Source organism: Yersinia sp. Marseille-Q3913, from assembly GCF_963892745.1.
Lineage (GTDB): Bacteria > Pseudomonadota > Gammaproteobacteria > Enterobacterales > Enterobacteriaceae > Yersinia > Yersinia bercovieri.
Window position 1 is genome coordinate 57,672 of sequence record NZ_CAWQAF010000011.1, and the last position, 57,671, is coordinate 115,342.

Sequence of the window (57,671 nt, forward strand, 5' to 3'; positions counted from 1 at the left end):
GCAAATTTGTATTTTCAGGTGATGTTTGATCAGGACGAGGGCCAGCGGGAATATCCAAATCCATCGTTGCCACCAATTCTTCTGGCGACGGTGTTTTTATGATACTACTGGCTCCTCTACCCACGACGTAATAAATAATAAAGGATAATTTATCATATAATTTAATGTCATCATGATATACATGGAAGCTGAATATTGGATCCAAACCAATATCCTCTACCTGTATCGTATGTGATGTTCCTATTGCTTTATCCCCAACAGTCGCGTGTTTAAAATGGAGCGTAACAACATCACCAACTTGTACATCATCATACTTAGGAACATCAATCTTGAGGGCGCGGGTAAAATTATCTGTAATAAAATTATCTGCCACTTCAGGCAGTCTCGGCGCTTTTAATCCAGTAGGTCGTGCACCAAAGGCAAGCTGAAGTGTGACCGGTATCGCCTTATCACTAACATAACCCGCTTCGTTAGTTATGGTATAACTGAAAACACGAGGCCCATCGGCCGCACCATCATCCGTCCCACCCAATACTGCTTCATCAAAATCGACTGCCATGGTCTGGCCAACCTGAGTAGGGAGAACTGTTGTGGTAGTGGTAATAGCAGCGAGATTAGCTTCACTGGTGCCTATATAGAGAGTTATTATATCATTTCCCCTCATTTCAAAATAGGGCGCGATTAATGCAGGCAGTGCTTTTTTAAGATCTACATTTATTAAATTTGATTTTGTTATACCGTCGATAGAATATTTATCATCAAATTGCAAACTATTAACCGGGATCCCGCCCCCAGCTCTCGTTAATATCGTAAAGGGAAGCGGAAGCGTTTTACTCATATTACCACTACGGGGCGATACAAAAATCGTGACATAGTGAGCGCCTGGAGTTATGAATTTTTTATCTATATTGATAGTAAAACCATTATCTTTCTCTGTTTGGGTCCAAGCGGCATCCACTCCTTTAGTCGCAATCCAATTTGGGAGCTCATCAGGTTTTTTGAAGTTTGGGTCAAGATCAGTATCCATTGTTACATAAATTTCTATAGCACCTCTTTGACCTAGATCTGGTGTGTCTTTAAGCTTCGGCCATGACTTAACTTCCAGAACAATACCATTATCTTTATCTTCCTTAACAACAACTCCAGAACCAGAAGCCGCAATTCCTTTAATGGTAAATATGACATCAGTAGTAATTTCAGTCGCAAGAATAAATGGTGGTGTAAAATAACGTTTAACCCTAGCTTTCGAGTTTGTGGTCATAATTGAAATCTCCAAATAACAGGTGCCTTATATAACAACCGTGAGTCATATAAATAATATAGCTGCCGATAGTTCAGATGAACATTGAGATTAAATAATGTTAACCTCACTGACAGTTATCCTATTAAAATAACTTCCCGTCTAATGAATTAGTATCATCAGATGATAACCTTTGGTCATGGCAATCAAATTGATAATGATATCAATTTGATTGCCATGACTATTTTTATTAGATAAATAATTAGCAGACAGATGCGACCTTGCTTCCCAGGAAAATATCAATCACACTACGAGTGATCTCATTGGTAAAATTAGGTTCCCAAACTAATCCTATATCTACGCTCATATCTGTTTCTTTTATATCCATAAGCTCAAGATATTTATTACTTACATCTGAAATAACACTTTTCGGCACGAATGAAAAGGCATCCTTCCTGATAACCAACTCAAGAACGGTCATGATATTATTGGTTGTCACTACCGGTTTCATTGTCAATCTATCATATACTGCATATATATTTATATTACCATTAATGGCGTAACTCTCTAACTCTTGCGTCTCCCGCCACCCCAATTTATTAATACTCCCCAGAGAAAACCCCGCTGTTCTATCTATATTTTTTCTCTCAACAATCACTAATGAATCACTGAATAGTCGGCGGGAGGATAACTCTTTAGGGATAGGGTAAGGCATAATCGCTAAATTTAATAAACCTTGAGTCAGTTGGTAAGCTAATTCATTAGGTAACATGCCATTCAATAACACTAAAGGAACATCAGGGAAAAGATCGGTGAATTGTTTAAATACATAGTTATGATGTGAATCAAAAGAAAAAGCCCCAATCTTAAATTCATTATATTTAACGGTTGATAGCTCAGCAGTATTTCTTCTGAATTTATTCACATGATTCATCAATATTTTTGCTTCAGCGTAAACACTCTGACCAATAGACGTTAAATGTGTACCATCAGGCCCTCGGTAAAAAAGGATACAATTGAGCCTCTCCTCTAACGAGTTTATTTGTTTAGTCAACGCCGGTTGAGTAACACAAAGTTTATCTGCCGCCTTATGATAATTCAACGTTTCCGCCAGCACGATAAAGGCATTCAATTTTCGAATATCCATTGTATCCCTCTTTACTAGCAAGGTAGATAAATAGACTAAAGAAATATTAGTCCGGCATATAGGATAAAATATAGTGACGTTCACACTCTAAAATTCACCAGTAGGCATTTTAGTGCATTTAATCTTAGTGAAAGTCACCATAACAACCATAGGACAATTCTTACATAAATGTAAACAAAGACTGCTTCGATAGTCGATCTTCTAGTATTTATCATAGGTTTTTTTATCATTAGATTCCTAAAATGCGACTTAAATCACACTTTAAATCATATGATTAATGAATAAATAACAATAAACGTAACATAAGTTTTGTTGGCAAAAATGAAGGATTGGCAAGGCAGTGTTGTAGGAAAGAGCTTATCGAAGGTGGAAGTTTGGAAAAATTAACCTGTGATATCAATATGAAACAGGAGAGTCATCAATAAAACTGACTCTCCTGAATTATTTTAGCAAATAATGTACTAAGCCTTGTTAAAGTGGTGTCATCTCATAGGATAGCTGCTCAGCAATATATGGCTGTACTGTGCTGCTGTCCCCCCCACCGGTTGGGTCTCCCCAAGTGACAACACGGTTATCCTTGGTTAAGGCCAGAAATGCTGTCGAGGTTGAATATAACGCCCGTACATTGGTTAATAATGATTGAACCATCGATGCATCTCCCCCATACGCAGTGTTTCCCCATGCCACAACCTCCCCTGTTGCCCGCAGTACCGCAGCCGCAGAGCCAGTGGTGCTTATTTGGACGACATCCTCCAGCATAGCGACTTCTGTCGCGATGCCATTTACAATTGATATATCATTCCCCCAACTCACGACAGTGCCATTATTTCGTAACCCAATATACGTATTGGCGGTGCTAGCAACGTCAACAATATCTGTGAACCCCGCGATATCCGCAGGAATAACACCACCATACCCCCCCCATGCAACCAGTGTCCCATCACTGCATTTGGCGACATAGGAATTATTGGTAGAAGCCATCAGCTCCACGATATCAGTTCTGGCCGCGATTATCGTGGGTACCGCCAATCCCCAACCAACAACCGTTTTATTTGCTCTCAGCGCGACATAGCCGCCTTGCGCCGACTGAATATCAATAATATCAGTTAGCTGCTTAATATCACTGGGTAAGGCCAATCCTCCCCATGACACAATTGATCCATCGGTACACAATGCGACAAATCCCATTTCTCCGCCAAAAACTTTTTTGATATTCGTCTGAAGAGCAATATCAGCTGGCACTACCCCCCCTTTGGAAACTGCTCCGCCCCACGCAACAACCTTACCACTAGAGCGTAAAGCAGCAAAGGCGTAGCCTGCAGCCGCAATTTGCTCAATGTCATTCATTGCCGCAATCTCAGGGGGTACAATCCCATATGTATCTTCCCCCCATGAGACAACCCGCTTATTAGACCGTAGCGCCACAAAAGCAGTTTGGCTGGCAGCAATGTAAACGACGTCATCAAGCGTCAAGAGCGTTGCGGGTACATCGCCACCCAAGATGGAACTTCCCCAAGCAGCAATATGACCATTGTTGCGCCGTACAGCAAAAGCCGGGTCGACCGTAACCCCATTGCCCGCCACATTGCAGGCGGAGAGTGTCACGCTATCATTCTCCGTTCTTACCCGTAACACACGTTCTGGTGAAACATCGCGAAAACGAGCCCCCTGCTTCCAGTTTGAATCCCCGGCGTATTGCCATTCAGCACCATCAAGAGGTTTATTTGTATCAGAGGACAACGCGGTAATATATTTGGAGTTGATATTACCAAAACCATAGGAGTTACCAGGTGAGAACCTGGCGCCCATCACCTTAAGTTTTCCTGAAACAGGGACACTAACAACGTTATAGCTGTTTTTCGGTGAGAAGAACTGCATCCCGCCATTAGCGCGCTTAATGCTATAATCCACACTAATCAGTTCACCCTTACTGGCGGCAACATATTCATAAGGTATGGTGAATGTCAGCGACAATCCAGACTCAAGATTAGTGACTTGATGTATATCCTTTCTCGAGTTAGTGGGACCTGAGCCTGCCCAGCTAAGCACAACTTCATCTGATTCTTTTAATTTGGCCCCAGCGGGTATCGTGACGGTTGCACCAGTGGCCGGAACCTGCACCAGAGTAATAGTATTTCCCACTGCTTGATCAACTGTGGGTGCAGGTAAATCTTCGGTTACCTGGAATATCAATCGGTTAGAGTAAAATATATCCCCGGCGAGATCATCGACTTCATAGTACACCTCAACCCAACCACCGATACTCTGTTGCACGATATCTTTCGGAATTGTGAAAAAATTATCGTCGACCCCATTTTTCACAATTATGTCATCCGGATCATAATTTACTTTCCCTCTCCAATAGCATTGTATTCCATCTTTGCGCGCCTTGTTTGGATAACTCCCAACACGAACATGCACCGCCCCGTTAGCATCAGCATCCATGGGGTTCAGTATCCCTGGATTAACCATTTCGGTAATAGTGGGGGCTGGCAAATTGTTATTTAATGGCAATAACACCAATTCTAAAGGATAAGAGCTAGAAAAATCTTCACTCGTCTCACTTTTAACCCGATAACTAATAGTCAAACCGCCACCGGCCATACCCACTATTTTATCTCTGGCAATAGAGAAGACCAGCGGTGTACCAACCTCAAGTTCGGTAACGATATGAGACTTATCGTATAGGACAATCGGCTCACCGGCAGAAGTTACACCCGAGATAATTAATGTCACTATATCATCTTTCACCAAATTTCCATCTTGATTAAGTCTAACCAAAAAGTTATCCGTTTCCGGTATGGTGTTAAGATCAAGGATTCCAGATTTGGCTTGTGGGGCGACAGGGGCAGGGAGTGTATAAGGGTTACCATTAATGATCAGATTAGTTTTTTGGGATTTTTTACCATTCACCTCATAATAGACGGTGACCATTTCCCCCCCCATCCCACGAATTTGTGAGTAGGGGATAATAAAAGTATGACCATATTTAAGATCAGAAGCCAAAATAGTAGCCGTCTGTTCCGTAGGTAATATCCCCCCATTCTTCCATTTCAGTGTTATTATATCATCCAATTTAATATTAAGATAAACAGGGATCTGAACATAAACATCCTTACCCTTCAAGTCATCAATATTAATCATACCATTGACTGCCTGTTGAACTCCCGGCGCCAGATAGATACTATCTTCGACATCAATATCAACCATGGAACTAATCGACCATAAAGACCAATTATTTACGGTATCTCTTATTTCGTACCTTATGATTGCATCACTATAGTCCCCCGCCAATTTGATAGTATCCGCAGTAACGTTAATGATCACAGGCTTATTGATATCAGACTCTGCTACCGTATATTTAGAATCTTTATTCCCAGCCCAACTTAATGTTACAACATCGCCTTTAGTCATATTTTTATAAGCAGGGATAGAAGCGGAAATAGCGTTAATATTACCCGTTGTTATTTCATTTGGAATGCCCCCCGGCGCAGGTAACAAATCGTTCACATAAGGCGTTGCAGGGTCAGGGTCAATCCCGCCGGGTACAGTTGTTTTTATCAAGAAATTGGCATCAAATGATCTTGTTATATTACTTCCTGGTGGTTCGGCAAAAGTATAAAATACAGTTGTATCTCCATCGACTATATCAAGCTGCCCAATATTAACAAATATATCTTTGTGAGCCACTTGAAGATCTTCACTAGTTATTGTCTTTATGGGGAAATTAATATTGATAGCATTAGCTTCATCCCCCGTTTTACACCAAAACAAATCTACTCTGGTATCTACTTTAGTCCCAGGCTTAAAAGGAATTCGAACCGTGAGACTTTTGTTTGGATCAAAAATCGTTGCTCGATTTAGACCAGCATAACCTATCGCATCTACCATGATAGGTGCAGGTAGTGTGGAATCAATATCCTCTAAAAAGGTTTTCAGTTTCTGTTTCATTTTAATCTCCGACATTCTGATTTATTATTGCATTGCAATACTCACCTTAGTCGGTAAAAAAATAGCCATCAAATAATATTAAGTTATCAACTGATAATAGAATAAAAAACATGAATGACATTATCTATATAACCCCAAAATATCGTATTAATAGTGCTATTTTATTTTTTATACTCGCTATCACTCACAAGAAAAATAAATCATACAAATTAATCTCACTCTCGTTAAAAAACCAATAAAATATAGTTATCGGTTGATAACTTTATTTTATTAGACAGCTATTAATTAATGAATCTAATATAATTAAAATACCTACACAGAAGGCATGATGAGACATCCTGGATGCGACAGGTTCTTGATTGAGCCCGGAGTTATCTTATTCTATGCCTTTATCAGCATCAGTGATGGTGTTTACTGGTACGATCAGTGCCTTATCGTCATCTTATTAAATAATGATAAGAACAGTAAAATTGATAAATATCAATAAAGTGGTTGTTTATAAAATGAAATGAGAAAAAAAATAACGGTATAATCTCATTATACCTACCAGCAGTAACTCTTGGAATAAAGTAAATGCTTATATCAAAATATAATCCAGAGTCATTTAATAGAATTGATGTGTCAGAGGAAACTCTACAACAAATAAGTAATTACATAACATTAAACACTGGATTTTCATTCTTTTCTTTTGTGATAAGAGAAATATACCCGATAACGGAATCACGTATTTATACATTTGATAATTATAATGACTCATGGAGAACGCTATATGAAAAAAATAAATTATGGAAAATAGATCCTGTGATTTTTTACAAACCAATGCCACAGGTAGAATATGCGGTCTGGGATAGTCTTTTTTTCAAAGGACATGAAGAGATCTGGGCCTATGGTGTAGAGTATGGTTACCAGAGTGGTATTACATTTGGTATGCCACTTCCACAGGGTTACCATAGCATTCTATCACTTTCAAATATGAGTCATTCAATCACGCCAAAAGAAATATCACTCGCACAATCCTATTTTTCAAAAATCTGTGTGAAAATAATAAACTCAATAATCCTGAACGCTGAAAGCCCGATAACATTCAACAAAAGTAATATCACCTTAACCAAACGGGAATTAATGATACTGATGTTTAGTGTTGATGGGATGACTTCTCATGAAATAGCAGCTAAAATATTCATATCAAAAAGCACCGTCGATTTTCATATGTTAAATATTATAAAAAAACTCAACTGTAAAAATAAATTCCAGGCTATTTCAAAAGCACTGATTATGGGATTGATATAACCACCCCCTCACACTTATCACTCCTCACTTGACACTTATATTCCCCCGTTAATATTTTAAAACCCCGACATATGGCATGATATAATATTATCATGCCGTACTTCTAAATATTATGATATACAAGAGGTATTAATGAAATTACCTGTTAAACATACTATTTGGCTATTACTGTTATTTGTCAATCAACTCATTGCCTCAGAACCGCCACCTTTAACGGCTGGAATTCAAACTCGAATTGATGTCGCTATCAGTCAGCTTTATCGTGCCGAAGAGCGACAAATCGCTATTCAGTGGGATAATGCAAAAAAAGTATCTGAATTTATCTGTAGACCCGCAGCCCTCGCTGAAATACAAAGCAAAGATTTTCTAAAAGCCGATCGGGTATTTCTTGGGGATAATAACCAAGATAGCTTGAGTCTAACAGGACAATATCATCTTACCGGCATTGGTGAGGTGCGGGCCGATAATACTTGGTATGATTTTACTTTCCAATGCGATATCGATCCCGTAAAAGGGATTGTAACCTACTTCAACATCATCCTTTTGCCCTAAACGACGTCAATATACATAGCATGTCAGGGTCAACAATATTTCTGTCATGCTATGCCATAATAATTTTCCCGCACTATTGCTGTAACCAACGATCCACGCCCTTATGGCGGGAGCAAGCTCCACTATGCTGTTGGCTATAACTGTAAGTACCGTCCTGACAACGCGCAGTGGCACCTGATGGAATATTGCCTGACGCTGGCGATGTAGCCACCCGAGGAACAGATGGTGCCGATGCCGTTGGCTTCACTATTGCCGGCGGTGGGGTAGCGGGAGTCGCTGGCTTCACTGTTGCCGGCGGTGGGGTAGCGGGAGTCGCTGGCTTCACTGTTGCCGGCGGTGGGGTAGCGGGAGTCGTTGGCTTCACAGTTACCGGCGGTGGAATAGCGGGAGCCGTCTCTGCCTGGAATACAGAAGAGTGAGATTTACGTGTCGATGCAGGCACTTTCACTGTTTCTGGCAATCCAGAGACTTCCGCTGCGCTCACATTAGTTCGCGGTTTGCGTGGCGATTTTACTGTGGGCTTAATACCATTAGGATCTTGAACTAAATTGGCTGCCGGTGCCGGATCAGCTGCTGTAGTGGCTTTGGTCTGAGCGGCATTAACCGGGCCGATAATCAATACTGTCGTCAATAAAACCAAGATAGATAACATTCTGTTTATACACATAAATATCTCCTGACAAGGTTTTCAATTACGTGGTTTTCAATTACGTGGTTTTCAATTACGTGCGTTTGAAAAAACGTAATATCACATTCAAAATCCCTGATTTAGCAATAGATCCATTGCCAGGCATTTGGGCCATTAACGCAGGTAAAGATCGACTCAGCATGGCGGTGGTAGCCTGTGGATCAATGCCTAATTGCGTCGCCAATCGACCTATCTCTTCCTGACCAAATACCTGCTGTATATGTCCATCGGATATTATCGGCTGTCCATTCTGCCCGCTGACATCCTTAACAATATCTCCGAGTCCATTCTGGTTGAATTTTTCGGTAATCCCTTTCACTCCGCCATGTAATTCAACCCAGCTGATAATATTTTGTATACTCAAATTCCCCGTTTGCGGGTCAGCGGAAAGCAGCTCACTCAATAAATTACTGTCACCCATACCATCCTCCTGCCTATAGGTACCGCCAGCAGATATATTCTTACTGTGCGGCTTGGTGCATTCAAAAATCACGCTATAAACGGAAGATAAACGATGTCAACAAGTTGAATGCCGGCATTCCGAGAGGAGGAATTTCGCCACCCTGCCCGGCAGCATTCTCAGTGCTAACCTACAAGATGAGATGGTGACTGACAGAATATTGATTAGCCAAGACACCGCTTGGCCTCAACCACAAATAAATAAGGCAGGTATCAGCTCAATCTCCGCTGATAAAATCAAATACCAGCACCCCCTGCTTTTTCGCCAAAAATGGGCCTACCTGATTTTTGAAGTTTTGGTGTGCTGCATCATAAAATGTGGGCGAAGTAACCACGGGAGTACCCACGTAATAATTACGATCCCCTTGAGAGCGGAAGGTCACGATAAATCCTTGTTCAAAGCCCCCTGCAACCCCCTCACCACTCGCTTGCTTACCTGTGGTTATCGAGACGATATAAGGTTTACCTTCTCGCAGTGCCAAATGTTGCAACGCCAGAAAATCTTCCATCAGTTGACGTCGTTTATCTGGGCTGACAAATTCAGCGTAACGGAATAATACAATGTGCTTAACCTCACCCGGCTTATAATCTCCCCGAGTAAATACCGCATTGCCCACCGCCTGTCGTTCACGGATCAGTATGGCCTGTTTTGTTACCGGCGCAGCATTTTGTACTTCAACTGGCTGAAAATCCATATCACATCCTATATAGAGATTTATAAAATCTTTTATGCAGTGTTCAATAACAGTTCGTTTATTTTCACCGACATCAGTTAATAGAAAATAGTGCAGTTTGAATCAAACGATGCACACCGGTCTCCGTTTTGCTTTGGGTATACTCATAACTTTCCCCTTTACGTTTATATTCCATTTTTGTGTAGGATATATTTACATCATTTATTGAGATATTTCTTGTCGTGTTGGAGATACCCAGTGTCGTGGTGGTAAAACTCTGCGCTACCATTGACTTACTTGACCCTTTCAGATCCTGAGATGACCCAACAATTGAACTGGAACTGCCGGTAATACTCTCTGTGTGGCCAGCAATCGTCAAACTTGACGCGGGAGCTTTCATATTAAGTTTAACACCGCTGTTAATGGTAATAGCCAGTGGCGAACTGATAGTAATCCCCCCCAGAACCTTTTCCTCCCAACTGCCGGTGATACTACGCGTTACATTCCCTTTGATATCCTCAGTTAAATTCCCTGTGATATCTATATTTACATTCCCTTTGATTTCCTGATTCTTATTGCCATCGGTGCGGTGTTGCATATTGCCCTGAATATGGATGTCCTGATCTTTTTCAGCTGAAATCTTCATGTCACGTTCAGAGTGTAAAGCGACTGACTCCCCCCCCAGTGCATCATCAATCAGCAAATAGCTGGACTTATCTGCGGAACCGCCTTTACTGCGAGTCATTATTCCCATGCGGGTTGCATCCTGGGGCAAATTAAGCGGCGGCTGATTATCTTCATTATAAACTCGGCCAATAATCATTGGGCGGTCAGGATCCCCATTAATAAAATCAACAATGACCTCTTCCCCTACTCGTGGTACTTGCACCGCACCATATTTCCATCCGGCCCATTGACTGGATACGCGGATCCAGCAAGAGCTGCTGTCATCCCCCTTTCCATAGCGGTCCCAACGAAAATGCACTTTTACTCGCCCATAGCGATCAGCCCAAATAGTCTCATTAGCAGGCCCGGTCACCACTGCTGTTTGCGGCCCAAAGGTACGTGGCCATAAGGTTTCACACGTGGGATGCCAAAGGGTTGATGCGGGTACGACACTGAAAATGGTGCCGGATTGAGCAGAGATGAAATCTGCCGAGACATCCCCACTTTGCTGATAATCACACTCTATACTCACCACCAGATAGGTTTTACTCCCAGGATTCCCACCATGATCCACTGAAATACGTTGTCCTGGGACCATCGCGCCAGCACAAGCACGTGCTTGCCCTGTAATCAGATATTGGCTCGCAGCAAATGCTTGTTGGCGCACTCGAGTATAAGTTTCACCATGTTTGCTGTCGGTATAATGCCCTGCCCAATCAAAAATACTCACGGCTTCAGGGGCTTGAGAACCTGGGTTCTTTCTGGTCTGTAGCAGGCTGGCACGTGGTTTACGAAAATCATAATCATCGGTGCTATATAACGCAGGGCCAATGATATCTTCCTCCCGCCAATCATAGATCCCCGCAACCTCATTACCCTTGTTATCTGAAGGAGTTAGCGCAACTTTACTCACACCAGTAGCCTCATGTGCCTGTGGATGATCTGCAAGTACCATCACATGCTGATCGGACTCATGGCGGAAAAAGTAATAAATACCTTCATGCTCCATCAAACGGCTAATAAAGGAGAAATCACTCTCCTGATACTGCACACAGTATTCCCATTCACGGTAAGATTCTAATAATTTACTTTCTAATAATATATTGTGACGATTGAGAAACTCCTGCACAATTTCTGGTACAGACTTTCCTTGCCAAATAGAGCAGTCACGACCGCAACTTAAGTACCATAATGCTGGTTGCAGGGTAAGGTCGTAAATATAATAATCACCGCGAGTCGTTGCGTGAATTTGTCGTGATACTGAGGTGATAATGCCACTAATATACCTTGCTTGTTGCCCCTCATCTTCAATATAAACGGACAGAGCCTCCCCTAAAAGATCACGTTGGTCAACTTCAGCGGAAGAATTCAATAATGTCAGATTATATTTATAGAGTGTCGAAAGCGACTCACTACCGGTTAAACGACTGAACATCCATTCATCAGATAATTTTTTTGAGCTTAACTTTATCGTTCTTCGCATTAGTTTCCACCACTCAGTTATCCATTTAATTTAATAAAATAATTTTCACATAATGTTAACGGCAGCGCGAGATAGTCAAGAAAAAATTAAAAATATAAAAAACCCATTGACTTAAGTGCCATATGTAAATATCAAATTAATTTAAATTTACGCGCAAAATAAAAGCCAACTCATTGTTATATATTTATTTTTTATTTCCATATATAAAATATAATTCAAAGGAATTGTAACAAAAATATCAAAATGTAAAAATCAGTAATAAATAAGAAGTAATAATCATAATGGCGAAATATATATTTATCCCTTGACATCGATAACCTCGCATTATAACAATCCTATTCTGTGATTGTTTTTATAATCATTATTACCAATGCAGGCATAACTCTACCACTAGCATTATACCTATATTAATCGAGGCAAAAACATTGCAATCTCGTGCGGTAGCTATGGTAGAAAGGAAGTTATAAATATCATTTATAAGCACAACAAATCCATGGGTTAATACATTGAACAATATATGGATGAATAGATTTAACAACGTATCATTGGATTATTTTGGTGAAGCCATTTGACATCAGGATCAGTCACGCCTGTCAAAAATCGGTCACGTATATATCCTGGAAGTGTTCATTTCATTCATTTACAGCATATTAAAAATACTGCTAACAAATGAATTTTAGTCAAAATCACAGGATGTATTTGATGAAAATTGTAAAACCGTTACATCTGAGCATACTTCAGCGACCTTTCACCTTGCAGGGGCAGCATCATCTAGGTGTTTCCGTTTTGGTTCTGGCAGATATGGAGGAAACGCCACATTTATCTTCCGAAGCAGAATTGTGGAAACTCGTTAGTGAGGAATTAACCACGAGTGGAGGTCTTCTCGACCTTGCAATGCCTAAAAATTGTGCTGAGTTTCTCGCGACGGGTAACGCATATACCCATCATCAGAGTGATAAAACAACTTGTGCGGTAAAGATCCAGCTCGACATCCTTGAAAAAACCTTAATTGTTACCGGTGATCGCCACTGGGTTCAAGAAAGTTCCACTGAGCCATTACCCTTCACAAAAATGGGACTTGGTTGGAGTAATGCGTTTGGCGGACCACAATTTGTTGAAAACCCATGCGGCGTAGGTGCCGCACCAGAACAACCCAACCCTAATGTGCGCCAGAAACTGCCAAATATTGAATCGCCACAGGCTAGATTAACCTCTCCGCACCAAAATATTTTACCCGTCAGTTTTGACGCAATCGATATTACTTGTCCACGCCGTTTTACTCGCATTGGTAAAAACTATGATGCCGACTGGTTGGAAAATGAATTTCCCGGTTTTGCTAAGGATATTGACTGGCGATTATTTAATATGGCGGAGAGTGACCAACAATTTTCCCAATATAATGAGTTACCACCCCAAGCAAACTACTGCATCTGGAATATGCACCCCACTCAGCCACTCCAGCAGGGCAAACTCCCTCCCTGGCGAGCCCGCTGTTTTGTTAATAGCCTACGAGATGGTGAAGAGAAATTTGAAGAGATCACCATGCGCCACACAACGGTCTGGTTCTTTCCGCACCGTGAACAGATGGCATTAATTTATCAGGGGTATATTCGCGTCAGCGAAGATGATGCAACCGACATTCTGGAATTAATGCCAGCACTGGAAATCATCAATCAGCCACGCTCCTCAATTCACTACTACCAAGTATTACAACAGCGATTGGACAAAGAAAAAGGTGCCCTATTCTCATTTCGTGAAAAAGATTTACTCCCTGAAACAGCGATTGCTTCTGGTCTGAACGCCCATTCATCTCATATGCAAAGCCCGATGCAAGAAAATATATCAACTTTTGAACGTCTTCAGCACGAACATTACCGCCTTAAGTTAGCGCAGGAAGGAAAAGATATTGAGCAACTATTTCCCGCCAGTAAGGAGACGGCTCCCCCTTCGTTGGAACAACTGCCAGATTATGCTGCAAAATTAAAGCAGCAGGCTGATGTATTGGAACTACAGACTAATGACCTGGGCCAGGCCGGCCTATTTCCTCCAGAAAAATCGTCCAATCCCCATATGCAGTTTTCTGGTGCAGATAATTATCATCAGCAGCTCAATCTGCTCTACAAGGGGGTAGGGAAAAACGATGAGAAAAGTGTGGCTCAGACTGAACAGGCATTGTTTCAAACCTATCTAATGAGTGTTCAGGCCCAAGAGCCAGCCACACGACTAACCGGAAATACGGTCGCAATAGTACGTGACTACGTGAGTGCCGTAATGGCCAGAGATAAAAACCTCAGTGGTATAGATTTAACGGGAGCCGACCTGGCTGACATGGATCTACGTCATGCTAATTTACGAGGTACATTACTTGAAAATGCTAACTTATATGGATGCAATCTTGAATATGCTTCTCTCCAGGAAGCTATGCTGGCACGTGCGGATCTCACTAATGCTAATCTGAGCCACACCCATTTAGAAAATGCATCTTTAGCATTAGCACAATGTGAAAACACTAATTTTACCTCTTCTCATCTAACCGAAACTAATATCCATAAAACATTATTTAAAAATTGCAATTTCACTGACGCCCTTCTGGAAAATTTGTTAGGTGACCAAACTGTTTTTATTCAGTGCTTATTTCAGCGGGCCAATATTATTGATACCACCTTTATTGAACTTGAACTCAATGGTATGAATTTTATTGAGGCGCAGATGAAAAAAGTCAGTTTTATCAAATGTAGTCTGCTGGAGTTCAATTGTAGTCACGCTCAGATAGAGAACGGTTGCTGGGTAGACACAAAGGCCATCGGCAGCAGTTTCCATGCAGCACATCTTGTCACCTGCTCTTTTACCGCTGGCAGCGACTTAGCACAGGCCGATTTTAGTGATGCCACACTGAAACAATGTAATTTACGGCAGACTCCCTTACATCAAGCCAGCTTTGAGCGGGCACGATTAGATAATAGTGATCTATCGGAAGCACAGTTGATCAAAGCAAATCTACAATACCTGGACGGTAGTGGCAGCCTTTTTATCCGCAGCAACTTTTCTGAATCCCAACTCATGAATGCCAATCTGATCAACGCGATAATGCAAAAGTCTATTTTAAGCGGTGCAGATCTACGCGGTGCCAATCTATTCCGTGCGGATATATCACAATCGCGTTTTGACGATATGACTAACTGGGATGGCGCTTATACCGAAAGCATCAAAATGCAGCCGCGCATCAAAGGAGAAAGTTGATGAAGCTCAGTGCAATTCAGTTGCAGCAACAAATAAAATGTGGCGAATATGTCAGTGGACACAATATTGTTGGACTACAACTCACCGGTATGGATCTTTCCGGCGGGATCTTTTCCGAACTGACAGCAACCGGGGTTGATTTCAGTCACTGTAATTTAAATGAGGCAGTATTTGATAACTGCCAACTTACTGATTGCGTATTCAACCACGCAAATATTATTAAAACACTGTTCAATAGTTGTGAATTAAGTCATGCCACATTTTTGGAAAGCCAATGTGAAGAAACAATTTTTCACCACTGCACGTTAAATAATGCCGATTTTAGTGCGCTAATAATCAATAAAGTGAGTTTCACTGATAGCACACTTTGCGGCAGCAACTTCACTGCAGGAAAATTAGAACGAACGACCTTTAACCAAACTGCAATGAACGATGTACTTTTAAGTGATTGTCAGTTGAATCTTGTCACTTTTTTCCGCCTGGATTTACGCAACACACAGACCCTTGGTACCCATTTTGATCAGGTCACTTTCTTCGAATGTGACCATCGTGGGAAAAGTTACGCAGGTCAACAATTGCAGGCTTGTCAATTTACCCATAATCAGTTGGACGATACTGATTTCAGCAATGCGGTGTTGCGCCAAAGCAACTTTAAGGGAGCCTCTTTGCAACGCGCCAAGTTACAGACAGTACAGGCTCAACAAACACTGTTTATAGAGGCCAACCTGACCGGGGTACAGTGCCAATATGGGGAGTTTGATCAAGCAATATTCAACGGGGCTACGCTAAATAATGCCAGCTTTCACCAAGCTCGCCTTTCCCAAAGTCTGTTCCATTATTGTCAGGCTGAACGCTGTGATTTCAGTAAAAGCTATCTGGCTTACGCCGATTTTTCGTACGCCAATATTAATGAAGCAAATATGAGCTATGCCCATTTCATACGCACACGCTTACACGGAGCCAGGCAACAGCAAACGCACTGGAGTGATCGTAGTGGCGTATTAGAAAGGGATGAAGCATTACATACCGCCGAAACCTGGAGTTCAGAACGCAAATTTTGATCCCCCACACCCAAGAGGCAACGCCATGAATACAGTCACTAAAACCAATTTAATCAGTAGCTTACTACCACAACAAGCAGCAGGTTTGATTGCAGATAAGCTACCTGATGGCAGTTTGCTAGTGCAATATTCGAGTCAGGGTAGAGTTTGCCGTCAGGCAACCAGTTGCCTGGTGATGCCTAATATTGGTGACACGGTTCTGGTCGCCGACGCTGGTCAACAATTATGGGTTATCGCGGTGTTGGAGCGAGCAGATCCAGGCACAGTGACACGCCTGAATGTGGTGGGTGATCTACAAATAGAAACACCAAGTGGTTCGCTGATATTACACAGCACCAAACAAGTCAAAATCAGTAGCGATACGCTGGCGATACAGGCACAAAGCGCTGACTGTAATATTGACAAAATGGCTTACAGCGGTAACGAGTTCTCTGGCTTTATTAGTCTGGTTCGTCTGGTCGGTAAACGTTACGAATCCTTATGGCATTCAATCATTCAAACCAGCCATACCTTATTTCGCCGAGTACGCCAGATCGAATACGTACGAGCAGGACAACTTGATCTTCAGGCCGAGGATTATGCACGTCTACATGCCCGTAACCTGATTATTACGTCAAAAAACATCACTAAACTGGATTCAGAACAGATCCATCTTGGATAAGGAATAACTATGTTTGCCAATACCCAAATGATGGGAATGGATATTGCATTACCTGACGTTTGCCTAACTCCCTGTCCGCTTCCAGTCCCCGTACCTTACCCAAACTTTGCATCGGCGCAGACAGCTATCCCAAATGCATTCAATATATTGTTCGTCGGTGCACCTGCGCACAACATGGCGACAATAATACCATTAACCAATGGCGATAGCCCTGGCGTTGCAGGTGGAGTCGCTTCCGCGACAGTGATGGGGCCATCACGCCATCTGTCCGGCGCATTCTCAGTATTGTTAAAAGGTTCACCCGCTACTCGGCTCACCAGCAGCAGCCTACAAAATTCAACTAACGCTTCGGGTTCTCGTATGGTTCCAAGTCAGTTCAAAGTGCTGATCCTTGCCTCCTAACTCAATCTAAAGCCCTTTACAGCAGTTAAATCATAGTAAAAAGACAAAGTTATAACTGAAAATTTCATTGAGAAATCAATCAATAACTCCCAGCAATAAACACAAATAGCAACGGAAAGACATCATGAGAAAACCACATACTGCCTCAAGATGTTTGCATCTATTGCTAATCATACTTGGTTTTATGCTACTGAGCAGTTGTACGTTTTCGTCCCCGGATGGCCCGCCTATCTACTGTTTGATATTCGATGCCGATCGTCAGGTTAATACGGGGGTACAGCGACATCCCTTACCGATAAAGATACGCACACTGCTACTTCGTTCTGATGCAGAGTTTATGGATGCTGATTTCTTTAGCTTGCAAAACGATGCCCCGAACACTCTTGGTAATAGCCTGCTGGGCAGTGATCAGTTCTTTTTGACGCCAGGGCAGAGAGGAAAAAAGCTACAGGGACAAAAGGTACAAGATGCCCGTTACATTGGCGTTATTGCCGAATACCAAATCCTGAATGCTAAGGTTTGGCGCCTTTCCCTGCCGTTATCTACGATGCCCACAATAGGTGCCGACCAAGAGTGTCAATCTTCGTCAGATGGGCGAGGCGCATATATCGTTGCGGGTATTGAGGGCTTGAAAACCATCAACACAAATGAATAGCAATCGGCTTTCTAAGGCAAGGAACGTATTTAATTATGATAATGAAAGAAGCTCATAAGATCGTTTGGACTGAAGGAATGTTTTTACGCCCACACCATTTCCAGCGGGCAGAACATTATCTGGAAAATTACATACGCGCCTGGGGGCAAGCACACAATGGTTATTTCTGGGGATTTTTAAATCTGGAAGTAGACCAGGAACTGCTACAGCAAGGCAAAGTCGCACTGACTGAGGCTTGTGGCATTATGCCAGACGGAACGCCTTTCAACTTCAGCGGGGCACAATATGCACCCGTACCACTGGTGATAAAAGCGAGTAAAACCAGTGAGAAAGTGGTACTGGCACTCCCCAGCCAACGTGCTGGTCGTGAGGAGATCATTTTTCAGGAGAAACCCGACGCACTTGCCCGTTATCTCGCGTATGAAGCGGAAGTCGATGATCTGAACGAGGTCTCCGTTAGCAGCACCGAGTTGCAATTTAGTTCCCTTCGTCTGCGTCTGATGCTGGAAAGCGACTTAAGTGCCGAGTGGACAGCATTAATTGTGGCTGAGATACAGGAAAAAAGTGATCCCCCCCGATTACAACTGGAAAAAAACTGCATTCCCCCCACGCTTAATTGCCAAAACAATCACCAACTGAAAACCTTTATCAATGGTCTCGCAGGGCTGCTGCTGCAACGTAGCCTACAGATGAGTCTGCGCCTTCAGCAACCTGAGAGCCGCAATAGTTCAGAAATGATTGATTTCATGCAGTTACAGTTGATTAACCGCTATGTGGGGCAAGTCAATCATGTCTCCCAGCTCAGCCATATACACCCGGAACGCCTGTTTGCCGAGTGGCTACAATTTGCCACGGAGCTGGCCAGTTTTTCTTTACAACGTACAGCTGATGCGCAGTTACCCGTGTATGACCACAACAATTTGGCTTATTGCTTTGGCGAACTCATGCTACTGCTGCGCCACGGGCTGTCAGTGATATTGAAAGATAACGCCATCCAACTGGCGTTGGTTGAGCGCTCCCCAGGGCTAAACGTCGCCATCATACAAGACGCAGCCATGATACGGGATTTCGATTTTGTTTTGGCAGTACGCGCTAATGTCACGGCTGAGGTGCTATTGGCACATTTTCCGGCACAAATGAAGATTGCCCCCATCACCCAGATCCGCGATATCGTGCAGTTGCAACTCCCAGGCATCAAGTTATGCAACACCTCAACAGCACCGCGTCAAATTCCGTATCACTCAGGCTATACCTACTTTCAATTAGAGAAGAGCGGTGAGCTGTGGGAACAGATGGAACAATCCAGTGCTTTTGCCCTGTATTTGGCTGGTGATTTTCCTGGCATGAATATGGAATTTTGGGCCATTCGCAACCATACGGACAGGTAATCATGACTCAGGAAAAAACTCAATTACTCTCTGGGAGCAATTCGCTGGTCTCTGCGGCCAGGCCGCTGCTGAATATTATTGCTAAAATTCGCCAGTCAGCGACCCATGATAACCCGACACAATTACGCCAACATTTGATTGAAGAGATCAGACGTTTTGAACTTCGCTGCCAAGTCAACAATCTGCCGTATGAAATCACTATTGGTGCACGTTATTGTTTGTGCACTTCACTGGATGAAGCTGCCGCGCTGATGCCAGACTGGGGAGATGACAACATCTGGTCAGGGAATGGGCTGCTGGTCACTTTCCACAATGAAACCTTTGGTGGCGATAAGTTTTTTGATCTACTCGCCAAATTATCGCAGAACCCACACAAATATATCGAATTACTGGAGTTATTAAATTACTGCCTACTGCTCGGATTCAAAGGGCGCTACAAAGTAATGGACAACGGCCACTCACTGCTAGAAACGCTGAAACAGCGCCTGCAACAGCGCATCCGTTTGGTCCGTGGCGGTTATAGCGAGCTACTCTCTCCAGATGCCCAGACGTTTTCGGTTCAACAAAAACGCCGAAAGCCTAAGATGCCATTGTGGGCGAGCACCAGTCTAACCGCATTCCTGGCCTCATTACTGTTCATTGTGTTGAGCTGGAAGTTGGATGATGCCACTCGCCCAGTGCTGGCATCAATTTACCAGGTAGCCTTACCACAGTGGCTCACTCCCTTACCTACACCAGCAGTCTCCCCAGTATTAAATCTGGCGAACTTCCTACAGGAAGAGATTGCCAGTGGGATGGTGGTGGTTCGTACCGATGACAAACAAAGTGTCATTGCTCTCAGAGGCGACGGGCTGTTCGACTCAGGTATGACCACAATACGCCCCGCCTACAATCAGGTCATTAATCGCATCGGCAACGCACTAAACGGCGTCAGCGGTAAGATCCTGGTCACGGGTTACAGCGATAATGTCCCAATTCGCAAGTCAACCTTCACCTCCAATTCAGCACTTTCATTGGCCCGAGCAAACGCAGTAGGAAACCAATTGCAAAAATATCTTGATAGTGCACAACGGGTAAAAACTGAAGGTCGTGGTGAGGCCAATCCGGTTGCCCCCAATGACAGCAAAAAGGATCGGGCATTAAACCGTCGGGTTGAAATTACATTATTGGTTCCGCCGGAAAATACGAAAACGGAATTTAATAAATTGCAGTAAAGGAACAATAAAAAATGTTAAAAAAATTACTCTCTATCCTTACCAGCCGCTTGGTATGGGGAACTGTCGGCATCTCTATTTTGGCATTAGCCATTTGGGTATTCGGTCCACAGGTTGCCATCGGTAAAAACCAACCTATGAAGTTGGAATTGAACCGCATCATTATCATCACTGTTATCTACCTTCTCTGGGGACTTTGGTACATTATTTCACGCCGTAATCGTGCCGCTTCCCTGCGTAATTTGAATGTAGCTGATGCTTCATCAGAGAAAAATAAAAACCAGGAAGAACCGCAGCAAGAGAGTGACTTGTCGCAGCGTTTTAACGAGGCGAAACAGCGGCTAAAAAAAGCCTATTTCTTAAACCATACAGGCAAATACCGTTGGATATCCTGGTTCAGTCAACACTATTTGTACCAGTTACCTTGGTATATGGTCATCGGCGCACCCGGTGCCGGGAAAACCACCGCGTTGGTCAACTCGGGGCTAAATTTTCCTTTGGCGGACCATATCAACCCTTTATCCCTGCACAATACCGGCGCTACCCGTGATTGTGACTGGTGGTTTACCAATGACGCCATACTGCTGGATACTGCGGGCCGTTACAGCATCCCCCATGGTCAGTACGATGAAAATACCGACGAATGGAAAAGATTTGTTGGTTTGCTGAAAAAATATCGCCCTCGCCAACCCATTAATGGCGTAGTCGTCACTATCAGTATCTTGGATCTGCTCTCTGATAGCCCCGAATCCTTGGCTAAACAGGCCAATGAGCTACGCAAACGACTGTTATCACTTGACGAACAACTGGGTATCCGCTTTCCGATCTATGTCATCATCAGCAAGAGTGATTTACTGCAGGGTTTTTCCGCTTATTTCGGTAATTTCGATAATAAACAACGTGATCAAATCTGGGGCTTGGTATTTCCTTATGAGGCCTCTAATCAGCCTGATTTCCACCTCGCCCATGAGTTTGAGCACCAATATACCCTGCTGGAACAGCGACTCATTGATGCATTACCGGATACTCTACTGACTAATCACTCAATGAATCAACGTGCAGAAAGTCATCTTTTTCCTCAACAATTTTCTGCATTACGCCCATTACTTCGTCAATATCTGGACACTTTATTCGTTACTTCAAGCTTTGAAACCCGTTTTGTCCCACGCGGCATCTACTTCACCAGCGCGACTCAAGAAGGTTTACCCATTGATCAGGTGATGGGCGAATTAAATCACTATTTACAGCTTTCTACTGCATCCAGCCACAGCAATAGCTCACCCCTTACAGCGGACCTCCCCCCAAAAGAGTTAGAGCCGCCTGCCCCTAAACAGAGTTTTTTTCTGAAAAGAATGCTGGAAGACGTTGTTTTTCGAGAGGCGGGACTGGCCAGCAGTAACAAATGGTGGGAATACCGTAACCGCGCACTTCACTGGGCGGGTTATATCCTGTTGGCAGCAATAGCGACAACATTAACTGTTTTATGGGGCAGTAATTACATCGACAGCAAAACCTACCTGACAGAAGTCAGAACCAAGGTGGCATCTCTCGAACGCCAGGGGCAAAAACTGTCACCACCGAAGCCAGAAGATATGCTCTCCATACTGCCATTTCTTGACAATGTGCTGTCCCTGCCAGAACGTCAGGATTTCCCTCTGGGGAACCCACCGTTCACTTATCATATGGGCCTCTATTCTGGTGATAAAGTGAGTACAGCCAGTAATAAGTTGTACCAAAAAGCGCTAAAAGAACTGCTATTACCCCTGTTAGTTCAACAAATTACCAATACCCTGCGTAACGACCCACAAAATGATGTGGAGTTCAGCTATGAAGCACTGAAAGCGTACCAAATGCTATTTCTATCGGAGCGGTATGACGGTGAGTATTTACGCTCTTGGGTGATACTCAACCTACAGCGCAACTTGCCGCAAGGGATCCCACAACTACTGTTACAGCGGCTTGAATGGCACCTGAGCCAGTTGCTTGACAATCAGACTCAGATTTCACCCTACACCAAAAATCAACTGTTAGTGGAGCGCAGCCAGGCGATTATCAACCAGGTTCCATTATCTCAACGGGTCTATAGCAGACTAAAACGCCAACTTAAGCGCCAATGGCTCAGTCAGGCTGAAATAAAACCAGTGAACTTATTGGCTCTGGCGGGGCCACAGGCCGAGTTAGTTTTCTCCCGCAAGAGTGGCAAACCTCTGACTGATAGTGTGTCGGAGCTATTTACCCCACCAGGTTGGACTGCGTTCAACAAAGATATCGACCGCGTCGTTGATACACTGCGGGAAGAGGATACTTGGGTATTGGACAGCGGCCCAATAGAGCAAAAAAGGGCTATCCTGATTACCACTATACGACAGTTGTATATGCAGGAATTTATCAAAAACTGGGATATGTTGTTAAACGACATTCAATTGGCAAATATTAGCAACCTGGAACAACGAATCAGTAGCGCACGCTTATTATCCAGCCCTCACTCTCCTTTACTTAATTTACTGATGAACGTCAGTAAAAACACCATGTTGCACATTGATGGCCGCAACGGACTATTAGATAAAACCAAAAGCAAATTGAACCAGAGTAACAACCCAACATTGGATGTATTGTTTGGTTCCACGACAACCAATATTGGTGATGATATCGCGACTCAGCCTGTGCAGGCCATCATGGCACATTACGCCCCATGGTTAGAGTTGTCTCGCAGTCAGGAGACTGGTGATAAAGCCATTCCGTTCGATAACATACTCAAACAAGTTAATGAACTGTATAACTATCTGACTGCGGTGCAAGGGGCTACCAACAGTGGTATCGCAGTTCCACCAAGCGATATTATCTCACGCCTACAGGCAGATTCAGGGCGTTTGCCCGAGCCACTCAAATCAATGTTGTTATCGCTGACCGTGGGCGCGAGTAGCGACACTCAACATAAAGAGATGGAGAACCTCAAGCAGCGTATTAACTTCGAAGTGAGCAGTTTTTGCCAACAGGAAATAGCCAAACGCTACCCTTTATCCCCTCACGCCAGGCAGGAAGTCACGCCTGACGATCTGGCCCATATATTCGCCCCCAATATTGGCCTGATGGATAAATTCTTTCGCGACAATTTACAAGGGAAGGTGGATACCAGACAAAATAACTGGACTTTTACCCCAGGAGTGGATGGTAAAACACTCCCTAACAGCGGCAATATCCTGCAATCATTCCAGCAGGCACAACAGATCCGTAATACTTTTTTTGCCGGCAACACTCCTGCACCATCTTATCGCGTAACAGTACGCCCGGTGCGGATGGATAGCGACATTCTCAAGCTAACATTGGATATTGACGGGCAACTGTTCAAATATAGTCATGGCCCACTGGTGCCACTGGTGGTGACCTGGCCGGGTACACGTAATACTGGCATGGTCTCTCTGCAATTAACTCTGGCTAATGGTTCCAGTGCTAATTTAACCACCAGCGGCCCGTGGGCGCTGAATCGTCTGGTTGATATGGCGCAACCCTCTGAGGGCAGCAATAATCAATTGGCTTTCAATAACAAACAATCGACCTTCAATATAGACGGCCATCGAGTCACACTGGAATTCATTGCAAACAGTATCTATAGCCCCTTTCAGTTACCGGCGTTCTCCTGCCCTTAAAGCAACTTATCTCTTGCGACAACACATGAAACATAACCGACTAACCACCTGACAAAGGCGATTTAAAGCATGACGTCTGAATTAATCAACAAGTTGCTATCCCCCATAAATACAGCAAATCCTTGTGGGGAAAATTTAGAGTATGATGCTGATTTTTTGGCCTTGGAGCAGGCTTTTTTAGGCAAGGCCGAACAACAATTTGGCAGTACGATTATCCCCGCACAAACGCCAGATTGGATGCTAGTTGAAGATTTGGCCTGTAGCTTACTAACACGCACCAAAGACTTGCGCATCATGTTATATCTCACCCGAGCCTGGACTCAACTGCGGGGCCTACAGGGTTATGCCGATGGACTGGAGCTGATCTATCAAACGCTGGAAAACTATTGGAGTTCTCTATTTCCATCACTGGAGTTTGAGGGGGAAATCGACCCACTATTACGCACCAATGTGCTGGCAGAATTGGGTGATAAATCCATCCTGGCAACCTGTGTGTATAACAGCACTCTATTAAAAGAGACGGGCAGTGAAATTTCATTACTAGCCGCAAGTGATTTACTTAATGGCAATCATCAAGATCATCCAAATTACCCAGGGGGGCGCACACGTCTACAGAGCGAGTTAATGCGACAACAGCTACCTGTAACTCAACTGATGATCGACATCCCTCTATATCTTGTCGCTATCCACAAGCAGGTAACGCAACATTTAGGGGAAGCGGCACAACCAGAATTTAATAATTTATTGAAAACATTAAATACTATTGCTCAAGCCTGCCATCCTCCCCCAATCAGCCAACAACCGCCAATGGCACAGCAGGCATCAATATTAACCCCACAAGCTGTGCCAGCAGCATTCGACTGGCACAGTTTGCAAGTTCAATCACGCGATGATGCGCAACTGCTACTCGAAAAGGTAAAAAACTATTTTTACCTTTATGAACCAAGTCATCCAGCACCATTGATGATCGACCGGGCGCAAAAACTGATAGCCCTCGATTTCATACAAATCATTCAAAACCTAATCCCCAATGGCCTTAGCCAGCTGGAGACTATTCTGGGCCAGACTTATGGTGAGGATCATCATTAATCATCATCTTTATGATGATCCTTTTTGGCTTATCAGTGCCCGAGCACAATGCTCAATTCTCGTTATCCCGACCAGCAGACGGCGGGATAAATTTTTAATAATTATCTGATGTTAGATGGAGTGAGTTATGTCCGGACAAAAATTCATCGCCCGTAATCGTGCACCACGTGTACAAATTGAATACGATATTGAGCTATACGGTGCAGAGCGCAAAGTTGAATTACCATTCGTCATGGGGGTCATGGCCGATTTGGCCGGAAAATCTACCGAACCTCAGTCAAGTGTTGGTGAACGCCAGTTCCTCGAAATAGATATCGACAACTTTGACGAACGCATGAAATCACTCAAACCCAGAGTCGCCTACCAGGTAGATAACACCTTAAGCGGTGAAGGTAAGCTGAATATCGATCTGAGTTTCGAAAGTATGGACGCGTTTTCTCCCGCCGCTATCGCCCGCAAAATTCCAGCACTGAATCACCTACTTGATGCGCGGACTGAATTATCCAATCTGCTCTCCTATATGGATGGCAAAAATGGGGCAGAGGAGCTTATCTCACAAATACTGCAAAATCCCGAGATGCTGAAATCCCTTGTTAGTGCTCCCAAACCTGAAACCAAAGACAACAGTAGTGACGACAATAAATCTGAGGAGTAATTAATGAGCGATTTACAGTTGCAACAGCCATTGCAGCAAGCGACGGATATTCTATCCAGTGATGATTTCAACGCGCTGTTGAAGAAACAATTCAGACCAAAAACTGATCAGGCTAAAGAGTCAGTAGAAAATGCAGTGAAAATATTGGCGCAACAGGCGCTGCAAACAACAGTCTCAATTTCATCAGATGCTTATCACACCATTCAGGCATTAATTGCTGAGATTGATGAAAAACTATCACAACAAATCAATCAGATAATTCATCACGAAGACTTTCAAAAAATAGAGGGGGCATGGACTGGGCTGGACTTCCTGGTGCGCAACTCCGAAACTGACAATATGCTGAAAATACGCTTTATGAGTATTTCCAAGCAAGAGTTAGGTCGTACATTAAAACGGCATAAAGGCGCTGGCTGGGATCAGAGCCCGATATTCAAGAAAGTCTACGAGGAGGAGTACGGTCAGTTTGGTGGGGAACCCTTTGGTTGTCTGGTGGGGGATTACTATTTCGACCACAGCCCACCCGATGTGGAGCTGCTGGGCGAAATGGCGAAGATTGGTGCCGCATCCCATTGCCCGTTTATCACCGGCACGTCGCCGAATGTGATACAGATGGAGTCCTGGCAGGAGCTAGCTAACCCACGCGATCTGAGCAAAATCTTCCAGAATACTGAATATGCCGCCTGGCGCAGTTTGCGCGAGTCTGAAGACTCACGCTATTTAGGTATGGTAATGCCACGTTTTCTGGCTCGCTTGCCCTACGGTATCCTCACTAATCCGGTGGATGATTTCAACTTTGAGGAGAATTGTCACGATGCGGCACAGGGCAATTATGTTTGGGCAAATGCCGCCTACGCGATGGCGGTCAATATCAACCGATCATTCAAAGAGTTTGGTTGGTGTAGCGCGATACGCGGTGTGGAATCCGGCGGTGCCATAGGGGAGTTACCATGCCACACTTTCTCAAGTGATGATGGCAGCATGAATGTACAGTGCCCAACAGAAGTTGCCATCAGTGATCGCCGAGAGAGTGAACTCGCAAAAAATGGCTTTATGCCGTTGGTGTACCGCAAAAACTCCGACGTGGCTGCATTTATTGGTGCCCAATCATTACAAAAGTCAGCGGAGTATCATGACCCAGATGCCACAGCCAATGCGCACCTCTCAGCCCGCCTTCCCTATCTATTTGCCTGCTGTCGCTTTGCGCACTACCTCAAGTGCATTGTGCGCGATAAAATTGGCTCTTTCCAAGAGCGTAAAGACATGGAACGCTGGCTCAATAACTGGATCATGAATTATGTTGATGGTGACCCAGTTAACTCCTCACAGGTAGTCAAATGCCGTAAACCACTGGCGGCGGCTGAAGTCGTCGTCGAGGAAAACGAAGATAACCCCGGATACTACAGTGCCAAATTTTTCCTGCGCCCACATTATCAGCTAGAAGGTTTGACGGTATCCTTGCGCCTGACATCAAAATTACCTTCGTTAAAACAAAATAATGCTTAAGTACTATCTCTAATTGATTATTATTAATTAGATGTTCATATCTCGTATATTTATATATGTTAATGAGTCTAATTAAAATAAGACTGCATAGATACATTAACATGCAGTTTCATATGCCATAATTATGGCAAAACCGGCATGTAATATCAGAGAGTTAATGGAAATAGATCATCATATTTATTACCCTATTAACATTGCTGAAATTAACTGCCAAATCAATCTATCCAACCATGATAAAGGATAATACCATGAGTGAACTTAATACCGATATGTTTCTAAAAATTAGTCATGTTAAAGGTGAATCCAAAGAAAAATCATATAATGAAACAATAGCTATTAACTCTTTTTCCTGGGGAGCTACACAACCGGGAAATATGGGCAGCGGTGGTGGGGGAGGGGCTGGTAAAGTGGTTTATCACGACTTGCACGTTAATGCTTTCATCGATATAGCAAGCCCAACAATACTGAGATTCTGCACTACGGGCAAACACATAGATGAAGTTGTGTTATCTGTTTGTAAAGCAGGGAATGCTGGAGCAAAATTTGAATATTTAACTATCACTTTAAAAAAAGTCTTGATTACAGCCATGCAATATACTGGGCCTGGTCATAACGGACAAGTTGGTATGATTTATACTTTCCAAGCTGCAATAGTAGATCAACTGTATACTGAGCAAAAAGATGATGGGAGTAAAGGTGTAAGTAAAAACTTTGGATGGAATATCAAAGAAGGCGTTGAAGCTTAATAAAAAACTCCCCAGGGTAATGCCTGGGGTTCTATTTTACATTAAAAAATAAAATATAATAATTGAACCATGAGTCACATTTTTACTCACTCAAAGATTAGCAGGAATAACTTATGCAACCACAAAATGAAAAAAAACAAAATAATAAAATCTGCCATGTCAATTGCTGTCATAATTTCTTTTCAAGAAGCACTATTAATAATAGTGGAAATAACAACACTTTTAATAAAAATGAAAAAACACCTTACCGTATGCTCATTGTAACAGTATCTGCTGATGATAAATGCTATATCATAAACTATGACAATATTTCCAACATATTATTAAATAATGCACCTCTGGCAGAGAGTAAACAAATGGAATTGTTACACGGCGACCGCCTCTGCATCAACAACTACCAACTACAAATCAGTCAGTTACAACAGTCAAATGCAATACCACAGTCTTGCGAAAGAGAAGTTCAGGCGACAGAACTCACCGATATCAAAGACGAAAAATACAATAAAAATATAATTGAAGATAAAATTTGGGATACTCTATTAGAAGAGTTTCCTATGCCATTTTCTGCCTCCTCACCGTTGCTGGATGTCAGCGAAAGCAATAAAATTATGCAACCCTCACCCGAACTGCCCACGGATAAACCAGGGGAGAACCTGGCGGGTCATATTCATGTGCAACAGAGAACAAGTGACCCCATGGCACTGTTCGATAACAATACTGTTTTTGAATATGAAAACTTGCTGGCAGATACAACACCAAGCATTTTATTGGCTGAGGATAATCAACAACTACAGCACTCAATCGCCCCATCGCATACGCCAAAAAATAATAGTTTTGAAGAGCACGTGATACCGAAAGTTATGGACACCATACAACCAGAAAAAAAACCTTCTGTGGCACTAAACAATAAAGATATATACCAGAACAGAACCACAATAATTATTACCCATGCTCTACAATCCTTAAACCCAATAACATTGATAGAAGAAGTCCGTAGTACACGCAGTATATCACGGTGGCCTCTACCTTATTATCGTAAGGCAATTTTATGGGATCACTTTGTAAAATCTTATCATCAACTTATTGTCGACACGAAGAGTGGGCATCTATCTGAGCTAATTCAAGCAAGTCAATCAACGCAAAACATGACAGATCAAACCTAAAGAGTAGCCAGATACCTAAATAGATACCGCCATCCAACAAAAATATAATAATCATAAAGATTAGCTGAATCAGGATAATTAACTATGGATGCTAAACAACTTACTCTCTATCAAGAAAACGACCTACTACACAACTCAAATCATCCTCAACGTAAAGAGAATCAACGACAGATATCGCGTAATAATATACTGCCGATGCTGCTCACCATGCTCACTGATAACGAACCACAAAAAAAACAAGAAGCGCCTTTAAGTAATTTGATATCACACCATGAACTACGACTTCATGTATTGCACGACCTGCAACGACTATTCAACTGCATCAATAGCGAGTCGAATAATACCTTAGGGGATTTTCCTCGGGTGCAACGCTCCACAATTAACTATGGTATCGCCTCTCTGGCAGGCAAATGTATCTCAGGTATCGAATGGAAAGATATTCAGTATGCACTGACCCAGTCGATCCTTAACTTTGAGCCTCGCATTCTACGTGATGGACTGCAGGTAAGCTGTGTGACGAATAACGGCTCACTAGAACTCTACAATGTACTGTCAATTGAAATTAAAGGCCGTCTATGGTGTAAGCCCCACCCACTCGAATTCCTGTTTCGTACTGATATGGATCTGGAAAGCGGCCACTTTAATCTAAAAGATATAGGGTAAGCAGATGGATACAAAACTGTTGAATTATTATAACCGTGAGTTGGCTTACCTCCATGAGATGGGTACTGAGTTCAGCGAACGCTACCCAAAAGTTGCCGGCCGCCTTGGTATGCACGGAATTGAAGTAGCAGACCCCTATATCGAACGCCTGTTGGAAGGTTTTGCTTTTCTTACCTCGCGCATACAGTTAAAGATGGATGATGAGTTTCCGAGTTTCTCCCAACATTTATTAGAGAGCCTCTATCCCAATTATCTTTCACCTACACCATCGATAGCTATTGCCGAGTTACAGCCGGATATCAGCAAAGGTGATATTAGTGGCGGTTTTGTGGTGCCACGGGGAACTCGGATAGACAGCAGCTCACTGAAAAAGAGTGGCATAACCTGTAGCTATACCACCGCGCATAATGTCACTTTACAGCCCATACGACTGAAACAGATTGAACTGACCGGTATTCCAACCGATATCCCCCTTTCAACACTTGACCCACACCTCAAGCACTGTGTCAGCGCACTGCGTATTCGGCTTGAGTGTGATGAGACAGTCACGCTGAACGACATGAAGCTCGACCAGCTGGTGTTCTTTCTCGCAGGCCCCGACCAACAAGCAGTACAGCTGTTGGAGTTGCTCATGCAGCACAACATTGGGGTTGTGTATCAAACGGTAGAAGAGCAGCCACAGCGGTGGTTATTGGCAAAAGAGGCATTACGCCAGGAGGGATTTGAACCAGAGCAGGCGTTATTACCCAGTGATCAACGCAATTTTGAGGGCTATCGCCTACTGCAAGAATATTTCGCCTTTCCGGCACGTTTCCAGTTTTTTAGTGTTAACGGGCTACCGAGGCAGTTAAATAATAAGAGCGCATTGCGCCAATTCGAAATAGTGGTGTTATTGGATCGCCAAAATGAGTTCCTGGAACGCGTGATTGACATCAACCATTTGGCACTGCACTGCACACCGGTTATCAATCTATTTCCTAAAGTGACCGAGCGCATCACAATTAATGAGAAAAACCACGAATACCATCTGGTGGTGGATAATATCCATCCGGTTGATTATGAAATATTTTCTATTCAACGACTGAGGGCGAGCAAACAGGACTACACGCAAGAGTTCAACCCATTCTACCGCACCGCAAGTACCGACAGCGGCAATTACGGTGCCTACTTTTCACAACGCCGCGAACAACGCACGCTGTCCAAACATGCACGCCAACATGGTAGCCGTAATAACTACTCGGGTTCTGAATTATTTGTCTCACTGGTCGATGAGCACCAGTCGCCTTGGAATAGTGATCTTAAATACCTGACAGCCGACGTGCTGTGCACCAATCGTGATCTGCCGCTGATGTTACTGCAGCAACAGGGTAGTTTTGAAATGCCAGACTCGATCCCTATCAAGCAGGTTTCATTGCGGAAAGGGCCAACACCACCACGGCCTGCATTAGCGGAAGGCGTTGTGACATGGCGGTTAATCAGCCAGCTACAACTCAACTACCTCAGCATCATGGATAGTGACCCCGAGCAGGGCGCAGCGAGTCTACGTCAGTTACTTGGGCTATACGGTAATCTCAGCGAACCGGCTGTCGCCAAGCAAATTCAAGGAATACGTCACTGTCACTTGCGTTCGGTCTATCGTCGCATTCCTGAACCAGGGCCTATTGTATTCGCCCGTGGTATTGCCATTGATCTCACTGTGGACGATCAAGCATTCTCCGGCAACAGCCCCTATTTACTCGGCAGTGTATTGGAGCACCTATTTTCACGTCTGGTGGCAATAAACACATTTACCGAAATGACACTTTCCAGCCCACAGCGTGGCGAAATTGCCCATTGGCAAGCACGTCTAGGTAAAAGGATGCTGATATGAGCGAATTTGTTGTGGAGAAAACCTTTCATATCAACACTAAATGCCGCTTGCCACTCGATTTTTGGCAGGATCTGATCACAAGCCCTGGCCGCCATGGGCTATTTCACCTATTACGGCACATTGATGCCCAATCGGGTCAACCCTTCTTGCTGGGGCGAGCACCGCTACCACGGTACGAAATACTACGTTTGGGGCAAAAGCCCCAACTCTCCTTCACCCCCTCAATATTGACAGAAGTCAGCTCACGCAGTGGTACACAACTGCATGAGGTCTCTATTTTCAACTTTGGTCTATTTGGCCCCGATGGCCCACTCCCTCTCCACCTGACCGAGTTTGTGCACGAGAGGATACAACACCATCAGGATGACACGTTACTTGCATTTGCCGACCTATTTCACCATCGGCTGATCGCACTATTTTATCGTGCCTGGGCAGATACTCAGCCTACCGTCTCACTGGATCGAGCAGACCATAAACGCTTCGACAACTACTTCTCCAATCTGATTGGTATCGGACAACCCGCACTGCAAGCGCGCGATAGCATCAACCTTCACGCTAAGCACTTCATGGCTGGCCACTTAATTCGCCACAGTCACGATCCGGAAGGTCTGGGCAAAATATTGCGCCACTATTTTAAGGTTCCAGTACATATTGTGGAAAATGTCCCTCACTGGTTAAGAGTGGAACCCTGTGAACGAGCCGGACTACGAGCAGGGCGCAACGCCACACGTTTAGGTGTGTCAACACTCCTCGGAGTCGCGGTACGCGATATACAGCATAAATTTCGTATCGAATTGGGTCCGATGTCGCAACAAGATTACGACCAATTCCTGCCAGGTTTTGCATATTGTGAGCAATTACGCGACTGGGTGCGGCAATATCTTGGTATTGAGTTTGTTTGGGAACTGCGCTTAATTCTGGCAAAAGAGGCATTACAAAGCACTCAAATTGGCGGCACACAGCGCCTGGGATTAAGCAGTTGGCTGAGCAATGCCGAACCACAGCATGATGTCAGCGATCTGACATTCAGCCCTGAGCCTGATGAGTGCCAGAATTAAGAGTGATCCCCTAAAACGTATTCCATACCACAAAGCATCACACTAGCCAATGCATATTGGGATAACCCAATAAGTGGTCCAATTTATCATTTTGAAAATTAAGGAAAAGTATGTCTGAAATTAGCCGATCGGCACTATTTATAAAATTGAATAGCCACTTATTTACCGGTATAGAGAATGCCACTGCATTTTGTAAGCTGCGCGGTAATCCATATGTTGAATTGGTACATTGGTTGCATCAATTAATGCAGTCAGCGGAAGGGGATTTACAGCAACTTATTCGCCATTTCGGCCTTGATGGGGATCGATTGGCGCAAGACATCATCACTGCACTTGATCGTCTGCCCCGTGGGGCCAGCGCCATATCCGATCTTTCTGAGCACATTGATAATGCGGTAGAGCGAGCATGGGTACACAGCTCATTGCAATTCGGTTCACAAAAAATCCGTGGTGGCTATTTACTGATTGGTCTTCTGAAAACACATAGCTTGCGCTATCAACTAACCGAGATATCTGCGCTATTCAGCAAGATCAATGTTGACCAATTGGTCGATCAATTCACGGCGATTACTGCCCGCTCGTCGGAAAATGTTCCTGCACCATTGGTAGCAGAAACCACTGAATCCACGACGAGCGGCAGTGTGTTGGCACAATATGGATCGGATCTCACCGCGCGTGCGCGCAAAGGGGCGATTGATCCGGTCGTCGGGCGCGATGAAGAGATACGTCAAGTTATCGATATTCTCATGAGACGTCGACAAAATAACCCATTGCTGACTGGCGAGGCTGGTGTGGGGAAGACCGCAGTAGTGGAAGGTCTGGCCCTGCGTATTATCGCAGGGGATGTGCCACCACAACTGCGTGATGTACAACTCTATCTGCTTGATATCAATATGCTGCAAGCAGGTGCTGGGGTAAAAGGTGAATTTGAAAAACGTTTACAGTCAGTGATTGATGAAGTGCAATCCAGCCAAACACCCACAGTTCTCTTTATTGATGAAATTCACACACTGATGGGAGCCGGTGGTCAGCAAGGTACTGGCGATGCAGCTAATTTACTGAAACCTGCGCTGGCTCGTGGTCAACTACGTACTATCGGTGCGACGACCTGGGCTGAATACAAAAAGTATATCGAAAAAGATCCTGCGCTAACCCGCCGTTTCCAGGTAGTACAAGTTTATGAGCCAAACGAAGATAAGGCGCTGCTAATGCTTCGCAGCTTTGTATCACCTTTGGAACAGCACCACCATGTACTACTACTTGATGAAGCGGTGGATGCTGCAGTACACCTGTCTCATCGCTACATCCCGGCTCGCCAATTACCAGACAAAGCAATAGCCTTACTGGACACGGCATGTGCTCGCGTAGCCATCAGCCAACACGCAGAACCAGCCCTCGTCGAGCATTGCCGTCGTAATATTGAGGCATTGCAGATTGAACTTGATATCGCGCGCCGTGAAATTAAGGTGAGTATTGGCAACCCACAGCGCCCAGCAGAAATTGAAGCACAACTGGTTGTGCTGCAACAACAGTTGGAAAAATTAACTTTACGTTGGCAACAGGAACTACAGCTAACCAAACAGATCATTGTGTTACGGGGTAAATTGCACCAACAGGAAACAGATAAAGCCAACACCAAAATAGAAGAGCCGCTCTCTCCCCCCATCAATGAATTACTCTCACAACTTAGTGAATGTCATAAACAACTGGATGAGCTACAGGGTGAATCGCCGCTGATCTTCACTGCTGTTGATGCCAATGTCGTTGCAGCCGTTGTTGCCGACTGGACAGGTATTCCACTGGGCCGCATGGTCAAAAATGAAATTGAAGCGGTGTTACAACTTTCTGACACATTGAATCAACGAGTCTTCGGTCAGCACCATGCATTGGATTTGATTGCCCGCCGGGTCCACACTTCTCGTGCCCGACTAGATGATCCCAACAAACCCGTTGGCGTATTTCTGCTAGCTGGCCCCTCTGGTGTGGGTAAAACTGAAACAGCTTTTGCTTTAGCGGAAACCCTATACGGGGGCAAACAGAACATTATTACCATTAACATGAGTGAGTTTCAGGAACCACACACTGTTTCCACCCTGAAAGGAGCCCCTCCAGGTTATGTTGGATATGGCGAGGGTGGTGTACTCACTGAAGCCGTACGCCGCCGCCCCTACAGCGTGGTTCTACTGGATGAGATTGAGAAAGCACACCCGGATGTACACGAGATCTTTTTCCAGGTATTTGATAAGGGGTGGATGGAGGACGGCGAAGGGCGCTATATCGATTTCCGCAATACTATCATCATCTTGACGTCCAATGTGGGGAGTGAACTCATCGCCAGGTTGTGTAACAGGCCTGAGCAAATCCCTGAGCCGAAGGCACTGCAGCAAATGTTGCGCCAAGAGCTGCTCTCAGTGTTCCCAGCAGCACTGCTTGGCCGCCTACTGATAACACCTTATTATCCGCTTACCGACGCAATACTGGAAAATATTGTGCGCTTACAATTGGGCAATATTCAGCGCCGATTACTCGAAAATCATGGAATTACCAGCACATTCAGCAACGAGGTAATCGACCAGATTGTTACCCGATGCACCGAAGTAGAATCCGGGGCAAGAATGGTCGACACTATTTTGACTAATACGCTTATGCCGCAGATCAGCCACACTTTGCTGACGGCTAAAGCAAATGTGCTGCGCTATCACCAGTTACACATCTCGCTGGAAAAAAATGAATTCGTCTGCCAGTACGATATTCACGAGGAAACACACTGATAACAAGGTGCTTAGCATTAACTCCTGAGCTAAGTGCCTATTTAAATATACGCACTGCTGAATTTCAGCACCCACTCATCCACTATTTTTCGTATCGCTTGCCTGACGTGAAGCAGAGCAAGCTTTACGCTGCTCAGGCTCTCGGACTTTTATTATTTCACGGGTTTCATCGACGACCGGTAACGGGAACCCCATATCGTCATAGGCCGCGAAACTGGCTAAATGATAATCTGTCAGAGGTATATCCACTGCTGCTCGAAATCCCACTTTTTCCCCTGGGGCCAAAGGACCAAAGGTTTGTAGTTTCGGTAGGGCCAATTGACAGTGAGCCCCGACAGGAATGATAACCAGATAACCACCGGCAACTGCAGTATCACCGGTATTAACCAGTGTTCCGCCCACAAAGAATTGACCGCCCGCCCCCGCCCCCATATGGAATAGTAAGTGTACTTCCCCCTTCCCCCACAGTGGCGAACTCAAAAACACCCCAATAAGGAGTATAAGACCACGCACATATCTATACCCTTTCATAGGCTTTCCCTCAGTAGCCCACATTGCTGCGGTAAAGTCATTATTGATGAATAATAAATATAAAATTATAACGGGGGTATTAAAAAGAGGCGTTTCGCAGCAAGGTAATATTCGAACACAACATAACCTTTACACTTCTCACACCAGGAGGGAAACAACTCATGAGTCGGCATCAAACCGGCGAATATATACGCCGGTCTCTCCAGTTAAAAATGCATTGCCACTCCTACAACAGGCCCATACTGGGTAACATCCCAGTCGAAGTCACCCTTTTTATAATTCTGGTACAACGCCCGATAACCCGCACGTAATTCAGTATTAACACCCAAAATAACGGTACGATAACCCAGCCAGGTTTGCCCTTGAAGGGCCAGTTGCTCGTGCAAACCACCAATATCCCCCTCAATCCCCCAACGCCAACGATCCGACAGATCATATATTAACCTGCTCCCCACGAAGGGTATTTGCCAAAGAGCATGGTCACTAACCTCATGCCCCAGCGCGCCAATATGGGCAGATAAGCGAGTCCAGCGAACACCCACCAAAGGTTCCACAACAAAGAGTCGGGGCTCATTAAAGATAGTATTTCCCCCCAATGGAAGTTGATAGGCCCGATAAAAAGCCCCCAAACTCACCATTGTTGAACTACCACGCCCACTTATCTGATCACCATATGCATCAATATTATGGCTGCCAGATAACCTAAGATATTGTGCATCAATAAACCCGCCCAGTCGTCCGTGAGTCACGCTCACGTTCCCCATAAAACCAGCATTAGTATCACGCAATGCCTTATCAAAAGGAACATTCAACGGCGCTCTGTGCCCTAATGCCGACACATTACCATTCGATGACTGCGCCCAAAGATAGGGTGTAACGGTTATGGTCCAATCATCATTCGCTGATGGAGACGTGGCAGCAAATACAGTTGCATTTAAGCCAAATAAGCATAGTAACATCGACATGCGCAAAAATATCATAGGCATATAACACCTTCCGAATAAGTGATATAACCGATTATTAAGAAGCAAGCTATAACGGGAAATACTCCCTATCGTTAATTAAATAATGAAAAAATTAACTTAAAATGGTGCCTTATCTATTTTTTCAAATGCATCAGAGATATTCCCTGACAAGGAAGTTTTGCGTGGATCAAAAGCGAAAACACTACTATCTGCTGATAAATTAAACTTTTTCAAGTCTACCCAGATAACACTAGGGCTAGTTGTCAGCTCAAAATAATAGCGTTGATCGTTAAAGTTAATGACCGTCCGATATTCTGTGTCATAAATACCAAAATTTTTGTAGGGCGCACCGAAGGGCACGGAAGCATTTCGCGCAACGGCCATTATGCTCGCGACAGCCTCTCGTTCATCTTTAGGTTCTGGCAGTAACTGAAGAAAATAAGTGGCACGTTCAAGTCTATCTGCTGGAGTCATATTACCCGGTAAAGGTGTCGTACTTTGCGGGTGACTAAAATCCAATTTGCTTAACATGGCCAGTTGTTCTGTATAAGGAGGATCATTGGTTACTACACGATTTTTTTTGTCCTGATGAATTACAGCTTTACCATCAATATATTCGATCAGAGCTGAATCCCCCGATGCATCTTCCAGAACTAAATGAACTGTCCCCTTAAATCCATTTACCGTCACCATCACGGGCTGTATTTGTGACAGTTTATCTAATGCTTCAGCCACTGTCGCAGCATTATCTAATGCATACTGCCCCCATATTCCAACCTGTAAGCCGGGTTTACTAATATCTCGTGGGCCATAATCCGTCACATTAAGGTATAACATATGGATTGCCAGACCTTTTTCATTAAATCCATCGGCAGTGCCCATACCATAAATTGTTGTCACCATACTGCCATATTGTGATGTCCATACCGCAGGGTTGTCCTTTACAACAGTCTCTGAACCAAAATTAGCACCATTGCGTGTTATACCTTTGGGAAATACAAATAACATAGGTTCTGTGCTTTGCGGCCAATCCATTGTTCGCGCAACAAATACCCCCAATTTATTATCATTCCATAAGATACGCGTGCAAGCTTCCGCGATCTGCAATGAATAAAAACCGGCAATAACAGCTGAGACAAAAAAGAACAATTTACGTGTACCTGTCAATTTTCTCATCATCAAATACTCCAGAACCTGTAAGCATTGCTGGTCTTCAAAGAAACCAGCCAGTTGACATAAGGCTCTGCACGCAGGCTGCAGTTGATCACTACCTGATAGAAGGAGCCTATCTATCCAGCATTTGAACGGCAGCTCGACTGTGTCAAATATTCGCCACGCAGTTCTGGTGAAAGTCAGCGTTTTCGGTAATAGGATTAAAAGGATAAATACTCATAAAACCCAGCTAGCTTATTGTTAAAATAAATCCGAGCAGCTGGTCACATTCTGCTTGACAGTCAAAATCAACCATTCATAACGTCAAATTTTTCACACTGGGAAATAACGTATTTATGAAGAGAACAACCCCATGCTAATAACCTGAAGGATGACGTCATAACAACAGTAAATATCGATGAAAAATAAGGATAAAAAATCAATGCTAACCATAATTGGATTAGGCGCAGGTATCGGTACTCTTCTGAGCCGCACATTAGGAATTTCTCCTGTAAATAGTCTGGCAGCCTATCTTACTGCGCTATTTCTTCTCCAATTCAGCATCTACGTACTGCCACAAAATCTATGGCTACAGATGATCATTTTCATCATCCTATTATGGGGGATAGCAGCTCGGTTTCATTGTAGCTGGCGCAGTGCTGGCCTAACACTGATATTGGCTTTTTCGGGTGGAAGTGCAGCGGCCCTGATAACGGCCATCATATATTTATATAATGAAAATATCTGGCCATTTGTTAAATAATGTGAATAAGAAAGCTTTTTCATTGAGAAAAAACATATAAATAATCTAAAAACAATATCGATATTGCTCTTAAAAGTTAATTTCACGCAAGAAAAAGTGCAAAAATCAACATCCAAAACCCAATTTATAAAATATAATCACTCTCTTTCAATCTAATATTTAACATCTCTTTCCTGATTTTTCTAATAAGCATCTTCTGTTCTTTTTTTGTGGATGTAAATAATCCCCAATGAAAAAGAGTATTTAGTGGAAAAGTCAGAGATTCATCATTACCTTCCATCAAAATTTGTGTTGCTATAGTTGACTGATAGCTTGGGACACTAAGCCGATTAACTTCTTTCTGATACCAAAACTCATACTCCTCATTCTCCCATGCCATATCCAGTACAGCTCCCCATTTATATATTTTGGCATCAAGCTTTTGTGCCAAAAACGATGCCAAAGGCAATCCACCACTTAATAGCCAGGTGCCATCTAATTTTTTTACCTGTCGACCACAAACTTTTAATGGGGTATCTGTAAAACTGTTCCATGTAAATAGTCCTTGTTGGTAAAAACGGACAAAAGTCCCCTCAAGGAATCCTACACATCCACCATGTTCAGCCGACAAACGACACTTTCCTTCTACATCCATAATATTATCTATCTCTCAGAATAGAGAGATACTCCTTAATTAATAAAAATAAAAAACAAATGGAAAATATTCTTACATAGATTAAGCATTAAATGTGATGTAAAAAAGTCACTGTATTTTAACTTTTCCGATCTTATAAAAACATAAATTAAACTCATTTAACTTAATTAAATAGCCTGGTGTTGGCAATATTAAAAAATAAGTAACATAGTGTTATTATTATAAATTACAAATGGTTGAGAAAGAACAAGTACAAACATAGCAGAGTAAAACCCTCATTAATAATGAAGAAAAGTTATCATTTGATAACCTAACTTAAGTACAAAAACCACACCTACATCACAAGTGAAAATCTGCTATTACTGGCAAGAAGCGTCGACCTATTGATCGACTCATTATCAGTTATTTTGGCTACTAAATTTTTATAAAAAATCACAGGTAAACCTATTGACAGTAATGTACTACCGTTAAGAGACTTTTTCTGTCATTGCAGTTCTACCCATCTTGCTTCGATTTGAAGCACAGTGCTCCCCACTAACCCTGTGGGGATTTTTTTATGACCACCTGATTGAGCCAATTATTTTATCTCTCTATAATGAATTATCACCCTATATAAATCTGTCACTTTTACTGGATGTCACCAATCGATAACTCTTTTTCATTATATTTAATATTGATTATGGTTATATAATTAGAAAGGAGATTGTAAGAAATTCTTTTCTTATCCAATTTTAGTTGAATAGGGGGAACTTGTTACAATTCTATATAGTTAACAATGATTTATAGGCAAACAACATGAAAACAATCATTGTAACAGTAAAAAACTCTACTCAAAATCATATAATTATTGATAACTCACCGAGTTTTGTCGATCAAATTTTGTATATTAATGGCCATCGACTTAGTCAACCAGATAGCGATCCACCAATCCTTATATTAAAAAGTGAATTATTAACAATCACTATGAATTGGTGGGGTAATGGTGTCAAGTCGATGATCGGTTTAACTTTCGATGATATACTCCTTAGCATTGGACAAAACTCAAATGGTAATTTGGGTGTAGCTCACGGTAGTAGACTTAGCGCTTTAAAATATAATGTATTGGATCAAACCCCTTGGTCTATAACCATAGAACTCATTGATTAATAAATATATTTTTTTAATTGAATGACGCAAAAAACACGAAATTATTAAAAATAAAAATCATGCATGAGAATATAATTATATTGAGGCGTGACTACTGGTGGGCTATGAGGAAGAAATCACTGTTTATGGAGGCCTTGACAAATAAAAACCCACACAGACTGGTGGGCCACTTTAATAGAGTCGTAGTAAATTAGTGTTATTAGCAGTTAGTTGATATTTTCACAAATTTTGCCTTATAAACTGAATCATTCTGCGAGGAAAACACGACAAATCCCTTTACTGAGGCATTGGGTTTCAGTGACCCCTCAACCAATTTTGCATCCACAGTATCAAAATTGAACTTTTCCCCATTTGGCGCATAGACGTTAAAGCAAATATTATTTAGGTCTATCGCCTTTTCACCAGCGTTATTGAGTTCAATATCAAATCGTTTGGTATAGATAAATCTCTCACCTATTGTCATAGTTCCCAAGGCACCTTGCTGTGCATTAATTCTTATCGAGTCAAGAGTAGAGGCCGATACGACAAAACTGATTGCAAATAAGGTAATAAAAGCAAACCATTGTTTCATTTTCACATCAATTCCTTTTGCTATTTTACAAAAAAAACACCAACATTTACCCTTCGTTAACATATCATTAGAAAATTAAATACCATATAAACATACATTAAATATATTAGTGTTAATATTTCGTCACAGACAAGATGGATTTACAGCTTTTCAATTATTACAGGGAGTCGACGGATGGAGGGAAGGCAGGGTGAGCCAGCAGGACTATCACCCCTATAGGATCGTCGCAAGGGGTATTCAACTCCGCTTCGCGATTTCAATAGACTATGCTCCCTCTTCTTCTACCCGAGTTTATTGCACATCCCATCCAAACCATGCGGCTATAGCCAGACTGCGCACATAATTCCATCTTTTAATTAAAGTTAAATTCTTTTCTGCCGTTATATGCTTTTTGATCGCACAAGTGGCGTTCAAATCGACGAGGTCATTGCGATGAATATTTGGATCTGTCGAGAATATGCTCACCACCCTTACCATGTTAACAACTTGTTAGAATGGCATATTTCACTCTACTAGCTGTGTACTGTGATGGCTGGGGTTTACAACCAAGTGCCTATGAGCAGTTTTGCCTATTATTTTGCACCATACAATTGTATTTTTTACATGGAGATATGAAAAATGAAGAGGATTTTTTTGGGATCGCTTATTTTCCTTATAACAGGATGTAGTACCATTTTCCCTGAAGCGACCATGTATAACCCACCACAAGATAGCCCTGACGTTGCCAAAATAAGATTGATTGGCCCACCGATGAGTTTCGGCCTTTATCAAAAAGATAGTAATGGGAAGTTTGTTGGAGGCTGGGTGCAAGAGCATAGTCGGTATGTGAATATATCTTTGGGATCAACAAAAGATATTGGCCTGCCGAAAGTTACAGGTAAGGAGTATAAGGATGACTATTTTGAAACCCTGCTTGTACCTGAAAAATTAACTCGTATCCATCACTCACTATATCAAGGATGCAGTGTGAATCTTAGCTTCACACCGGAGAAAAAAGGTATTTACGAGGCACGGATTAGTTATAGTGACAAGTCAGGGTACTGTGTCCTTTACATCAAAGAAATAAAATATGATCAAGTCAACTCATTGTATGTCGAGCAGGAAATAAAAAGATGAAGGGAATGAAAACTAGCCTTATTTTATTATTATCCTGTTTGCTCACTGCTTGCGTTGGCAACATTGATAAAACACATGCAACTCATATCGCTAAATACTCAGAATCAGAAATCAGGCAAAAACTGGTTCCTAATGTTACAAATAAGCGGGATGTGTTAATTATGTTGGGAACGCCTACTAATGTTAAAGACTATAATGAGTCAAATCATTGGGAGTATCGTTCTGATATCACTGACCGGAGAATATACTTAATCATCCCCATAAATAACGATAGAAAACAGCTCCTGACATTAAACTTCTCAGATAAAGGGGTGCTGTCAGATTATTACTACTCTGATAAAAAATAGAAAAACAGAATCATACCTGATTAAAGGCTCCGAGCGACAAAGCCCGGAGCTTGCCATCTATTAGCTAAAGAATTCAACTAGTCCGCCATTGAGATTATACATAGCGCCAACTATTTTAATTTTTCCATCTTTCTCTAATCCATTGAGGATGCTGCTTCGGTTCCGTATTTCATTGATCGTATGCTGCACATTGCTTTTAGCAACAGCATCAACAAATTGATCATTTTTACCGGTTCTTTCTCCACTAAATTGCGTGGCCTCAATGGCCGGCTTAATTTGATTTAGTAGTCCGGTCAGATTACCGAGTTCTACGCCATCGATAGCCCCACGTACTGCGCCACAAGCAGTATGTCCTAACACCAGAACCACTTTTGCCCCTGCTGCTGCGCAGGCAAACTCCATACTGCCCAGTAGATCGTTATTTGCGATATTACCGGCAATACGGGCATTAAATGTTTCACCAATCCCGGTATCAAAAAGAATTTCTGCCGGTGCTCGTGAGTCAATGCAACTTAAAATAACCGCAGCAGGGTATTGCCCCTCAGCACTGGCACGTTTCTGAGCCAAATAATCATGCTGTTGCATCTTGCCTGTTCTAAAGCGGATATTACCCTCTTTCATTCCAGCAATAATTTGGTCCGGCGTTAACTTATCTCGCTCTTCACGTGTTAATGCTGCTGCGTAAGATATCCCTGGCGTGGCTAAACTTAATCCGCTGGCGATACCAAGAACAGACATTCCTACCGCAGTTTTTAATAACGAGCGGCGTTGTTTGGAATGTTTGACATCTGAATGATTGGCTGGGGACTGTGACATATTTATTTCCTTAAATATGATGGTTGCAAAGTGGTGCGGATAGTTTCGCCCAAGCGGCCCGGTATAGCGGTAATTTTATCGGGTAAGCCATGCTTCCTAGTGAAAGCTTTACCTATGAATATAGCGGTCAAAATCACATTTGTATTATTTTATGGTCACACTCTGAGTTAGGATTATTCTTGTTATTTATCCTGCCGAGCCTATAAAAAGGCAAGGTTAATCTTGCCATAAAAAACAACAATCACGTTAATCACATGAAAAATATAATTAAAAATTAATTACGCGCAGGAAATCCTAATTAGGATTTTAATGAGTAGATATCAATTTACTTTTTAGCTTAAATTCTGATTTTCATTACTACTTCGATATATTTATAACTTTTATTAATTAAAATACCCACGTTTCCACTAAAACCACCTCGTTATAAAGTACAGAAGAGACTTTTACCATGCTTGGTGCCCCCCTATTCTGAGCTGTTAGTCATTTTACCCATCACAAAAGCCAGATTGGCTGCGGCGACCAAAGAAGCGGCATGTGCATCAGTACTCATTTGTTGTGCATTCAGCAAACCATTTGCCGCTTCGTTGGCGACAGTGATGGTGCCGACTCCATTGCGATAAGATTCCAGTGCGGCGTCATAGGTAATAAATGATGTTTTCACGAGATTTAATGCCGCCTGATTGGATTCAAGCGCTGAGCGCAGTGTATCTGCCGCCACCACAATTTCACGCACCGCCAGCTCTTGTGTTTTCTTAAAACCTTCGGTAGCAACCGCCGCACGCGACTCCGCCTCTTTAACTCGAGCTGCGCGGATCCCACCATCGTAAAGCGGCACACTGACGCCAATCAGAATGCTGGAGGATGAGGTCTGCGGGCTGATGCCCGGCAAGCCCTGAATATCGAAGTGCCCATCGCCACCCGCGACAGCCCCAGCAAGATAGACTTTTGGCAGGAAATCCGCTTCCGTCGCTTTGATACCCGCCTTGGCCGCTTCTGCCGCCGCATAGCTAGCCAAGACATCTGGCCGCTGGGAAAGTGCCAACCGAATCATCTTTTCTGTCGGTGGACTGGCAACCTCTGGCAAGGCACGATCCTCGGCATAACCGACTTTAATGACCAACGAAGGCGAAACCCCCATAGCTCCCAGTAATGCTTGATAGGCATCGCGTTCGGTGCCTTTTGTCATCACCCGGCGCAGCTCAGATTGCGCAACCTGCTGTTGTGCCAGCGCAACTTCTACCGTCGTAGCAATCCCATTTTTCCTACGTTGTTCGGCAGCATCCTGGATCTTTAGGCTATTTTTTAGCGTCTGTTCTGCTATCTCGCGCTGAGTTTGTGCTGCGCCATATTGGAAGTAAGTGCGAGTCACGTCGTAAATGAGCCTCTGGTGCATACCATTAAAAGTCACATTGGCGGCATAGGAGGTCTGTTTCGCCGCATCAAGCAGTGCGCTGCGTTGCCCAAAATCAAAGATAAGCCACTGTAATGCCAAAGCAGGAACGACAGCGCTACCACTCGTCTTCAGATCCTTTTCATTGCCGATCGCGTAAGGCAACGGCGTGGTGGTACTCTGATAGCCACCAATCACACTCGCCGAAATGATCGGTAAAAATATCGCCTCCCCCATCCCTACCGCCAGCGCGGCCTGCCGCGCCTGTTGCCAGGCAATGCGAGTGTCTGGATTCTGATTCTGAGCAATATCAATCAGTTCCGGCAACGAATAGCTGTGATCGCGGTTGATACTGGGTGGCGGCGCAAATTCCGCCACCAGCGGATTCGGCGGTACAGAAAAGTTCCCAGCCGCCACTGATGCCCCAGCATTCGCATCAGGTGCCCAGGGTTCGGAATAAGATGCAGGAGCCAGATCCAGGCGATCGGTAGCACAACCGGCGATCAACATGCTCAAACTCAACACCGAATAAGTTAGGCTTGTTTTGGCTATCCGGGCCGTCAGTACAGTGTGCGTCATCATGTCATCAAGTTCCCAGAAGCTGCTCGAGCCGCTTTATACGTTGTTGAATAGTCAAATCAATTGGCGATAATTCTGGCCGTAATGGTGCGCGACTCTGCTGTTGTTCAGCAGATATTGCCATGGTTTCGCTACCTGCCGAGAGCTGGCGCAATCGCTCTACATCAGACGCCGATTTTTCAGTGGGTAGAAACAGCACCGGGCACAATTGACTCATTTCTGACAGTATCGCCTGTAAGCGCGCGCACTCCTCTTGCGAGGCGCGTAGTTGTGCAGGCTCAAAGGGGATCAGCGCCAGCTCCTCTTGCGCATCGGTAATCTCTGTCTCAATGGTGGTGGCTTCTCTTAGCGCCGCAGGCCGTGCATCCGGTGATAGTGCAGCCAAGTTTGTCAGCCCCTTCAACGCATGACGAATATGTATTTGTACCGCGTCTGCAATTGCCACTGGCCACAACCGCGTAAAAATCAGATACACCACCAGATTACCCAGCAAGATACCGAGCACCCTGTCGAGAGCCACTCCCATATCCGTGCTCGGCCCGAAGCCTTGCAGCACGGTAAGCAGGAAAGCCAGCCCTATCTGCACACCGGCATAGGCAATACGCTCGTGGCCACAGGAGACCCAAGCGGCCAATAGCGTGCAGCCAAATACCAGTGCCATCAATTGCCCAATATCATTCAGATGGGGAATAATAAAAATGATCGCCAGTACCCCTATCAGCGCCCCGATCAGGCAGCCAATAATCCGCAAGACCAGTTTATGCACGGTCTCACCGGTCGTCCCCAGCGCCGCAACATAGCAGGTGATCATGGCGGTATGAATATCCTGCCAATCCAATGCGCTATAGATCAGATAGCAGATCAGCGCCGCTGCTGTGGTTTTCAGTGCAAAACGCTGATGGGCGGGGTTAGTCAGCGCGTCTGCGGCAAAAAATGAGGATTTAGGGGCATCCAAATCTGGCCCATTATCACCATTCGCCAGTGCTATTAGCGCATTTTTGATTTCATCGATTTCAGCGCCCGCACTCTTAATCGCAAAGTGTGGGGGAACAATAATCTGCCCCTCAGTAATCGCCTGAGCAGCACCGCGACAGTAGGCCGCAAGTACAAAGCGCGTACTCTCAGGTGAGGTAGGGGGTAAAGCCGACGTCGCCAGCAGCAATCGGTAACTGCTTGCCACAGCACTCTCAAGCCAGATGGCCTCAGCAGAGGGCCGCAGATGAAAAATACGGACAAAAAGCGCCCGCTGTTGATGCTCCTTTTGCCCTTCCTCTAGCAGTTGCTTAACTCCCGCCATATTGGCGGCGTCCGGCTGCTGCAATGCCTCGGCGACCCTAAAGAGCCGTTCGGATAAACTGGCGCGCAATAAGGTCTGTGGTGCCCGGCCAAGAAAAAGGTTAAAGCCAATAATCAGCAACATCGGGGAAACCGCCATTAACCAGGCATACAACAGCCCCCGCGTTGCCACTTCGCCCATCGGAATATTGCTGAGCAACGTCATTACAAATGCGATCACCAACGCAATGATACTGCCCACCGGGCCGAGTTTACTGGCTGAACCGAGATAGAGAAACAAAAACGAGCTGACGATCAAGGCCGCCATGCGCAGCGGCGCGGCTTCCAAAGTGAAATGGATAAGCAGAAATACCAGCCCGACAACCAGCGACACCAATAGGGTGATGGCGATGGCCATTACCATGCTCTCTACGCCATCCGGCTTCATAACGAAAATGATGAGATAGCAACTGATGGCGGATTCTGGAATGCCATACACCATGGCAACCATCGCCATCAATGCACAGAGCGCCGCCACCCGCCAGGTCATCGCGACTCGTCCAGGGAAATAGGCCAAATCCGCCTTTGCCTGACGGATTATGCCGCCAAGTGTGCCGTCAGCAACCGTCGTCATTGCGCACGATAACCACAGCAGTAGCCCCAATCCGCATCAGGTCCTCCGGTGGTTTTTCCAGACTGATCCTCACCGGGAAGCGCTGGACAACACGCACCCAATTGAGTGACTTCGGCACATAAGGCAGGCCACGCGGGATATTCAGCATATCCTCTGAGCTAACCCCCCAACCAATTCCCTCCACTCGCCCCTCAATGGCGCGCTGGCGGTCCGCCATGACATACACCGTGGCGCAATCCCCCACTTTGATATGCTTCAATTCCGTTTCGCGGAAAAATGCTGAGGCATGCCAGTGTTCGGTATTGATCAGCATAAAAATGGCCTGATCCGGCACCACAAACTCACCAGCGGAGACCGTCAACCCCACGACCCGACCATCATGGGGCGCGCGGATCTGGGTATTCGCCAGTTCTCGTTCGGCAATAGCCAATGCCGCACGGCGCGCGACCACCAGCGCTTCAGAGGCGGCGGTGGTGCTGACCAAGGCTTGTGCCGCAAATGACTGTTTCAACGCCTGTTTTAGGCTGACCTCGGCATCGTGTTTTGCCGTCGCGGCATCATCGACTTGCTGAGCGGTAACATAGCCCTTGGGTAGCAGAGGTTGCAGCCGTGCCAATGTCTGCGTCGCTAATTTGAGGTTGGCTTGCGCCCGAACAATCTGCTCATCGGTAATCGCTGCATTGGATTGTTCAGCGACGACAGTCCGTTGCTGTGCATCGCGGGCCGCCTCTGCCATTTTCAACTCAGCCTGCGCCTGCTCAACTTGCAGACGATAGAGATCTGGCTCAATGGAAAACAGCAGGTCACCACGCCTAACCTTGCTGTTTTCCACCACATTAATCGCGCTAATACGGCCAGGAACCGAGCTGGCAACATGCACCACGCTGGCCCCCAGTTCAGCATCCTCCGACAGCGGATTCAGTGTGGTCTGCCGCACTGAAAGCCACCCTGATATCACGGCCGCGACAATGATAACGCCCGCAACAATCAGCGCCAGTTGCCGCTTGCCCCCACTCCCTGGTAGTTTATTCATCATTATCATTCATCGCGTAAACAGTAATAGGGAACAGATAAATGCCACTGCCAGCGCCAGGCAGACATACACCAATAGCCGCCATGGCAGCACCTCATCAATACCAACACGAATAAACAGAACGCGAGCAATCACCGCCGTGATTATTCCAATAAAAGCGCAAGCCATCCAGGAGGGGAAATAGGAGCCGACTAATGAAAATGAGGGGGCCTCAACACCCGAGCAACCACTCAGCGCGATAGTTGAGGACAGAACCCATGATCCACACCATGGCTTCTGTTTTATGGTGCTTAAAAACTTGCCGAAAAACCACTGCGGCTTCCTGAGGGAAGTCATATTATTCATTGAATAACCTTAATTAACACGCGGCACTCCACCAGAAAACCGGGTTGATTAGCCTAAGCCGCCGCTACTGTTCGTTTCCCAAGGTATTTTTGAAAATTTGCCCATCTTTCATGATTAACCGAAATGCTTTCTCTGGCTGGGCAATGAGTTGGATATCATCGAGTGGATTACCCGCGACCAGGATCAAGTCAGCAAACGCACCATTTTCCACCACCCCCAACTGACCGGGATAGGGATTTCTTGGGCCAGAGAGGGCGCAAAGTTCAGCATTAACACTGGTCGCCATTTTGAGAATTTCAAGCGGTGAATACCAGCGAGTCAGTTTGGCCAATTGTGCGCCCTGCCGGGTTGCCAGTCGCGCATCAAATAGCGTATCGGTGCCCCATGCCGTCTTGATGTTATATTTTTTCGCCAACCGATATGCCGTATCCGTACCAGCAACCATTTCGAGTTGCTTGGCACGCGACGCCGGGCTTGCCATTGGCACCGCATCCTCATCGTCGAGGAAGGGTTGCAGGCTCCACCAGATGCCTTTCTCTGCCATTAACTGGACGGTTTGCTCATCCACCAACTGGCCATGCTCAATGCACTTAACCCCGCCTTTGATAGCCATAGTCACCGCTCGGGCTGTGTAGGCGTGGACAGTCACATAAGTACCCCAGTTTTCAGCGGCCGTGACCGCCGCCTGAATTTCTGGCACGGACCCCTCGGTCACACTGATGGAGTCATACATGGAAGCCACACCACCGCCCGCCATATATTTGAGTTGCGATGCACCGCGCATCAGCTGCTCTCTGGCACGCAATAACACCTGATCAGCGCCATCAGCAATGGCGGTCATACCCACGCGCTCGGCATAACTCAGCGGATCTGATGGCGTATGGGGCAACTCGCCAATCAAGCGAAAATCGCCGTGCCCGCCGGTTTGAGTGATGAATGCGCCCGAAGGGAAAATGCGTGGGCCAGTCGCCACCTGTTCGTCGATTGCTCGTTTCAATCCAAAAACCGGCCCCCCCATGTCACGCACGGTGGTGAAGCCCCGCATCAATGTGGCATCAGCTTCAGCAATAGCCAGTGCCTGTATATAGTTAAAGTCGGCCGTCATGGCGGTCATCATCGACGGACGAGCCATAATTGCGTGCCAGTGCGCATCAATCAGCCCCGGCATCAATACACCACCACCGCCATCAATCAGCTCCACATCCGGCGGCAGCGGTGAATCCGCAGGCTCTACCGACTTGATCTTGTTACCCTCCACTAATACTCGTAACCCGTCTCGCAGTTGGTCTGAAACACCATCAAAAACACGAACATTAATAAAAGCCTTGACGTGCACAGCATTGGCTGCGATATCTCTTTTTTGTCGTGGTGTTTCCGGCATCGCCGCTGCGACAGCCGCCGCAGTAATGGGGGCTGATTGAGCGGCTTTCTGGGAAAATATTGTATTGATGCGCGCGAACGCGGGGCTATTGCAAAGGCAACCTTCGCCATGAGTGTGGGGGAGCTGAATTAATGGCCTGTGAGACATAAATCTCTCCTGTATGAACAGTTCGCCGAATCAATAATCAGAGAGGCGCGATCTCAATCATAGAGCAAAGCACTATTATAGTTGCTAAAACCAAATATAAATAAATTAAATTTAGGCGACAGCTGTAGATTATTGATGACAAAAAAATCAGTAATTATCTATAGTTGCGAACCAGCGCACTATAATTAAATAGAATTTGTGACAGTACCATTAAATCCGTGAAAGCTATTATACCGTATCAACATAATTAGGTTTTTTATAAAAGAAATAGTGATAACAAGTGTCAGTCACTTTATTTAGCAGAAGCTCTAGCGGCAAATTTTAGAATGGGCATCTCGCAACGTAAATACTAACTTGAACAGGAGTGCCGATTAACGGCTAAAACCCATATTGTCATCAATGGCAGCATGAGGTCCAGCAGGTAACTCATTGCGGGAGATAATAATTATCTTCTCTCGCACCTGATATTATTTAGAAGACATACTTCACGTTTAACCCGCCCGCCACAACTTCGCGCTTCCCGGTGAAACCAGTCAGTTTGATATTCGGTTGCAGTGGCGAGAGAGGGCTTAGAAGCAAAAATTCCAGCCAGTGATCGGGGTTGGTTATAAAACTATTTTATTGATTTTTAATATATCTTTTCTTAAATCGTCATTAATATCTGAAGAGTCTAGCTGATTTATAAGCTGCTTTATTTGGGCAAAACTATTTTTCTGACCTTTTAGATCCTCTCCTTTTATCGTCGATAAAGCAGCTATGAGTTCACCATCATAATATTCTCCAGCCAACGGATCATCAGTAAGAACATCCAACCCCCTCGGCATCAACTGATCAACACATCCACCTTCACGGTTTGGGGTACGGGAGAACGGCGAGGTAATCATCGGTGGCGACTGGCTTGCTCGTAATCTGCTTAATAGACTCGCGGCCTTGATCTCCACTCAGAGAGTTATTCTCCATGCCATGCCATCCCAGCCTGCACCTGAAGGGCAGCTGGTTAAAAGAGGCGGGATTTGGGACCAATACACCGGTAACTGTGGCCGTGGAGCACAGGCAACTGGTGATCCGGCCACTCGTCGCTGAGTGACAGGCAAAAAAATCCCGGCCACTTCAGAAGCGGTCGGGATTCTTTTCTAAATTTAACGGTTTTTATCTTCTTCGTAGTCCTGCAAATATTTTTCCAGAGGGTATGCGGTTCCAAACACATGAAGTTCGCCGCTATCCTTATCAATAATAAATGGAGCATTACCAGCTAATTGAGTTGAAAAATCTCCAGTTTCAAGAAACGCCTTTGATTCAAAACAAAAGAACCATCCTTCAGAAAAACGCCCTTGAAGAGTAATGACAACTGGGTTTTCAGTATCCTCTAGATACGCATTAGCTTTTTCTACCGCCTCAGTAAAACTAATCATTAATTCGTTCTCAATAGTTGGAATGACTTGAACTGGCTAAGATCTGCTGTTTTTCCGGTCTGACCATCAAGGAATCTGACTGTCCCATTTTGGTTAACAACATTAAATACATGACCTGGCTGACCGGGTCCGTATGATCCATAGACAATGCCTCTTGACCCTGACCCAGCATTATTCATCTGTTGAGTAATACTGTCAGGCGTAGAGACATATTTGAACTTAGAACCATATTGCTGCTCCAGAACTGTTAGCGGCACACCTTTAGTGGAATTTATAGGTAATGCTGAAGCGGGATTTCCAGATAAAGTAGCATCAGTTGCAATAGAGCAGTTTACGCAGTTATGGGCACGTCCTGCCTCTGGGTAACCAGGGTTAACATTTCTTATTGTCCCTGCGGATTCACCTGCTGCGCCAGTTCCCTTCATCCCGTACACCGCACCACCAATCGCTGCGGCTGTATGGACACCAGCCATCCCGGCATACAACGTTGAAGCTGTCTCGATGCTGACACCCCAGTTACTGGCTATGGTCTGGATGTCCTTCTCTTTCTGGACTTGAGCGTCTGCTGTTGCATACTGCCACATCAGAGCATCAACTTTGTCCGCACCTTCTTTGTAAACACTGGCCATCGTACCAATATATTGACCATCAAGCTGGGCATCGTAGCTTTTGCCCATCGCTGCCAGTTCCTGCCGCATTCCCTGACAGGCTGCTGAAGACAGCCCCTGACAGGCTGAGTTCAGTGCCGCATCAAACGCTTTATCCTTTTCATCCAGATTCGCTATCAGCTGTTCGGCCTGCGCTTTTTTATCACCTTCCAGATACGGCAGTGACCACTTCGCATCCTGACGTTTTTTCTCGTCAGTTCCACTCAGCGCATTATTCTCCACCACCGTTTTACCGGTCTGCGCCCCTGCTACTGTATCCGCTGTACTATCACCAATCAATCCACCCGCCAGTCCTGCCGCCAAGGTTGCCAGTGCCGAGACCGTTTGTTTTTCCGTTTCGCTCAGTTCGCTAACCGGCTTACCATAGGCATTTATTGCAATCATGCCTATCAATTCACCGGTCACCGCTCCACCCGCCCCAACCAGAGCATTATTACCCTGAGCCGCTGCCAGCGCTGCATTGACCGCTGCGTGTGCCAGTGTGCGCGATACCGGATCACCCGGCAGGGTGTCGGCGATCAGTTTGGTGATATACGGCGCAGCACCCGCCGCCATATTGCCGCCAGACAGCCCCTGTACCGCGGCCGTCGCAGCCTGTAAGGCGCGTTGTACCGGGCCTCCTGTTCCGAATCCGGAGTCATTCAGCGCCTGATTGTATGCCGTGTCATACGCCTGTTTCCGGATGGCATCTGCCGTTACCGGCTTGCCTTCTTTCTCCAGTTTGGCTTTCGCCGCCGCCTGTGCATCCGGGTCGTTCTGTTGCTTTTTCGCCGCCTTGGTCGCCACTATCGCGCCCTGCGTGCGCGCAATATCCATGGCCTGACCGCCAATCTCGCCGATAAGCTGTGCTTCCTTCAGCCGGTTCTGCTCCTTCTCCTTATCAAATATAGGGCCGATGCTGCCATTGGCGTTGTCGGTATCCCGGCTCAGGTCATCAACACTCTGCTGCTGTTTATCGGTGTCACGGACTGTAAGTGTGCCCTCACTCACCGCCGCCTGAGTCGTGCCCTCGGCATGACCGTCATTGCCCAGCCCAGACAGCACGACGCCGCCCAGATTGCTCAGCAGGTCAGACCCCACCGGGCCGCCTGAACTCAGGCTGCCACCCTGATGCTCCGCCTTGAAATCCGCTTTATTCTCGATATCACTGAAGCCCAGCGTGCCGGTATCCAGACTGTTTTTGCTCTTGTCTGCGGTGCTGGCAATCACCGCGCCATCAAGCTGGGTATGCTCGCCGACGGTGATATCAAAGCCACCAGAGCCTGCAAATATCCCGGTCTGCTCCTGCACCGAGTCATAATTGCTGTGCAGTTTGTCGCGACTCATGCTCAGGTTAGCTGAGCCTCCGCCACCCACCACAGCGACACTGACGCCGCCGCTGATACTGGTCTGCTTCGAGTCATAGTTGTCACTGTCCTGCTGGCTTTGCAGCAGCAGGTCGCGGCCGACATCCACTTTGACGGTTTCACCGCTCGCCTGCGCGCCAATCAGCGCCGTATCACGACCACTGTGCAGTGACAGCGTGCCGCCACTGTCGAGCTGGGTTTCACTCCAGAAGGTGCCGTCGCCGTGCTCTTTTCCCTGCCCCTTGTTGGCGTTGGCAAAGATGCTTAGGCCACCACCGGAGCTGCCGAACCCCAGACTGACGCCAATGTTGCCGCCGCTGCTGCTGTTGCTGTTGCTGCCGTCGGTTTTCTGGGTATTGGCGGCGCCAAGTAGCAGCAAATCGCGTGCCGCATCTAAGGTAGTATCGCCACCGGCTTTAAGCTGACTGCCCGCAATCAGGAGGTCGCCGCTGTTCGCCGCGCCACCCTTTCCGGTCGCATTGATGGTCAGGTTATTGCCCGCCGTCACTGTCGAGCCGCTGACACTGGTCTGTTCCTGATGTTGCTGCGAGGCCGATTTTTGTGAGCCTAGCGAAATACTGACACCCACCATGCTGGCGGCATCACCCCCTTGCGCCTGCACCAGTTGGCCTGCCTGCACCGCCTGTACCCCCGATAGCACCGCTTTGGTGCCCTGCAAGGCAGCCAGTCGCCCGTCGGTCTCTTTGCTGGCCTGCTGCGCGGTGGTCACCGCACTGTTGACAGCACTGCCGACCGGACCTGACAGAGCCACCGTTAATCCGCTCTGTTTGCTCTCGGTGGTGTGCTGTTGCGACAGACTGTTCTCTGCGGCGGTGATCGCCACATCCGCGCCTTTCAGGGCGATGTCTTTGCCCGCGATCACCTCGCTGCCGTGGAGGGTTAACTGATCGCCGGCCTCAAGACTGACACTCCCCCCCAGACTGCCCACCGTGCTGCCGACATTTGTCAGGGTTTGTGTCTGGTCGGTGGTTTTCTGACGATTGCTGCCGACCATGACAGCAATGCCGCCGGTGCTCATCAGGCCCGACTTTTTCTGCTCATACAGGTGTAATTCGCTCTCGCGCTGCTGCGCAGTGCTGATGGTGAGGTTCTCTTTCGCCCGCAGGTTAACATCGTTATCGGCCACCACATTACTGCCGATGACCGCGATATTTTTGCCGCTGATATCCATGGAGCCTGCCGACAACATTGAGCCGACCGCCAGTGTCTGGCTCAGGTTATCTTCGGTGTGCGTAGTAGTGGTCGACGCCAGACCTTTTTTCTTGCCGGTATGTATGCGCTGCTCATCATGCTGTTCAGTCTGGGTGGTGATAACAACATCGCCACCTGCTGCCAGCTTCAGCGCGCCGTCAGTTTGCACCGTGCTGGCGCTGAGGCTGATATCTTGCGCTGTCTTGAGATTGATATCGCCCCTGGCGTTCAACTGGCTGCCGAGCAGGGTTTCATCATAGAGATCCACTGAGTCGCTATGGCGGTTAGTGGAGGCTTTGCCCGTGACCTGTAAGCTGTCGGTTGCCGCGCTGAGGTTAATGTTCTGCGCCTGCACATCCATAGTGCCAGCATTGATGTTGGCCCCCACGGCGGTCAGATTATCAACCTTGGCGGTCAGTGCACCACCAACATTCACCTCGCTACCCAAATGGCGAATATGATCGCTGGTGGCATGGCCATAACCATAATCCGCACTTATCTGGTCACTGCGCGTGACGGTGTTGAGGATCCAGTCGCCGCCGGTATTGACCTGAAGATCCTTGCCGACATTGATGCCCGCACCCTGTAAAATAAAGTCACGATCACTGTTGATCACCGCATTATTGGTGACATTGATACTCGCCAGCGGCCCGAGGATGGTTTGATTGCGCAGCACTGCGCCATTACCGCTGCTGAGTTGTTCACTGTCGGTGCGCAGTATCAGATAGCGGCCGCTATCCAGTTGCAGGTTGGTTGCATTTAGCCGCGCCCCCGTCAGGTCAATATCACTGTTCAGTGTACTGAGCAGCATATTGCCACCCGCCTGAAGCAAGCCACCACGGTTATTGAGCGTGATATCTTTCGCCATGCTGATTTGCAGGTTATTGGTGGCTTTGATGGCACCCTGATTGGTTAACCCCTGCATATCAGTCAATTCGATATTATTAGCGGCAATCAACGCGCCGTTGGCCTGCAGGTCACCCGGTTTCACGCCCGCCAGATAGACCACCGGCACCAGCACGGTTTGCCCGGCCACTTCGCGGGTCTCCATCAGCACGATATTGCTGGTTAATGCCGCCATCTGCTCAGCACTGAGGTGAGTGCCGAGGGCAAGATTGAACGCCTTGCTGTACTGGACGCCGGCGGCAAATAGCTGCTCAAACTGCGCCTGCGCATCACTGTAGCCACCGGCGACGGTTTGCCCGGTCAACGCCAGCACCTGATCGCGCACCAGACGCTGCTCATAAATATTGTCCCCCAGACGTTTGTGGATCACTGAAGGGTCGTTATTCAGCTGCTGGAGCACGTAGTCCGAGCCGCGCCAGTTATTCAAATTGGCAAACGCAGGGTTGGTTTCGACCAGATAGCTGCTACTTACCGCACGAGTAGGCACTGCAAGGCCGCTTCTGTTGAGGTCGTCTGGCTGATTGGCATCCAAACTCTGCCCTGTCGAGTCGAGAGAGGTGGGGTGATTAATATGGTCAAAAGAGAGTGCCCCTTCGGGGCTTGCGGCGTACTGGCCCTTATCCGTATTGAGCTGAAATAACCCGCCACTGGGGAGTGTCAGGGAGATGCCGTTAAACTCGACGGCGATGTTTTTCCCCGTGCTATTGCGATCACTGGGCGGTGCAATTGAACCGAGGTTAACCCCATTGTTGATAGTGGTGCCACTACCGCTAATGGTTTTAGCGGTGATACTTGATGCATATTGGGTGGTTTCGTGCTCCCTCACCTCAGACCCCCAGCCAGTCCCCCACAAATTGCCTTTGTAGGTACGGTAGCGCCACTCACCTGTGGACGTTGTTCTTTCGATCAGCCGTTGTGCACTCCCCCAACCATCTTGTTGCAAGGTGACACCCGAGAGGTCAATCTCGCCTTGAGCACTCACTTTACTCCAGTAGTTTTGCAAGGTGCCAACCTGCGGGGTAAAGCTTCCACCGGATAACAGTTGCGCTTCCGGGCTGATTTTGTCGATGCTGTTATAGGCGGAAGTCGACGTATAATTGGTGCCGATATAATCACTGTTCATCGAGCCGCCATGGGGTGGCTCAGCATAGCGTCCCCCCGGAATATCGGGATTAGCCGCCGTCCAGTAGGCTGACCCACTCACCGTGTTGCCAGCTACAAATTGAGTATTGGCAGTTAAAATATGGCGGCGGTTGGTCAGTGTATTGGCGTAAACCAGTAGATCTTTGCCGGATTCAATCAGACCGGAAATGTTGAGGATCTGAGCCGCACGCGGGTAGTTACCACCACTATCTTGCCCGCC

The 57,671-nt window shown here is 45.4% G+C and carries 45 protein-coding genes (2 of these 45 cut by a window edge); 24 read left to right on the forward strand and 21 right to left on the reverse strand.

From position 1 onward, the window contains the following. The 3 genes from AACW11_RS05380 to AACW11_RS05390 all read right to left on the reverse strand — a co-directional run. Positions 1-1,261 carry the 5' portion of a hypothetical protein gene (locus tag AACW11_RS05380; RefSeq protein ID WP_212583944.1) on the reverse strand. Its footprint begins 803 nt before the window's first position, so only the first 1,261 of its 2,064 coding nucleotides appear in the window; its start codon is at positions 1,259-1,261; its stop codon lies off the left edge, out of view. Between the two features lie 241 nt (positions 1,262-1,502). Continuing rightward, entirely contained in the window at positions 1,503-2,387 is an 885-nt protein-coding gene (locus AACW11_RS05385; protein ID WP_212583945.1) for a LysR family transcriptional regulator, read from the reverse strand. 471 nt (positions 2,388-2,858) lie between these two features. Next, positions 2,859-6,338 (reverse strand): RCC1 domain-containing protein, encoded by a 3,480-nt coding sequence (locus tag AACW11_RS05390; protein WP_212583946.1) that lies wholly within the window; start codon positions 6,336-6,338, stop codon positions 2,859-2,861. Between the two features lie 573 nt (positions 6,339-6,911). Here AACW11_RS05390 and AACW11_RS05395 point away from each other — a divergent pair. Beyond that, on the forward strand, positions 6,912-7,628 hold the full coding sequence (locus AACW11_RS05395) for an autoinducer binding domain-containing protein (RefSeq protein ID WP_212583947.1): 717 nt from the start codon (positions 6,912-6,914) through the stop codon (positions 7,626-7,628). A gap of 132 nt (positions 7,629-7,760) precedes the next feature. Next, positions 7,761-8,180 carry a hypothetical protein gene (locus tag AACW11_RS05400; RefSeq protein WP_212583948.1) on the forward strand — a complete coding sequence of 140 codons (420 nt, stop codon included), beginning with the start codon at positions 7,761-7,763 and terminating at the stop codon, positions 8,178-8,180. 73 nt (positions 8,181-8,253) lie between these two features. Here AACW11_RS05400 and AACW11_RS05405 read toward each other — a convergent pair whose 3' ends face one another. From AACW11_RS05405 to AACW11_RS05420, 4 genes are all read right to left on the reverse strand, one after another. Then, positions 8,254-8,847 (reverse strand): DUF3761 domain-containing protein, encoded by a 594-nt coding sequence (locus tag AACW11_RS05405; protein WP_249192679.1) that lies wholly within the window; start codon positions 8,845-8,847, stop codon positions 8,254-8,256. Positions 8,848-8,902: 55 nt separating this feature from the next. After that, positions 8,903-9,289, reverse strand: coding sequence for a YidB family protein (locus AACW11_RS05410; protein WP_212583949.1), 387 nt, complete (start codon positions 9,287-9,289; stop codon positions 8,903-8,905). Positions 9,290-9,545: 256 nt separating this feature from the next. After that, the gene (locus tag AACW11_RS05415; protein ID WP_005272180.1) at positions 9,546-10,022 is read right to left on the reverse strand and encodes a Dabb family protein; all 477 of its coding nucleotides are present in this window, start codon (positions 10,020-10,022) and stop codon (positions 9,546-9,548) included. 73 nt (positions 10,023-10,095) lie between these two features. After that, positions 10,096-12,150, reverse strand: a complete 2,055-nt coding sequence (locus AACW11_RS05420; protein ID WP_283047623.1) for a type VI secretion system Vgr family protein — start codon at positions 12,148-12,150, stop codon at positions 10,096-10,098. Between the two features lie 702 nt (positions 12,151-12,852). On the opposite strand from AACW11_RS05420, the gene AACW11_RS05425 reads away from it, so the two are divergent. The 17 genes from AACW11_RS05425 (at position 12,853) to tssH (ending at position 35,939) form a co-directional block, all read left to right on the forward strand. Next, positions 12,853-15,390, forward strand: coding sequence for a DUF2169 family type VI secretion system accessory protein (locus tag AACW11_RS05425; protein WP_212583951.1), 2,538 nt, complete (start codon positions 12,853-12,855; stop codon positions 15,388-15,390). Next, positions 15,390-16,451 carry a pentapeptide repeat-containing protein gene (locus tag AACW11_RS05430; protein ID WP_212583952.1) on the forward strand — a complete coding sequence of 354 codons (1,062 nt, stop codon included), beginning with the start codon at positions 15,390-15,392 and terminating at the stop codon, positions 16,449-16,451. The genes AACW11_RS05425 and AACW11_RS05430 overlap by 1 nt, the downstream gene beginning before the upstream one ends. Positions 16,452-16,476: 25 nt before the next feature. Beyond that, a complete protein-coding gene (locus AACW11_RS05435; RefSeq protein WP_212583953.1) occupies positions 16,477-17,112 on the forward strand; it encodes a DUF3540 domain-containing protein in 636 nt (211 codons plus the stop codon). 9 nt (positions 17,113-17,121) lie between these two features. Next, positions 17,122-17,514, forward strand: coding sequence for a DUF4150 domain-containing protein (locus AACW11_RS05440; protein ID WP_212583954.1), 393 nt, complete (start codon positions 17,122-17,124; stop codon positions 17,512-17,514). A 124-nt stretch (positions 17,515-17,638) separates the two neighbouring features. Further along, positions 17,639-18,169 (forward strand): type VI secretion system lipoprotein TssJ, encoded by a 531-nt coding sequence (tssJ, locus tag AACW11_RS05445; RefSeq protein ID WP_212583955.1) that lies wholly within the window; start codon positions 17,639-17,641, stop codon positions 18,167-18,169. A 41-nt stretch (positions 18,170-18,210) separates the two neighbouring features. Beyond that, positions 18,211-19,557, forward strand: a complete 1,347-nt coding sequence (tssK, locus tag AACW11_RS05450) for a type VI secretion system baseplate subunit TssK (RefSeq protein ID WP_212584181.1) — start codon at positions 18,211-18,213, stop codon at positions 19,555-19,557. A gap of 2 nt (positions 19,558-19,559) precedes the next feature. Then, positions 19,560-20,771 carry a DotU family type VI secretion system protein gene (locus AACW11_RS05455; protein ID WP_212583956.1) on the forward strand — a complete coding sequence of 404 codons (1,212 nt, stop codon included), beginning with the start codon at positions 19,560-19,562 and terminating at the stop codon, positions 20,769-20,771. A gap of 14 nt (positions 20,772-20,785) precedes the next feature. Further along, entirely contained in the window at positions 20,786-24,418 is a 3,633-nt protein-coding gene (tssM, locus tag AACW11_RS05460) for a type VI secretion system membrane subunit TssM (RefSeq protein ID WP_212583957.1), read from the forward strand. A gap of 69 nt (positions 24,419-24,487) precedes the next feature. Beyond that, a complete protein-coding gene (gene tssA, locus AACW11_RS05465; protein ID WP_212583958.1) occupies positions 24,488-25,507 on the forward strand; it encodes a type VI secretion system protein TssA in 1,020 nt (339 codons plus the stop codon). A gap of 127 nt (positions 25,508-25,634) precedes the next feature. Beyond that, the gene (gene tssB, locus AACW11_RS05470) at positions 25,635-26,162 is read left to right on the forward strand and encodes a type VI secretion system contractile sheath small subunit (protein ID WP_212583959.1); all 528 of its coding nucleotides are present in this window, start codon (positions 25,635-25,637) and stop codon (positions 26,160-26,162) included. A 3-nt stretch (positions 26,163-26,165) separates the two neighbouring features. After that, positions 26,166-27,668 carry a type VI secretion system contractile sheath large subunit gene (gene tssC / locus AACW11_RS05475; RefSeq protein ID WP_212583960.1) on the forward strand — a complete coding sequence of 501 codons (1,503 nt, stop codon included), beginning with the start codon at positions 26,166-26,168 and terminating at the stop codon, positions 27,666-27,668. 248 nt (positions 27,669-27,916) lie between these two features. Beyond that, positions 27,917-28,414 carry an Hcp family type VI secretion system effector gene (locus AACW11_RS05480; RefSeq protein WP_212583961.1) on the forward strand — a complete coding sequence of 166 codons (498 nt, stop codon included), beginning with the start codon at positions 27,917-27,919 and terminating at the stop codon, positions 28,412-28,414. Between the two features lie 113 nt (positions 28,415-28,527). Beyond that, entirely contained in the window at positions 28,528-29,577 is a 1,050-nt protein-coding gene (locus AACW11_RS05485) for a hypothetical protein (RefSeq protein ID WP_212583962.1), read from the forward strand. 84 nt (positions 29,578-29,661) lie between these two features. Next, a complete protein-coding gene (locus AACW11_RS05490) occupies positions 29,662-30,240 on the forward strand; it encodes a type VI secretion system baseplate subunit TssE (protein WP_212583963.1) in 579 nt (192 codons plus the stop codon). 4 nt (positions 30,241-30,244) lie between these two features. Next, positions 30,245-32,110, forward strand: a complete 1,866-nt coding sequence (tssF, locus tag AACW11_RS05495) for a type VI secretion system baseplate subunit TssF (RefSeq protein ID WP_212583964.1) — start codon at positions 30,245-30,247, stop codon at positions 32,108-32,110. Further along, positions 32,107-33,168, forward strand: coding sequence for a type VI secretion system baseplate subunit TssG (gene tssG, locus AACW11_RS05500; RefSeq protein WP_212583965.1), 1,062 nt, complete (start codon positions 32,107-32,109; stop codon positions 33,166-33,168). Before tssF ends, tssG begins: the two co-directional genes overlap by 4 nt. Before the next feature lie 110 nt (positions 33,169-33,278). Beyond that, complete coding sequence (tssH, locus tag AACW11_RS05505; protein ID WP_212583966.1) at positions 33,279-35,939, forward strand: type VI secretion system ATPase TssH; 2,661 nt, start codon at positions 33,279-33,281, stop codon at positions 35,937-35,939. Between the two features lie 75 nt (positions 35,940-36,014). Here the strand turns inward: tssH and AACW11_RS05510 are convergent, their stop codons facing one another. From AACW11_RS05510 to AACW11_RS05520, 3 genes are all read right to left on the reverse strand, one after another. Further along, positions 36,015-36,470, reverse strand: coding sequence for a membrane-associated Zn-dependent protease 1 (locus tag AACW11_RS05510; protein WP_212583967.1), 456 nt, complete (start codon positions 36,468-36,470; stop codon positions 36,015-36,017). Positions 36,471-36,676: 206 nt separating this feature from the next. Then, positions 36,677-37,456: a hypothetical protein gene (locus AACW11_RS05515; RefSeq protein WP_212583968.1), complete on the reverse strand. Its 780-nt coding sequence runs from the start codon at positions 37,454-37,456 to the stop codon at positions 36,677-36,679. A 96-nt stretch (positions 37,457-37,552) separates the two neighbouring features. Beyond that, on the reverse strand, positions 37,553-38,614 hold the full coding sequence (locus AACW11_RS05520; RefSeq protein WP_212583969.1) for a linear amide C-N hydrolase: 1,062 nt from the start codon (positions 38,612-38,614) through the stop codon (positions 37,553-37,555). A gap of 391 nt (positions 38,615-39,005) precedes the next feature. On the opposite strand from AACW11_RS05520, the gene AACW11_RS05525 reads away from it, so the two are divergent. After that, entirely contained in the window at positions 39,006-39,350 is a 345-nt protein-coding gene (locus AACW11_RS05525) for a hypothetical protein (protein WP_212583970.1), read from the forward strand. Positions 39,351-39,474: 124 nt separating this feature from the next. Here the strand turns inward: AACW11_RS05525 and AACW11_RS05530 are convergent, their stop codons facing one another. Next, complete coding sequence (locus AACW11_RS05530; RefSeq protein ID WP_212583971.1) at positions 39,475-39,984, reverse strand: hypothetical protein; 510 nt, start codon at positions 39,982-39,984, stop codon at positions 39,475-39,477. 795 nt (positions 39,985-40,779) lie between these two features. On the opposite strand from AACW11_RS05530, the gene AACW11_RS05535 reads away from it, so the two are divergent. Then, the gene (locus tag AACW11_RS05535) at positions 40,780-41,130 is read left to right on the forward strand and encodes a hypothetical protein (RefSeq protein WP_212583973.1); all 351 of its coding nucleotides are present in this window, start codon (positions 40,780-40,782) and stop codon (positions 41,128-41,130) included. 199 nt (positions 41,131-41,329) lie between these two features. Here AACW11_RS05535 and AACW11_RS05540 read toward each other — a convergent pair whose 3' ends face one another. Then, complete coding sequence (locus AACW11_RS05540) at positions 41,330-41,701, reverse strand: DUF4354 family protein (RefSeq protein ID WP_249192693.1); 372 nt, start codon at positions 41,699-41,701, stop codon at positions 41,330-41,332. 618 nt (positions 41,702-42,319) lie between these two features. Here AACW11_RS05540 and AACW11_RS05545 point away from each other — a divergent pair. Both AACW11_RS05545 and bamE read left to right on the forward strand, forming a co-directional pair. Beyond that, positions 42,320-42,817, forward strand: coding sequence for a hypothetical protein (locus AACW11_RS05545; RefSeq protein ID WP_249192680.1), 498 nt, complete (start codon positions 42,320-42,322; stop codon positions 42,815-42,817). Then, the gene (gene bamE, locus AACW11_RS05550) at positions 42,814-43,164 is read left to right on the forward strand and encodes an outer membrane protein assembly factor BamE domain-containing protein (protein WP_212583976.1); all 351 of its coding nucleotides are present in this window, start codon (positions 42,814-42,816) and stop codon (positions 43,162-43,164) included. Before AACW11_RS05545 ends, bamE begins: the two co-directional genes overlap by 4 nt. A gap of 60 nt (positions 43,165-43,224) precedes the next feature. Here the strand turns inward: bamE and AACW11_RS05555 are convergent, their stop codons facing one another. The 7 genes from AACW11_RS05555 to AACW11_RS05585 all read right to left on the reverse strand — a co-directional run bounded on the left by AACW11_RS05555 (position 43,225) and on the right by AACW11_RS05585 (position 51,705). After that, positions 43,225-43,980, reverse strand: a complete 756-nt coding sequence (locus AACW11_RS05555; protein WP_212583977.1) for a carbonic anhydrase — start codon at positions 43,978-43,980, stop codon at positions 43,225-43,227. A gap of 463 nt (positions 43,981-44,443) precedes the next feature. Beyond that, entirely contained in the window at positions 44,444-45,952 is a 1,509-nt protein-coding gene (locus AACW11_RS05560; RefSeq protein ID WP_212583979.1) for a TolC family protein, read from the reverse strand. A gap of 4 nt (positions 45,953-45,956) precedes the next feature. Further along, a complete protein-coding gene (locus AACW11_RS05565; RefSeq protein WP_212583980.1) occupies positions 45,957-47,858 on the reverse strand; it encodes an FUSC family protein in 1,902 nt (633 codons plus the stop codon). Then, positions 47,842-48,891, reverse strand: coding sequence for a multidrug transporter subunit MdtN (gene mdtN / locus AACW11_RS05570; protein WP_212584183.1), 1,050 nt, complete (start codon positions 48,889-48,891; stop codon positions 47,842-47,844). Before mdtN ends, AACW11_RS05565 begins: the two co-directional genes overlap by 17 nt. Before the next feature lie 9 nt (positions 48,892-48,900). Further along, on the reverse strand, positions 48,901-49,236 hold the full coding sequence (locus AACW11_RS05575; protein ID WP_212583981.1) for a YtcA family lipoprotein: 336 nt from the start codon (positions 49,234-49,236) through the stop codon (positions 48,901-48,903). Between the two features lie 64 nt (positions 49,237-49,300). Then, positions 49,301-50,764: a metal-dependent hydrolase family protein gene (locus tag AACW11_RS05580; RefSeq protein ID WP_212583982.1), complete on the reverse strand. Its 1,464-nt coding sequence runs from the start codon at positions 50,762-50,764 to the stop codon at positions 49,301-49,303. Between the two features lie 605 nt (positions 50,765-51,369). After that, the gene (locus AACW11_RS05585; protein WP_339379042.1) at positions 51,370-51,705 is read right to left on the reverse strand and encodes a contact-dependent growth inhibition system immunity protein; all 336 of its coding nucleotides are present in this window, start codon (positions 51,703-51,705) and stop codon (positions 51,370-51,372) included. A 17-nt stretch (positions 51,706-51,722) separates the two neighbouring features. On the opposite strand from AACW11_RS05585, the gene AACW11_RS05590 reads away from it, so the two are divergent. Next, complete coding sequence (locus AACW11_RS05590; protein WP_212583983.1) at positions 51,723-51,851, forward strand: SymE family type I addiction module toxin; 129 nt, start codon at positions 51,723-51,725, stop codon at positions 51,849-51,851. Between the two features lie 52 nt (positions 51,852-51,903). Here the strand turns inward: AACW11_RS05590 and AACW11_RS05595 are convergent, their stop codons facing one another. Beyond that, on the reverse strand, positions 51,904-52,176 hold the full coding sequence (locus AACW11_RS05595; protein WP_212583984.1) for a YrhB domain-containing protein: 273 nt from the start codon (positions 52,174-52,176) through the stop codon (positions 51,904-51,906). After that, positions 52,176-57,671: the 3' portion of a hemagglutinin repeat-containing protein gene (locus AACW11_RS05600; protein WP_212583985.1), read on the reverse strand. 4,092 nt of this gene lie beyond the right edge of the window; 5,496 of the gene's 9,588 nt are visible here — the last part of the coding sequence; its start codon lies off the right edge, out of view — the gene reads right to left on this strand; the stop codon is at positions 52,176-52,178. Before AACW11_RS05600 ends, AACW11_RS05595 begins: the two co-directional genes overlap by 1 nt.

Bases quoted from the DNA above. Each gene is read 5' to 3' on its own strand.
- AACW11_RS05385 (WP_212583945.1), bottom strand. From the start codon at position 2,387: ATGGATATTCGAAAATTGAATGCCTTTATCGTGCTGGCGGAAACGTTG.
- AACW11_RS05390 (WP_212583946.1), bottom strand. From the start codon at position 6,338: ATGAAACAGAAACTGAAAACCTTTTTAGAGGATATTGATTCCACACTA.
- AACW11_RS05395 (WP_212583947.1), top strand. From the start codon at position 6,912: ATGCTTATATCAAAATATAATCCAGAGTCATTTAATAGAATTGATGTG.
- AACW11_RS05400 (WP_212583948.1), top strand. From the start codon at position 7,761: ATGAAATTACCTGTTAAACATACTATTTGGCTATTACTGTTATTTGTC.
- AACW11_RS05405 (WP_249192679.1), bottom strand. From the start codon at position 8,847: ATGTGTATAAACAGAATGTTATCTATCTTGGTTTTATTGACGACAGTA.
- AACW11_RS05410 (WP_212583949.1), bottom strand. From the start codon at position 9,289: ATGGGTGACAGTAATTTATTGAGTGAGCTGCTTTCCGCTGACCCGCAA.
- AACW11_RS05415 (WP_005272180.1), bottom strand. From the start codon at position 10,022: ATGGATTTTCAGCCAGTTGAAGTACAAAATGCTGCGCCGGTAACAAAA.
- AACW11_RS05420 (WP_283047623.1), bottom strand. From the start codon at position 12,150: ATGCGAAGAACGATAAAGTTAAGCTCAAAAAAATTATCTGATGAATGG.
- AACW11_RS05425 (WP_212583951.1), top strand. From the start codon at position 12,853: ATGAAAATTGTAAAACCGTTACATCTGAGCATACTTCAGCGACCTTTC.
- AACW11_RS05430 (WP_212583952.1), top strand. From the start codon at position 15,390: ATGAAGCTCAGTGCAATTCAGTTGCAGCAACAAATAAAATGTGGCGAA.
- AACW11_RS05435 (WP_212583953.1), top strand. From the start codon at position 16,477: ATGAATACAGTCACTAAAACCAATTTAATCAGTAGCTTACTACCACAA.
- AACW11_RS05440 (WP_212583954.1), top strand. From the start codon at position 17,122: ATGTTTGCCAATACCCAAATGATGGGAATGGATATTGCATTACCTGAC.
- tssJ (WP_212583955.1), top strand. From the start codon at position 17,639: ATGAGAAAACCACATACTGCCTCAAGATGTTTGCATCTATTGCTAATC.
- tssK (WP_212584181.1), top strand. From the start codon at position 18,211: ATGAAAGAAGCTCATAAGATCGTTTGGACTGAAGGAATGTTTTTACGC.
- AACW11_RS05455 (WP_212583956.1), top strand. From the start codon at position 19,560: ATGACTCAGGAAAAAACTCAATTACTCTCTGGGAGCAATTCGCTGGTC.
- tssM (WP_212583957.1), top strand. From the start codon at position 20,786: ATGTTAAAAAAATTACTCTCTATCCTTACCAGCCGCTTGGTATGGGGA.
- tssA (WP_212583958.1), top strand. From the start codon at position 24,488: ATGACGTCTGAATTAATCAACAAGTTGCTATCCCCCATAAATACAGCA.
- tssB (WP_212583959.1), top strand. From the start codon at position 25,635: ATGTCCGGACAAAAATTCATCGCCCGTAATCGTGCACCACGTGTACAA.
- tssC (WP_212583960.1), top strand. From the start codon at position 26,166: ATGAGCGATTTACAGTTGCAACAGCCATTGCAGCAAGCGACGGATATT.
- AACW11_RS05480 (WP_212583961.1), top strand. From the start codon at position 27,917: ATGAGTGAACTTAATACCGATATGTTTCTAAAAATTAGTCATGTTAAA.
- AACW11_RS05485 (WP_212583962.1), top strand. From the start codon at position 28,528: ATGCAACCACAAAATGAAAAAAAACAAAATAATAAAATCTGCCATGTC.
- AACW11_RS05490 (WP_212583963.1), top strand. From the start codon at position 29,662: ATGGATGCTAAACAACTTACTCTCTATCAAGAAAACGACCTACTACAC.
- tssF (WP_212583964.1), top strand. From the start codon at position 30,245: ATGGATACAAAACTGTTGAATTATTATAACCGTGAGTTGGCTTACCTC.
- tssG (WP_212583965.1), top strand. From the start codon at position 32,107: ATGAGCGAATTTGTTGTGGAGAAAACCTTTCATATCAACACTAAATGC.
- tssH (WP_212583966.1), top strand. From the start codon at position 33,279: ATGTCTGAAATTAGCCGATCGGCACTATTTATAAAATTGAATAGCCAC.
- AACW11_RS05510 (WP_212583967.1), bottom strand. From the start codon at position 36,470: ATGAAAGGGTATAGATATGTGCGTGGTCTTATACTCCTTATTGGGGTG.
- AACW11_RS05515 (WP_212583968.1), bottom strand. From the start codon at position 37,456: ATGCCTATGATATTTTTGCGCATGTCGATGTTACTATGCTTATTTGGC.
- AACW11_RS05520 (WP_212583969.1), bottom strand. From the start codon at position 38,614: ATGATGAGAAAATTGACAGGTACACGTAAATTGTTCTTTTTTGTCTCA.
- AACW11_RS05525 (WP_212583970.1), top strand. From the start codon at position 39,006: ATGAAAAATAAGGATAAAAAATCAATGCTAACCATAATTGGATTAGGC.
- AACW11_RS05530 (WP_212583971.1), bottom strand. From the start codon at position 39,984: ATGGATGTAGAAGGAAAGTGTCGTTTGTCGGCTGAACATGGTGGATGT.
- AACW11_RS05535 (WP_212583973.1), top strand. From the start codon at position 40,780: ATGAAAACAATCATTGTAACAGTAAAAAACTCTACTCAAAATCATATA.
- AACW11_RS05540 (WP_249192693.1), bottom strand. From the start codon at position 41,701: ATGAAACAATGGTTTGCTTTTATTACCTTATTTGCAATCAGTTTTGTC.
- AACW11_RS05545 (WP_249192680.1), top strand. From the start codon at position 42,320: ATGAAGAGGATTTTTTTGGGATCGCTTATTTTCCTTATAACAGGATGT.
- bamE (WP_212583976.1), top strand. From the start codon at position 42,814: ATGAAGGGAATGAAAACTAGCCTTATTTTATTATTATCCTGTTTGCTC.
- AACW11_RS05555 (WP_212583977.1), bottom strand. From the start codon at position 43,980: ATGTCACAGTCCCCAGCCAATCATTCAGATGTCAAACATTCCAAACAA.
- AACW11_RS05560 (WP_212583979.1), bottom strand. From the start codon at position 45,952: ATGATGACGCACACTGTACTGACGGCCCGGATAGCCAAAACAAGCCTA.
- AACW11_RS05565 (WP_212583980.1), bottom strand. From the start codon at position 47,858: ATGACGACGGTTGCTGACGGCACACTTGGCGGCATAATCCGTCAGGCA.
- mdtN (WP_212584183.1), bottom strand. From the start codon at position 48,891: ATGAATAAACTACCAGGGAGTGGGGGCAAGCGGCAACTGGCGCTGATT.
- AACW11_RS05575 (WP_212583981.1), bottom strand. From the start codon at position 49,236: ATGAATAATATGACTTCCCTCAGGAAGCCGCAGTGGTTTTTCGGCAAG.
- AACW11_RS05580 (WP_212583982.1), bottom strand. From the start codon at position 50,764: ATGTCTCACAGGCCATTAATTCAGCTCCCCCACACTCATGGCGAAGGT.
- AACW11_RS05590 (WP_212583983.1), top strand. From the start codon at position 51,723: ATGCCATGCCATCCCAGCCTGCACCTGAAGGGCAGCTGGTTAAAAGAG.
- AACW11_RS05595 (WP_212583984.1), bottom strand. From the start codon at position 52,176: ATGATTAGTTTTACTGAGGCGGTAGAAAAAGCTAATGCGTATCTAGAG.